The 55,918-nt window shown below is 69.6% G+C and carries 55 protein-coding genes and 1 pseudogene (2 of these 56 running past the window's edge); 13 read left to right on the forward strand and 43 right to left on the reverse strand.

Going from position 1 to position 55,918, the window contains the following annotated elements; all coding sequences use genetic code 11:
• The 23 genes from rplO to ACIQZN_RS08005 form a co-directional block, all read right to left on the reverse strand.
• Positions 1–409 carry the 5' portion of a 50S ribosomal protein L15 gene (gene rplO, locus ACIQZN_RS07895; RefSeq protein WP_018519290.1) on the reverse strand. It extends 47 nt beyond the left edge of the window, so 409 of the gene's 456 nt are visible here — the first part of the coding sequence; the start codon lies at positions 407–409; its stop codon lies beyond the left edge, outside the window.
• A 1-nt stretch (position 410) separates the two neighbouring features.
• A complete protein-coding gene (rpmD, locus tag ACIQZN_RS07900) occupies positions 411–593 on the reverse strand; it encodes a 50S ribosomal protein L30 (RefSeq protein ID WP_003966943.1) in 183 nt (60 codons plus the stop codon).
• Positions 593–1,198, reverse strand: a complete 606-nt coding sequence (rpsE, locus tag ACIQZN_RS07905; protein ID WP_018101216.1) for a 30S ribosomal protein S5 — start codon at positions 1,196–1,198, stop codon at positions 593–595. Before rpsE ends, rpmD begins: the two co-directional genes overlap by 1 nt.
• Positions 1,199–1,244: 46 nt before the next feature.
• On the reverse strand, positions 1,245–1,628 hold the full coding sequence (rplR, locus tag ACIQZN_RS07910; protein ID WP_018101217.1) for a 50S ribosomal protein L18: 384 nt from the start codon (positions 1,626–1,628) through the stop codon (positions 1,245–1,247).
• Positions 1,629–1,630: 2 nt separating this feature from the next.
• Complete coding sequence (gene rplF / locus ACIQZN_RS07915; protein ID WP_164626016.1) at positions 1,631–2,170, reverse strand: 50S ribosomal protein L6; 540 nt, start codon at positions 2,168–2,170, stop codon at positions 1,631–1,633.
• 21 nt (positions 2,171–2,191) lie between these two features.
• Positions 2,192–2,590, reverse strand: a complete 399-nt coding sequence (gene rpsH, locus ACIQZN_RS07920) for a 30S ribosomal protein S8 (protein ID WP_030977958.1) — start codon at positions 2,588–2,590, stop codon at positions 2,192–2,194.
• A gap of 224 nt (positions 2,591–2,814) precedes the next feature.
• Positions 2,815–3,000, reverse strand: a complete 186-nt coding sequence (locus ACIQZN_RS07925) for a type Z 30S ribosomal protein S14 (RefSeq protein ID WP_003948630.1) — start codon at positions 2,998–3,000, stop codon at positions 2,815–2,817.
• 2 nt (positions 3,001–3,002) lie between these two features.
• Positions 3,003–3,560: a 50S ribosomal protein L5 gene (gene rplE / locus ACIQZN_RS07930; RefSeq protein ID WP_018101220.1), complete on the reverse strand. Its 558-nt coding sequence runs from the start codon at positions 3,558–3,560 to the stop codon at positions 3,003–3,005.
• Positions 3,560–3,883 carry a 50S ribosomal protein L24 gene (gene rplX / locus ACIQZN_RS07935; RefSeq protein WP_003966949.1) on the reverse strand — a complete coding sequence of 108 codons (324 nt, stop codon included), beginning with the start codon at positions 3,881–3,883 and terminating at the stop codon, positions 3,560–3,562. Before rplX ends, rplE begins: the two co-directional genes overlap by 1 nt.
• 2 nt (positions 3,884–3,885) lie before the next feature.
• Positions 3,886–4,254, reverse strand: a complete 369-nt coding sequence (rplN, locus tag ACIQZN_RS07940; protein WP_003966950.1) for a 50S ribosomal protein L14 — start codon at positions 4,252–4,254, stop codon at positions 3,886–3,888.
• A 101-nt stretch (positions 4,255–4,355) separates the two neighbouring features.
• Positions 4,356–4,643 (reverse strand): 30S ribosomal protein S17, encoded by a 288-nt coding sequence (rpsQ, locus tag ACIQZN_RS07945; RefSeq protein ID WP_403989429.1) that lies wholly within the window; start codon positions 4,641–4,643, stop codon positions 4,356–4,358.
• Entirely contained in the window at positions 4,643–4,867 is a 225-nt protein-coding gene (gene rpmC, locus ACIQZN_RS07950) for a 50S ribosomal protein L29 (RefSeq protein ID WP_014047786.1), read from the reverse strand. The genes rpsQ and rpmC overlap by 1 nt, the downstream gene beginning before the upstream one ends.
• Positions 4,867–5,286 carry a 50S ribosomal protein L16 gene (rplP, locus tag ACIQZN_RS07955; RefSeq protein ID WP_018101222.1) on the reverse strand — a complete coding sequence of 140 codons (420 nt, stop codon included), beginning with the start codon at positions 5,284–5,286 and terminating at the stop codon, positions 4,867–4,869. The genes rpmC and rplP overlap by 1 nt, the downstream gene beginning before the upstream one ends.
• 5 nt (positions 5,287–5,291) lie before the next feature.
• Positions 5,292–6,128: a 30S ribosomal protein S3 gene (rpsC, locus tag ACIQZN_RS07960; RefSeq protein ID WP_018519293.1), complete on the reverse strand. Its 837-nt coding sequence runs from the start codon at positions 6,126–6,128 to the stop codon at positions 5,292–5,294.
• Positions 6,128–6,475 (reverse strand): 50S ribosomal protein L22, encoded by a 348-nt coding sequence (gene rplV / locus ACIQZN_RS07965; RefSeq protein ID WP_004571827.1) that lies wholly within the window; start codon positions 6,473–6,475, stop codon positions 6,128–6,130. Before rplV ends, rpsC begins: the two co-directional genes overlap by 1 nt.
• Before the next feature lie 40 nt (positions 6,476–6,515).
• Positions 6,516–6,797 carry a 30S ribosomal protein S19 gene (gene rpsS / locus ACIQZN_RS07970; RefSeq protein ID WP_018101224.1) on the reverse strand — a complete coding sequence of 94 codons (282 nt, stop codon included), beginning with the start codon at positions 6,795–6,797 and terminating at the stop codon, positions 6,516–6,518.
• 12 nt (positions 6,798–6,809) lie between these two features.
• On the reverse strand, positions 6,810–7,646 hold the full coding sequence (gene rplB / locus ACIQZN_RS07975) for a 50S ribosomal protein L2 (protein WP_073964434.1): 837 nt from the start codon (positions 7,644–7,646) through the stop codon (positions 6,810–6,812).
• Between the two features lie 38 nt (positions 7,647–7,684).
• Positions 7,685–8,008: a 50S ribosomal protein L23 gene (rplW, locus tag ACIQZN_RS07980; RefSeq protein WP_111337412.1), complete on the reverse strand. Its 324-nt coding sequence runs from the start codon at positions 8,006–8,008 to the stop codon at positions 7,685–7,687.
• Complete coding sequence (gene rplD, locus ACIQZN_RS07985; RefSeq protein ID WP_403989433.1) at positions 8,008–8,658, reverse strand: 50S ribosomal protein L4; 651 nt, start codon at positions 8,656–8,658, stop codon at positions 8,008–8,010. Before rplD ends, rplW begins: the two co-directional genes overlap by 1 nt.
• 4 nt (positions 8,659–8,662) lie before the next feature.
• Positions 8,663–9,307 carry a 50S ribosomal protein L3 gene (gene rplC / locus ACIQZN_RS07990; RefSeq protein ID WP_018101228.1) on the reverse strand — a complete coding sequence of 215 codons (645 nt, stop codon included), beginning with the start codon at positions 9,305–9,307 and terminating at the stop codon, positions 8,663–8,665.
• 14 nt (positions 9,308–9,321) lie between these two features.
• Positions 9,322–9,630: a 30S ribosomal protein S10 gene (gene rpsJ, locus ACIQZN_RS07995; RefSeq protein WP_003948644.1), complete on the reverse strand. Its 309-nt coding sequence runs from the start codon at positions 9,628–9,630 to the stop codon at positions 9,322–9,324.
• A gap of 513 nt (positions 9,631–10,143) precedes the next feature.
• Positions 10,144–10,680: an SMI1/KNR4 family protein gene (locus ACIQZN_RS08000; RefSeq protein WP_403989435.1), complete on the reverse strand. Its 537-nt coding sequence runs from the start codon at positions 10,678–10,680 to the stop codon at positions 10,144–10,146.
• Complete coding sequence (locus ACIQZN_RS08005; protein WP_403989437.1) at positions 10,674–19,808, reverse strand: DNRLRE domain-containing protein; 9,135 nt, start codon at positions 19,806–19,808, stop codon at positions 10,674–10,676. The genes ACIQZN_RS08000 and ACIQZN_RS08005 overlap by 7 nt, the downstream gene beginning before the upstream one ends.
• A gap of 443 nt (positions 19,809–20,251) precedes the next feature.
• On the opposite strand from ACIQZN_RS08005, the gene ACIQZN_RS08010 reads away from it, so the two are divergent.
• From ACIQZN_RS08010 to ACIQZN_RS08020, 3 genes are all read left to right on the forward strand, one after another.
• Positions 20,252–21,811, forward strand: coding sequence for an FG-GAP and VCBS repeat-containing protein (locus ACIQZN_RS08010; protein WP_403989439.1), 1,560 nt, complete (start codon positions 20,252–20,254; stop codon positions 21,809–21,811).
• A 109-nt stretch (positions 21,812–21,920) separates the two neighbouring features.
• A complete protein-coding gene (locus ACIQZN_RS08015; protein WP_403989441.1) occupies positions 21,921–23,630 on the forward strand; it encodes an RNA ligase family protein in 1,710 nt (569 codons plus the stop codon).
• Positions 23,630–25,768, forward strand: coding sequence for an RNA repair domain-containing protein (locus ACIQZN_RS08020; protein WP_403989443.1), 2,139 nt, complete (start codon positions 23,630–23,632; stop codon positions 25,766–25,768). Before ACIQZN_RS08015 ends, ACIQZN_RS08020 begins: the two co-directional genes overlap by 1 nt.
• A 9-nt stretch (positions 25,769–25,777) precedes the next feature.
• Here ACIQZN_RS08020 and ACIQZN_RS08025 read toward each other — a convergent pair whose 3' ends face one another.
• On the reverse strand, positions 25,778–27,058 hold the full coding sequence (locus ACIQZN_RS08025; protein ID WP_403989445.1) for an alpha/beta hydrolase family protein: 1,281 nt from the start codon (positions 27,056–27,058) through the stop codon (positions 25,778–25,780).
• A 36-nt stretch (positions 27,059–27,094) separates the two neighbouring features.
• Between ACIQZN_RS08025 and ACIQZN_RS08030 the strand changes: the two genes are divergently transcribed.
• From ACIQZN_RS08030 to ACIQZN_RS08040, 3 genes are all read left to right on the forward strand, one after another.
• On the forward strand, positions 27,095–27,643 hold the full coding sequence (locus ACIQZN_RS08030; protein WP_403989447.1) for a helix-turn-helix domain-containing protein: 549 nt from the start codon (positions 27,095–27,097) through the stop codon (positions 27,641–27,643).
• Between the two features lie 91 nt (positions 27,644–27,734).
• Positions 27,735–28,355, forward strand: a complete 621-nt coding sequence (locus tag ACIQZN_RS08035; RefSeq protein WP_403989449.1) for an RNA polymerase sigma factor — start codon at positions 27,735–27,737, stop codon at positions 28,353–28,355.
• Positions 28,352–28,981: a hypothetical protein gene (locus ACIQZN_RS08040; protein ID WP_403989451.1), complete on the forward strand. Its 630-nt coding sequence runs from the start codon at positions 28,352–28,354 to the stop codon at positions 28,979–28,981. The genes ACIQZN_RS08035 and ACIQZN_RS08040 overlap by 4 nt, the downstream gene beginning before the upstream one ends.
• 135 nt (positions 28,982–29,116) lie before the next feature.
• Here the strand turns inward: ACIQZN_RS08040 and ACIQZN_RS08045 are convergent, their stop codons facing one another.
• A complete protein-coding gene (locus tag ACIQZN_RS08045) occupies positions 29,117–29,386 on the reverse strand; it encodes a GlsB/YeaQ/YmgE family stress response membrane protein (protein WP_018519299.1) in 270 nt (89 codons plus the stop codon).
• Positions 29,387–29,537: 151 nt separating this feature from the next.
• Here ACIQZN_RS08045 and ACIQZN_RS08050 point away from each other — a divergent pair, with 151 nt between their 5' ends.
• Positions 29,538–30,188, forward strand: a complete 651-nt coding sequence (locus ACIQZN_RS08050) for a hypothetical protein (RefSeq protein WP_403989453.1) — start codon at positions 29,538–29,540, stop codon at positions 30,186–30,188.
• Between the two features lie 9 nt (positions 30,189–30,197).
• Here ACIQZN_RS08050 and ACIQZN_RS08055 read toward each other — a convergent pair whose 3' ends face one another.
• From ACIQZN_RS08055 to ACIQZN_RS08065, 3 genes are read right to left on the reverse strand one after another with little or no spacing between them, the layout of a single operon-like run.
• On the reverse strand, positions 30,198–30,380 hold the full coding sequence (locus tag ACIQZN_RS08055; RefSeq protein WP_403989455.1) for a DUF397 domain-containing protein: 183 nt from the start codon (positions 30,378–30,380) through the stop codon (positions 30,198–30,200).
• 15 nt (positions 30,381–30,395) lie between these two features.
• The gene (locus ACIQZN_RS08060; protein ID WP_403989457.1) at positions 30,396–30,605 is read right to left on the reverse strand and encodes a DUF397 domain-containing protein; all 210 of its coding nucleotides are present in this window, start codon (positions 30,603–30,605) and stop codon (positions 30,396–30,398) included.
• Positions 30,602–31,483: a helix-turn-helix domain-containing protein gene (locus tag ACIQZN_RS08065; RefSeq protein ID WP_403989459.1), complete on the reverse strand. Its 882-nt coding sequence runs from the start codon at positions 31,481–31,483 to the stop codon at positions 30,602–30,604. The genes ACIQZN_RS08060 and ACIQZN_RS08065 overlap by 4 nt, the downstream gene beginning before the upstream one ends.
• A 160-nt stretch (positions 31,484–31,643) precedes the next feature.
• On the opposite strand from ACIQZN_RS08065, the gene ACIQZN_RS08070 reads away from it, so the two are divergent.
• From ACIQZN_RS08070 to ACIQZN_RS08080, 3 genes and pseudogenes are all read left to right on the forward strand, one after another.
• Positions 31,644–32,069: an ATP-binding protein gene (locus ACIQZN_RS08070; protein ID WP_403989461.1), complete on the forward strand. Its 426-nt coding sequence runs from the start codon at positions 31,644–31,646 to the stop codon at positions 32,067–32,069.
• Between the two features lie 278 nt (positions 32,070–32,347).
• Positions 32,348–33,031: pseudogene (locus ACIQZN_RS08075) on the forward strand (helix-turn-helix domain-containing protein); the annotation flags it as partial.
• 124 nt (positions 33,032–33,155) lie between these two features.
• On the forward strand, positions 33,156–33,503 hold the full coding sequence (locus ACIQZN_RS08080; RefSeq protein WP_403989463.1) for a hypothetical protein: 348 nt from the start codon (positions 33,156–33,158) through the stop codon (positions 33,501–33,503).
• A gap of 10 nt (positions 33,504–33,513) precedes the next feature.
• Here ACIQZN_RS08080 and ACIQZN_RS08085 read toward each other — a convergent pair whose 3' ends face one another.
• From ACIQZN_RS08085 to ACIQZN_RS08100, 4 genes are read right to left on the reverse strand one after another with little or no spacing between them, the layout of a single operon-like run.
• Complete coding sequence (locus ACIQZN_RS08085; protein ID WP_403989465.1) at positions 33,514–33,966, reverse strand: hemerythrin domain-containing protein; 453 nt, start codon at positions 33,964–33,966, stop codon at positions 33,514–33,516.
• A gap of 29 nt (positions 33,967–33,995) precedes the next feature.
• Positions 33,996–34,769, reverse strand: coding sequence for an ABC transporter permease (locus tag ACIQZN_RS08090; RefSeq protein WP_403989467.1), 774 nt, complete (start codon positions 34,767–34,769; stop codon positions 33,996–33,998).
• Entirely contained in the window at positions 34,766–36,250 is a 1,485-nt protein-coding gene (locus tag ACIQZN_RS08095) for an ABC transporter permease subunit (RefSeq protein ID WP_403989469.1), read from the reverse strand. Before ACIQZN_RS08095 ends, ACIQZN_RS08090 begins: the two co-directional genes overlap by 4 nt.
• A complete protein-coding gene (locus tag ACIQZN_RS08100; protein WP_403989470.1) occupies positions 36,247–37,194 on the reverse strand; it encodes an ABC transporter ATP-binding protein in 948 nt (315 codons plus the stop codon). Before ACIQZN_RS08100 ends, ACIQZN_RS08095 begins: the two co-directional genes overlap by 4 nt.
• 115 nt (positions 37,195–37,309) lie before the next feature.
• Here ACIQZN_RS08100 and ACIQZN_RS08105 point away from each other — a divergent pair, with 115 nt between their 5' ends.
• From ACIQZN_RS08105 to ACIQZN_RS08115, 3 genes are read left to right on the forward strand one after another with little or no spacing between them, the layout of a single operon-like run.
• Entirely contained in the window at positions 37,310–38,506 is a 1,197-nt protein-coding gene (locus tag ACIQZN_RS08105; RefSeq protein WP_403989472.1) for a sensor histidine kinase, read from the forward strand.
• Positions 38,503–39,174, forward strand: a complete 672-nt coding sequence (locus ACIQZN_RS08110) for a response regulator transcription factor (RefSeq protein ID WP_403989473.1) — start codon at positions 38,503–38,505, stop codon at positions 39,172–39,174. The genes ACIQZN_RS08105 and ACIQZN_RS08110 overlap by 4 nt, the downstream gene beginning before the upstream one ends.
• A 12-nt stretch (positions 39,175–39,186) precedes the next feature.
• Complete coding sequence (locus ACIQZN_RS08115; RefSeq protein WP_403989475.1) at positions 39,187–39,651, forward strand: GNAT family N-acetyltransferase; 465 nt, start codon at positions 39,187–39,189, stop codon at positions 39,649–39,651.
• A gap of 101 nt (positions 39,652–39,752) precedes the next feature.
• Here the strand turns inward: ACIQZN_RS08115 and tuf are convergent, their stop codons facing one another.
• The 11 genes from tuf to rplK form a co-directional block, all read right to left on the reverse strand.
• Positions 39,753–40,946: an elongation factor Tu gene (gene tuf / locus ACIQZN_RS08120; RefSeq protein ID WP_329028348.1), complete on the reverse strand. Its 1,194-nt coding sequence runs from the start codon at positions 40,944–40,946 to the stop codon at positions 39,753–39,755.
• Between the two features lie 158 nt (positions 40,947–41,104).
• Complete coding sequence (gene fusA, locus ACIQZN_RS08125) at positions 41,105–43,234, reverse strand: elongation factor G (RefSeq protein WP_403989477.1); 2,130 nt, start codon at positions 43,232–43,234, stop codon at positions 41,105–41,107.
• A 38-nt stretch (positions 43,235–43,272) separates the two neighbouring features.
• Entirely contained in the window at positions 43,273–43,743 is a 471-nt protein-coding gene (gene rpsG, locus ACIQZN_RS08130; RefSeq protein WP_018101248.1) for a 30S ribosomal protein S7, read from the reverse strand.
• 2 nt (positions 43,744–43,745) lie between these two features.
• Positions 43,746–44,117 (reverse strand): 30S ribosomal protein S12, encoded by a 372-nt coding sequence (rpsL, locus tag ACIQZN_RS08135; RefSeq protein WP_003948652.1) that lies wholly within the window; start codon positions 44,115–44,117, stop codon positions 43,746–43,748.
• A 445-nt stretch (positions 44,118–44,562) separates the two neighbouring features.
• Complete coding sequence (locus ACIQZN_RS08140; RefSeq protein ID WP_403989479.1) at positions 44,563–48,462, reverse strand: DNA-directed RNA polymerase subunit beta'; 3,900 nt, start codon at positions 48,460–48,462, stop codon at positions 44,563–44,565.
• Positions 48,463–48,591: 129 nt separating this feature from the next.
• Positions 48,592–52,077: a DNA-directed RNA polymerase subunit beta gene (gene rpoB, locus ACIQZN_RS08145; RefSeq protein WP_403989481.1), complete on the reverse strand. Its 3,486-nt coding sequence runs from the start codon at positions 52,075–52,077 to the stop codon at positions 48,592–48,594.
• A 562-nt stretch (positions 52,078–52,639) separates the two neighbouring features.
• Positions 52,640–53,023 carry a 50S ribosomal protein L7/L12 gene (gene rplL, locus ACIQZN_RS08150; RefSeq protein ID WP_403989483.1) on the reverse strand — a complete coding sequence of 128 codons (384 nt, stop codon included), beginning with the start codon at positions 53,021–53,023 and terminating at the stop codon, positions 52,640–52,642.
• Between the two features lie 84 nt (positions 53,024–53,107).
• Positions 53,108–53,665: a 50S ribosomal protein L10 gene (gene rplJ, locus ACIQZN_RS08155; RefSeq protein WP_018101258.1), complete on the reverse strand. Its 558-nt coding sequence runs from the start codon at positions 53,663–53,665 to the stop codon at positions 53,108–53,110.
• Positions 53,666–53,957: 292 nt separating this feature from the next.
• Positions 53,958–54,872, reverse strand: coding sequence for a hypothetical protein (locus ACIQZN_RS08160; RefSeq protein WP_403989485.1), 915 nt, complete (start codon positions 54,870–54,872; stop codon positions 53,958–53,960).
• Between the two features lie 159 nt (positions 54,873–55,031).
• Positions 55,032–55,754, reverse strand: coding sequence for a 50S ribosomal protein L1 (gene rplA, locus ACIQZN_RS08165; RefSeq protein WP_361023510.1), 723 nt, complete (start codon positions 55,752–55,754; stop codon positions 55,032–55,034).
• 80 nt (positions 55,755–55,834) lie between these two features.
• A protein-coding gene (gene rplK, locus ACIQZN_RS08170; protein WP_018101261.1) for a 50S ribosomal protein L11 crosses the window boundary here: on the reverse strand, positions 55,835–55,918 show its final stretch. It continues 351 nt past the right edge of the window; only the last 84 of its 435 coding nucleotides appear in the window; the start codon falls outside the window, past its right edge; the stop codon is at positions 55,835–55,837.

Here is a 55,918-nt window from a genome sequence, read left to right on the forward strand (position 1 = left end):
TGGCGGAGCCGGAGACGGCGTCAACCGAAACCTGCAGCGCCACGGAGATCTCGCCCTGTCCGAGGACCTTGACGAGGTGGTTGTTGCGCACGGCACCCTTGGCGACCAGGTCGGCCACCGTGACCTCTCCACCCTCGGGGTAGAGCGTCGCGAGCTTGTCCAGGTTCACGACCTGGTACTCCGTGCGGAACGGGTTCTTGAAGCCCTTGAGCTTCGGGAGACGCATGTGGAGGGGCATCTGCCCACCCTCGAAGCGCTCCGGAACCTGGTAACGGGCCTTGGTGCCCTTGGTACCACGACCAGCGGTCTTACCCTTGGACGCCTCACCACGACCCACACGGGTCTTGGCGGTCTTGGCGCCCGGGGCAGGCCGGAGGTCATGCGCCTTCAGCGGCTTGTTCTCCGCCATGTCAGTCGACCTCCTCAACCGTCACGAGGTGGCGGACGGTGTGCACCATGCCGCGGAACTCGGGGCGGTCCTCCTTGACAACCGAGTCGTTCAGGCGCTTGAGCCCGAGCGAACGCAGGGTGTCGCGGTGGTTCTGCTTGCTGCCGATGTACGACTTCGTCTGCGTGATCTTGAGACGGGCCATTACGCACCCGCTCCCGCACGCGCACGAAGCAGGGCCGCGGGGGCGACGTCCTCGAGGGGCAGACCGCGGCGGGCCGCGATCTCCTCGGGACGCTGCAGGCCCTGGAGGGCCGCCACGGTCGCGTGCACGATGTTGATCGGGTTCGAGGACCCGAGCGACTTCGACAGGATGTCGTGGACGCCGGCGCACTCGAGAACGGCGCGCACCGGGCCACCGGCGATCACACCGGTACCGGGGGAAGCCGGCTTGAGCAGGACGACGCCCGCAGCCTTCTCACCCTGGATCGGGTGAGGGATGGTGCCCTGGATACGCGGGACCTTGAAGAAGTTCTTCTTGGCCTCTTCCACGCCCTTGGCGATGGCCGCGGGAACTTCCTTGGCCTTGCCGTAACCGACACCGACGGTGCCGTCACCATCGCCCACCACGACCAGCGCGGTGAAGCTGAAGCGACGACCACCCTTCACAACCTTGGCGACTCGGTTGATCGCGACGACGCGCTCGACGTACGCGGTCTTCTCGGCGGCGGCAGCGCCGCCGTCACGGCCCTTCCGGTCCCGCCGCTCGCCGCCACCGGCACCGCTTCCGCGGCGCTGGGGTCCAGCCATTGGATTTACCTCTCTCTGTTACGTCCGCTGTGCGTAGGAACCGGGGCTAGAACTTCAGCCCGGCTTCACGGGCGGCGTCAGCCAGAGCGGCAATCCGCCCGGCGTACTGGTTACCACCGCGGTCAAACACGACGGCCTCGACGCCTGCGGCCTTGGCACGCTCGGCGACCAGGGCGCCGACCTGCTTGGCCTGGCTGCTCTTGTCGCCCTCGCCACCACGGATGGAGACGTCCAGGGTCGACGCCGACGCGAGCGTGTGGCCCGCGATGTCGTCGATGATCTGGGCGACCATGTGGCGGTTGGAGCGGGTCACGACCAGGCGCGGACGCTCCGGCGAACCGGAGATGTGCTTGCGGACGCGGATGTGGCGCCGCTTGCGAGCCGCGCGCTTGTACGCGTCGCCCTTGGCGATCTTCACGCCGTATGCCATGGCTACTTACCAGCCTTTCCGACCTTGCGGCGGATGACCTCGCCGGCGTACTTGACGCCCTTGGCCTTGTACGGGTCAGGCTTCCGCAGCTTGCGGATCTTGGCCGCGGTCTCGCCGACCTTCTGCTTGTCGATGCCCTCGACGGTGAACTTCGTGGGGGTCTCCACCTTGAAGGTGATGCCCTCCGGGGCCTCGATCAGGATCGGGTGGCTGTAGCCCAGGGCGAACTCCAGGTTGGAGCCCTTCGCCTGGACGCGGTAACCGACACCACTGATCTCGAGCGCCTTGATGTATCCCTGGGTCACACCGGTGATCATGTTCGCCACCAGCGTGCGGGACAGGCCGTGAAGGGCCTTGTTCTGACGCTCGTCGTTCGGGCGGACGACGTTCAGGACGCCGTCCTCACCCTTGGTGACCTCGATCGGCGACGCGACGGTGTGCGTGAGGGTGCCCTTGGGGCCCTTCACTGCGACCGTGCGGCCATCGATGGTGACGTCCACACCGGCGGGAACCTGGATGGGGAGCTTGCCGATTCGCGACATGAGCTATTCCTCCGTTCCCGACTACCAGACGTAGGCGAGGACTTCCCCACCTACGCCCTTCTTCTGAGCCTGCTGGCCGGTCAGGAGACCGTGGGACGTGGAGATGATCGCCACGCCCAGGCCGCCGAGGACCTTCGGCAGGTTGGTGGACTTTGCGTAGACACGCAGACCCGGCTTCGAAATCCGCTTGATGCCGGCGATCGAGCGCTCGCGGTTCGGGCCGAACTTCAGCTCGAGGACGAGGTTCTTGCCGACCTCGGCGTCCTCGACCTTCCAGCCGGTGATGAAGCCCTCCTGCTGGAGGATCTCCGCGATGTGCGACTTGATCTTGCTGTGCGGCATCACGACGTCGTCGTGGTACGCCGAGTTCGCGTTGCGCAGACGCGTGAGCATGTCTGCGATGGGATCAGTCATGGTCATGAGTTGGCCTTCGGCCTCTCTCGCCGGGGTTTCCTGTATGCGCCATCCCTCTCCCCGCTCAGAGGCGGGACGGGTGCGGTGCGGGGACCTACGGCGTAGTAAGTCGGTCATGGGCGGCAGGCGCCCAACCCTGCAAGCCTACGGCATGCGGGGCCGGGCTCCTGCCGACCAGATGCTTACCGAGAGTCTCCGGTGATTCCCAACGCCCAAAGGGCGAAGGAGAATTACCAGGAGCTCTTGGTCACGCCCGGCAGCTCGCCACGGTGAGCCATCTCACGAAGGCACACGCGGCACAGGCCGAACTTGCGGTAGACGGAGTGGGGCCGGCCGCAGCGCTGGCACCGGGTGTAACCCCGGACGCCGAACTTCGGCTTACGGGCGGCCTTAGCGATCAGAGCCTTCTTCGCCACGGTCAGTTCTCCTTGAACGGGAAGCCGAGGTGACGAAGGAGGGCACGACCCTCGTCGTCATTGGTCGCCGTGGTAACCACGGTGATGTCCATGCCCCGGACCCGGTCGATCTTGTCCTGGTCGATCTCGTGGAACATGACCTGCTCCGTGAGACCGAAGGTGTAGTTGCCACGGCCGTCGAACTGCTTGGGCGACAGGCCGCGGAAGTCACGGATACGCGGCAGCGCGAGCGACAGCGTACGGTCCAGGAACTCCCACATGCGGTCACCGCGGAGGGTGACGTGGCAGCCGATCGGCTGCCCCTCGCGCAGCTTGAACTGCGCGATCGACTTGCGGGCCTTGGTGACGGCCGGCTTCTGACCGGTGATCGTGGTGAGGTCCTTGACGGCACCGTCGATCAGCTTGGAGTCGCGGGCGGCGTCGCCCACACCCATGTTGACCACGATCTTGACCAGACCGGGAATCTGCATGACGTTCTCGTAGGAGAACTCCTCACGCAGCTTGCCGGCGATTTCCTCGCGGTAGCGCGTCTTGAGACGCGGCGCGGTGGTGGTAGTCATCAGATGTCCTCACCGGTGCGCTTGGCAACACGGATCTTGTTGCCCTCGTCGTCAAAGCGGTAGCCGACGCGAGTAACGACCTTGTTGCCGTCCTTCTCAACAACCAGCTGCACGTTGCTGACGTGGATCGGGGCCTCGGTCGTCACAATGCCACCGGTCTGCGAACCGCGAGCGGTCTGGCCGGCCTTGGTGTGCTTCTTGACCCGGTTGACACCCTCGACGAGGACGCGGTCCTGAGCGGGGTAGGCCACGATGACCTTGCCCTGCTTGCCCTTGTCCTTACCGGTGATGACCTGAACCAGGTCGCCCTTCTTGATCTTCATGCTTACAGCACCTCCGGCGCGAGCGAGATGATCTTCATGAACTTCTTCTCGCGCAGCTCACGGCCCACCGGGCCGAAGATACGGGTGCCGCGGGGGTCGCCGTCGTTCTTCAGAATGACGGCGGCGTTCTCGTCGAAGCGGATGTACGAGCCATCCTGGCGACGACGCTCCTTGACGGTGCGAACGATGACCGCCTTGACGACGTCACCCTTCTTCACGTTGCCACCGGGGATCGCGTCCTTGACGGTGGCGACGATGACGTCACCGATGCCCGCGTAGCGGCGACCCGAGCCACCGAGAACACGGATGGTGAGAATTTCCTTCGCACCCGTGTTGTCGGCGACGCGCAGTCGCGACTCCTGCTGGATCACGTCTATCTCCTGATCGTCTGCCGGTTCCCGGCAGGGGCCCCGCTAACGGGAGCCCCTGCCGAGCCTGGCGGAACTGACCTGAGGGGAAGTCCCCTCAGGAATTACTTGGCCTTCTCGAGGATCTCGACGATGCGCCACCGCTTCGTGGCGGACAGCGGCCGGGTCTCCATCAGGAGGACGCGGTCGCCGACGCCGGCGGCGTTCTGCTCGTCGTGGGCCTTGAGCTTGTTCGTACGGCGGATGACCTTGCCGTACAGCGCGTGCTTCACGCGGTCCTCGACGGCGACGACGACGGTCTTGTCCATCTTGTCGCTGACGACGAGGCCCTCGCGGGTCTTGCGGAAGCCGCGGTCGGCGGTCTTGCTCTCAGTCACAGTCTTCTCGCTCATCAGACGCTCTCCACCGTCTCGATACCGAGCTCGCGCTCGCGCATCAGGGTGTAGATCCGGGCGATGTCCTTACGGACGGACTTGAGCCGACCGTGGTTCTCGAGCTGCCCGGTCGCCGCCTGGAAGCGGAGGTTGAACAGCTCTTCCTTGGCCTCGCGGAGCTTGTTGAGGAGCTCCTCGTTGCCCAGCTCGCGCAGCTCGGACGCCTTGGTACCGGCCGACATCACGCTTCACCTGCCTCGCGCTTGACGATCCGGCACTTCATCGGCAGCTTGTGGGCTGCGCGAGTAAGCGCCTCACGGGCGATCTTCTCGTTGGGGTACGACAGCTCGAACATGACGCGTCCGGGCTTGACGTTGGCGATCCACCACTCCGGCGAACCCTTACCGGAACCCATGCGGGTCTCGGCAGGCTTCTTGGTGAGGGGACGGTCCGGGTAGATGTTGATCCAGACCTTGCCGCCACGCTTGATGTGACGCGTCATGGCGATACGAGCGGACTCGATCTGACGGTTCGTCACGTACGCCGGGGTCAGCGCCTGGATGCCGTACTCGCCGAACGCAACCTGCGTGCCACCCTTGGACATGCCGCTGCGCTTCGGGTGGTGCTGCTTGCGGTGCTTGACCCTACGGGGGATCAGCATTTCGGTCAGGCCTCCGTTCCGGTGCTCTCAGCAGCCGGAGCAGCGGCGGGCGCCTCGGCCTTGGGGGCCTCGGCGGCCGGAGCCGACTGCTGCGGCTTGCGGCCGCGGCCGCCACGCTCGCCACCACGGCCACCGCGGCCGGCCGGGCGGTCAGCGCCGCCACGGGCCGGGCGGTTGCCCGCACGGGCAGCAGCGTTCTCGGCGCGGACCTCGGCGATGTTCTTGACGTCGCCCTTGTAGATCCAGACCTTCACGCCGATGCGGCCGAAGGTCGTCTTGGCCTCGAAGAAGCCGTAGTCGACGTTCGCGCGGAGCGTGTGCAGGGGCACACGGCCCTCGCGGTAGAACTCCGAGCGGGACATCTCGGCGCCGCCGAGGCGACCGCCGCACTGGACCTTGATGCCCTTGGCGCCGGCCTTCATCGTGCTCTGCATGCTCTTGCGCATGGCACGACGGAAGGAGACGCGGGAGGAGAGCTGCTCGGCGACGGCCTGGGCCACCAGCTGAGCGTCCACCTCGGGGTTCTTGACCTCGAGGATGTTCAGCTGGACCTGCTTGCCGGTCAGCTTCTCCAGCTCGCCGCGGATGCGGTCGGCCTCGGCGCCGCGGCGGCCGATGACGATGCCCGGGCGAGCGGTGTGGATGTCGACGCGGACGCGGTCGCGGGTGCGCTCGATCTCAACCTTCGAGATACCGGCGCGCTCCATGCCCTTCGTCATCATGCGACGAATGGCGACGTCTTCCTTGACGTAGTCCTTGTACAGCTTGTCGGCGTACCAGCGGGACTTGAAGTCCGTGGTGATGCCGAGCCGGAACCCGTGCGGGTTTACCTTCTGGCCCATTACCGGGTTCCTTCCTTGCTGCTGACGACCACGGTGATGTGGCTGGTCCGCTTACGGATCCGGTAGGCACGGCCCTGGGCACGCGGACGGAACCGCTTCAGGGTCGGGCCCTCATCCACGTACGCCTCGCTGATGACCAGCGAAGAGGCGTCGGTGTGGTCGTAGTTGTGTGCGGCGTTGGCAATGGCGCTGTCCAGCACCTTGCCGACCGGCACGCTCGCGGCCTGCGGGGCGAAACGCAGGACCGCCTGAGCCTCCGTGGCATCCATGCCACGGATGAGGTCCACCACGCGGCGGGCCTTCATGGGCGTGACGCGGATGTACCGCGCCTGGGCCCTGGCTTCCATGGTTGTCCCTTCGGTGTAAGTCATAGTCAGTCACCCCGCGTTAGCGGCGCTTCGACTTCCGGTCGTCCTTGACGTGGCCGCGGAAGGTGCGAGTCGGCGAGAACTCGCCGAGCTTGTGGCCGACCATCGACTCGGTGACGAACACCGGGACGTGGATCTTGCCGTTGTGCACCGCGATGGTGTGACCCAGCATGGCCGGGACGATCATCGAGCGACGGGACCAGGTCTTGATGACGTTCTTGGTGCCGGCCTCGTTCTGTACGTCCACCTTCTTGGCGAGGTGGCCGTCGACGAAGGGCCCCTTCTTGAGACTGCGCGGCATCTAAACCCGCTCCTAGCGCTTCTTGTTCGTCTTGCGGCGGCGGACGATGTACTTGTTCGACGCCTTCTTGGGCGAACGAGTACGACCTTCCTTCTTACCCCACGGCGAAACCGGGTGACGGCCACCGGAGGTCTTACCCTCACCACCACCGTGCGGGTGGTCGACCGGGTTCATCACGACACCACGGACGGTCGGGCGGACGCCCTTCCACCGCATACGGCCGGCCTTGCCCCAGTTGATGTTCGACTGCTCGGCGTTGCCGACCTCGCCGATGGTGGCGCGGCAGCGGGCGTCGACCAGGCGGATCTCACCCGACGGCATACGAAGGTGGGCCATGGTGCCCTCCTTCGCCAGCAGCTGCACGGAGGCACCCGCGGAGCGGGCGAACTTCGCGCCGCCGCCGGGCCGCAGCTCGATGGCGTGGATGGTCGTACCGACCGGGATGTTGCGCAGCGCCAGGTTGTTGCCGGGCTTGATGTCGGCGGCCGGGCCGTTCTCGACACGGTCGCCCTGCGTCAGGCCACGCGGCGCGATGATGTAGCGCTTCTCGCCGTCCGCGTAGTGCAGGAGCGCGATGCGCGCGGTGCGGTTGGGGTCGTACTCGATGTGCGCGACCTTGGCCGGCACGCCGTCCTTGTCGTGACGACGGAAGTCGATCACGCGGTAGGCGCGCTTGTGGCCACCACCCTGGTGGCGAACGGTCACACGACCGGTGTTGTTACGGCCGCCCTTGTTGTGCAGGGGGCGGACCAGCGACTTCTCCGGCGTGGACCGCGTGATCTCGACAAAGTCGGCGACGCTGGAGCCACGACGGCCCGGGGTCGTCGGCTTGTACTTGCGGATACCCATTTCTCAGTCCTCGTCCGATTCCGGACGACTCGGCCTCACTAGGAGGTCGGGCCGCCGAAGATGTCGATACGGTCGCCCTCAGCGAGGGTCACGATGGCGCGCTTCGTGTCGGCGCGCTTGCCGAAACCGGTGCGGGTGCGCTTGCGCTTGCCCTGGCGGTTGATCGTGTTGACCCCGGTGACCTTGACCGAGAAGACCGCCTCGACGGCCTGCTTGATCTGGGTCTTGTTGGAGCCCGGCGCGACGATGAACGTGTACTTGTTCTCGTCGAGCAGCGCGTAGCTCTTCTCCGAGACAACCGGCTTGACGAGAACGTCGCGCGGGTCGTCGTAGGTCTTGCTGGTAACGGTCGCCTCGCTCATCAGGCGTCGCTCCCTTCGGTCTCAGCGGTCTGGGGGCCAGACACGAAGGACTCGAAGGCGGCCTGGGTGAAGACCACGTCGTCAGAGACGATCACGTCGTACGTGTTCAGCTGGCCCGGCTCCAGGATGTGCACCTGGGGCAGGTTGCGTGCGGAGAGCCACGCGGCCTCGTCGGCGCGGTCGACGACCAGGAGCACGTTCTTGCGCTCCGAGATCTTGCCGAACAGCGTCTTGGCGGCCTTCGTGGAGACTCCACCCTCGACCACGCCGGTGACGACGTGGATACGGGAGTGACGCGCCCGGTCGGAGAGGGCACCGCGGAGGGCGGCGGCCTTCATCTTCTTCGGGGTGCGCTGCGAGTAGTCACGCGGCTGCGGGCCGTGGACGACGCCACCGCCGACGAACTGCGGCGCACGGGTCGAACCCTGGCGCGCGCGGCCGGTGCCCTTCTGGCGGTAAGGCTTGCGCCCACCACCGCGGACCTCGCCGCGACGCTTGGTCTTGTGCGTGCCCTGACGGGCAGCTGCCAGCTGCGCGACAACGACCTGGTGGATCAGCGGAACGCTGGTCTTCGCGTCGAAGATCTCCGCGGGGAGCTCGACGGTACCGGCCTTGTCGCCTGCCGGCGAAAGGATGTCAATGGTGCTCATTACCTCAAGCCCCCTTGGCCGCGGTACGGACCAGGACGAGGCCGCCGTTCGGACCGGGGACCGCGCCCTTGATGAGGAGCAGACCCTTCTCCGCGTCAACCGCGTGGATGGTCAGGTTCTGGGTGGTGACGCGCTCGTTACCCATGCGACCGGCCATGCGCATGCCCTTGAAGACACGCCCAGGGGTGGCGCAGCCACCGATCGAACCGGGGGAACGGTGCTTGCGCTGCACGCCGTGACCGGCGCCGAGGCCCCGGAAGTTGTGACGCTTCATGACACCGGCGAAGCCCTTGCCCTTGCTCTTGCCCGTGACGTCAACCTTGACGCCGGACTCGAACACCTCGGCATTGATCTCCTGGCCGAGCGTGTACTCGCTCGCGTCAGGGGTACGGATCTCCACCAGGTGGCGGCGCGGGGTGACGTCGGCCTTGGCGAAGTGACCCTTGAGGGGCTTGTTCACCTTGCGCGGGTCGATCTCGCCGAAGGCGATCTGCACCGACTCGTAGCCGTCGCTGTCGTTCGTACGGACCTGCGTCACGACGCACGGACCGGCCTTGACGACGGTCACCGGGACAACCCGGTTGTTCTCGTCCCAGACCTGGGTCATACCGAGCTTCTCGCCCAGGACGCCCTTGATGTTCTTGCTCATCTCGGCCCGTCCCCTCAGAGCTTGATCTCGATGTCGACGCCGGCCGGCAGGTCGAGACGCATCAGCGAGTCAACCGTCTTCGGCGTGGGGTCGAGGATGTCGATGAGGCGCTTGTGCGTGCGCATCTCGAAGTGCTCGCGAGAGTCCTTGTACTTGTGCGGCGACTTGATGACGCAGTACACGTTCTTCTCAGTGGGCAGCGGCACCGGGCCCGCGACCGACGCACCAGTGCGGGTCACCGTCTCGACGATCTTCTTCGCCGAGGAGTCGATGACCTCGTGGTCGTAGGCCTTGAGCCGGATGCGGATCTTCTGTCCCGCCATGGCTACTAGTAGTCCTGTCTCTCGTTTAACGCTCTGGAACCCGGGGTTCTGGTATCCCCCACCTCCGACCCACGCGGTCGGGCGTGTCGCATCCCCTCTACGCAGAAGTCCCGAAGGATTTCCCAACCAAGGGGGTGCGGGCCGAAGACCACGCTGCCGGGGGTGAAACCCCACCGGGCGCCTGGCCGGTGCCCCACTTACGCTTCCCGGAAGATTCCCGTACGTCCGGCCCGCATGGGGCCGACGAGTACTGTGGGACTCGCTTCCGGTCCTCCCGGCGGGAGGCGCGCAGCATTGACACTCAACCGAGCAACCTGGCTAGTGTGCCATACGGGCTGCGAGCCTGGCCAATCGGGCCGGGGATCTTACCCCGGCCGAGTGGCTGGTCAAACGCAGGCGCGCATCGGGGGGTCTGCGGAGCCGTACGGGTCGACGCGGATCACCAGGTCCGGCGGGTCGTGCTTCTCGACCAGGTCACGCCGCCCGCCCGCCGGTCGAGCCGGCGTCCGAGTGTCACCCCGGATAGACGCGTACCGAGGGACAGCTGCTCGGAACGTCCCCGGGCAGGCCCCGCCGCTCGACCGATCCGTCGATCAGTCCGACCAGAAAGGCGACGGCTCCGCCGGGGAACTCCCACCAGTCGTCGTTCCTGCTGTTCACGACGACCGGCCAGGAATCGGGGTCGGAACCCGCGACCCTCCAATAGAACACGTCGCCGGAGAGGGACTCACTCCAGGGAAGCAGCCCGTTGGGCGCCGGATAGGCCGTATACCCTTCCGCCATGTCGTCGTCCTCCAGATCCCGCAGGATTTCAAGTTCCTGACGGATTCCGTCGACAAAGGCAGACTCGGCACCGGGTCGAGGCAACGGCACACGCAGGAACCCGTCGAACTCCAGTGTCGGGTAGCGACGGGCCAGCTCCTTGAAGTCCGTCGGCAGGTCGGAGCCCAGCGCGGAGGTGACGGCGGCGAAATCGATGCGGCGTGACGCCTCGGAGCGGAACGGCACCATGGCGGGAGCAACGTCTTCCAGAGCTGTCACGTTCAACATGTCGTCTGCCAATCAGAGCTGTTCTGGACCGTCACATCGAAGAGACGCCCGTTCTTCGTGTATGCCGTCATCCGGATACTTTCCGGTATCGCACTGTTTCCAGCACCATAGTTGAGCTGACCGGAATAGAAGACGGGATTGTTCGCCCTCAGCTGCTTCGCCATCTTGTTCTCGCAGCGCTTCATTCCGCTCTTGTTCATCCGGTCGTACCCGGTGAACAGATTCTCGGTCCGCCATTCACCGTGGAACATGTCTCCGATGATGTGCGTGCGATTGTAGATCGGCTTACCCGCGGCATCCACGTTGTTGCCCTCCGGGAACCCGGAGACGGAGACGGCGGCGCCGTCGTCACGCTTGCTCCCCTTGGGCTTGAGGTCGGCCGGGCAGATGAGGCCGGTCGCTCCGTCCGGGCGGCCGTTCCGCAGGGGCTGGTAGTTGTACCGCTCCGCGCGTGAGGTGTCGCAAGGATCGTCGCGGGTGTCCGTGCCACTGCCGCCACCGGGGGCCCCGGCCGGATCAGGGGCCAGCAGTCCATCGGCGAACTCCTGGCCGCCCGCGCGCGGGAAGGACTTGAAGTATCCGCGCAGCTCCTCCTGGGTCACTTCCAGTTCGGCCTGGGACCGGGTCATCGAGTTGTCGACGAACGCCTGGTGCTCGGCGTCCGTGTCCTTGCTGCTCGTCGGCCTGGCCTGGACCACGCGCAGGACGGCCTTGATCATCTGGGCCCACGGCGGCGGCGGGGGCGGCGGGGGCGGGCCCGGGGGACGGGGTGCCTGCGGCCGTCCGGGCGAACGGTACGGGGTGTAGGAGGGGTAGTAGGAGGGATGGCCGCCCACGTGTGACCGGGACCCGGCGTGGCTCCGGGCGGCCGCCGCCTGTGCCGCCGCCTGGGCGGCGATGGCGTTCGCGGTGGACGACATCGAGTTGCCGAAGATGTTGGTGTACGAGGTCGCCGCCGAGCTGCTGCTGGAGTGCGACCACGGCCACGAGAAGGACGGCCACGAGATGTGCACCGGGTGCTGCCGGTAGTACTCGGAGATGGACGATCCCAGGTACCCGGCCAGCAGGGTGCCCAAGGCCGCCTCGCCGATGCACAGGTCCTCGAGGCAGTGCCCGCTCGGGTCCGTGTTCAGCAGCGGGCTGCCGGCCCCGTACGCGTAACGGTTGGCCTGCCCGGACGGCGCCGGGTTCAGGGTCCAGGAGTCGCGGGAGGAGAAGCCGCCGGTGGACGGGTCGTACCAGCGGGCGTGCATGTCCACCTGCCCGGAATCCGGGTCGGTGTATTCGCCCTGGTAGCCCAGGGAGCCCGTCCCGCCCGCCGTCCGGGCGGTGACCTGGCCGAACGGCGAGTAAGCGGAGGAGCCCGCGAGCTCACCGGTGGCCGGTGCGAAGCGGCCGGTCACATCGCCGTGCTGGTCGGACAGGACGGCCGAGGCGTTGCTGCCGTCCGGGTCCGCGGTGGCCAGCGCGTCCCCTTCGGGATCCCGGAAGACCAGCGAGCCGCCACCGCTGACCAGGTTGTTCGACTGGTCGGCGTAGCTGAAGGCGTCGTCCCCACGGCCCACCACGCGGCCGAGGCCGTCGTAGGTGTAGGCGGTGTCGTCGCTGGTGATCATGCGCCCCAGCGCGTCGAACGCCGCCGTGTGCGTGACGCCGCCCTCGGTGCTGCCGGTGCGGGTGCCGCGCGGTGAGTAGCTGTACGAGGTGTCCCCCGCGGTCAGCAGCCGGTTCCTGGCGTCGTACGTGGCCGTGACCGTACCGGCCTCGGTGCGGTTGCCGGCGGCGTCCCAGCCGTACGACGTCTTCGCGCCGTCGGCCGCGGTCCACGCGGTGAGCCGGCCCGCCCAGTCGTAGGCGTAGTCCTGCTCGCCGTCGCCCGCCGTACCGCTGGTCGTCTCCGACACCAGGCGGGACGCCTCGTCGTAGCCGTATCCGGTGGACGCGGTAGTCGCGCCGCCCGGGGCCTTGAGCGTGTCGGAGGTCAGCCGGTCCAGGGCGTCGTAGGAGAAGGACCGCTTGGCGCCCGACGCGCCGTAGCCGACCGAAGTCAGCCTGGAGGCGTTGTCGTACCCGTAGGTCAGGGGCGTCGCGGTCAGCGGATCGGCCGCCGAGGCGAGGCGCCCCGCCGTGTCGTAGCCGAAGACCGCGTGGCCCGCGGCGTCCGTGCGCCCGGTGAGGTGTCCCTCCTCGTCGTAGGCCAGGGTGGCCGTGCCCGAGGGGCCGGACGTGGTGAGCAGGTTGCCCCGGTCGTCGTAGGTGTAGCGGTCGGTCCCGCCCGGGGCGCTCACGGAGGTGAGGTTCCCGGCCGCGTCGTAGCCGTAGTGGTCGGCGGTGGTCGCCGCCTCGGCTCCGGACCCCGTGACCTCGGTGACGCGGCCCAGCGCGTCGAAGGTGCGCTTCTGCGTCACCCCGCCCGGCTGGCGCTCCTCGGCGGGCCGGCCCGCCGCGTCGTACACCGTGGTCCAGGTGCGGTCGGCCTCGGCCGGGTCGGCCGTGGTGGACGGCTCGACGATCGACTCCGGCTGACCGTGGCTGGTGAAGGTGGTCCAGGTGGTGTTTCCGCGTCCGTCGGTCAGCCGGGTCTGCTGACCGGCCGCGTCGTAGCCGAACGTGGTGGTGATGGACGTGTCGGCGTCGACGGGCTCGACCAGCTCGGTGAGCCGCCCCAGCGCGTCGTAGCTCTGCCGGACGGTGTGGTGCAGGGCGTCCGTGACGGCGACGGGGTTGCCGTCGGCGTCGTACGTCGAGCTGCGGGTGCTCAGCACCTTGCCCGTGGCGTCCTCGTCGGAGGCGGAGACGGCGCGCCCGGCCAGGTCGAATCCGGCGCGGGTGGTCCGGCCCTGCGGGGTCGTGGCCGACGTGGTGAGCCCGGTCGGCCCGTAGGTGTAGAGCGTCTTCTTCCCGGCGGCGTCCGTCTGCGAGACCGGCTCGCCGGCCGCGTTGTACTCGCTGCCTTCGGTGATCCCGGTGGGGCTCTTCGTGGCGACCAGGTTGCCGGCGTCGTCGTACGTCAGCGTGGTGGTGAAGGCGCCCGGAGCGGGTGTGCGCTCCAGCCGGGTCGAGGTGATCTGCCGCCCGAGGTCGTCGTAGGTGGCCTCGGAACGGGCGCCGGTGGGCCCGGTGACCGACAGCTGCTCGCCCAGGAGGTCGTTCGTCATGGTGGTGACGGGCAGGTCGGCGCCCTCGGCGGGGGCCGGCCGGGACACTCCGGCGAGGTGGCCGAGCTGGTCGTAGGTGTAGGTGGTGACCCCGCCCAGCTCGTCCGTCTCGGTGACCGGCCGCCCCGCGGAGTCGTAGGTGCGGGAGGTGCGGGTGACGAGCGGGGAGCCACCCGGCGGGGTGTAGCCGGGCAGGGTGGTGGCGGTCTCCCGGCCGAGTCCGTCGTACGTGGTGTGCGTGACGTTCCCGTCGGGGTCCTGCTGGTCCGCCGCGTCGCCGAAGGCGTTGTAGCCGGTGCGGGTGACCGGGCGGACGGTGCTCGCGCCGCCGTCGCGGGTCTCCGCGGTGACCGGGGGTGCCTTCGCCTCGATCTGGCGGCCGAGCGCGTCGTAGCCGTAGTCGGTGGTGTACGCGGCGGCGTCCGCGCCGGGTGCGTTGCCCCGCGCCGAGGTCTCGGACAGCACCAGGCCGCGGTCGTCCACGGTCCGGGTGGTGACCAGGTCGTCGTCGCCGTTCTCCACCGTCAGGCGGGTGGCCTCGCCGGTGATGTCCCGCTCGTAGGTGACCTTCTCGGCGCGGCTGCCGCCCGCTCCGGTGTGCGTCTCGGTGAGGACGGCGCCGGACGCGTCGAAGGTGTAGGCGGTGCGCCGCGCCAGGCCGGCCGGGTCGAGGACCTCGGCGGTGGTGCGGCCGGCCGCGTCCACCTCGTAGGCGGTGGTGACGGTGCCGTTGCCGGTGGTCTCGGAGGTGAGGTTGCCCGCGGCGTCGTACTTCTTCTCGCTCAGGACGAGGTCCCGGGTGGTACCGGCCGGGTCGTGGAACCCGGTCAGGATCTGCCGGGCCTCCAGCCCGTCGTCGTAGTAGGTGGTGCGGGTGGTGCGACCCATGGCGTCCGTGTGCTCGGCGAGCCGGCCCGCCGGGTCGTACGCGTAGGAGTCGATGACCTTGTCGACGGGGTCGGACGGGTTGTTCGGGTCGCCCTTCCAGTCCTTCAGGGTCACCTCGGCCACCGCGCCGAGCGCGGTGTAGGCGTACTCGTAGTTCTGGCCGTCGGCCGTGGTGCCGGCGACGCGGTGGCCGAACACGTCGTAGGTGCTGGTCTCGGTCGCCCCGGACGGGTCGGTCTCCGACTTCTGCCGCCCGTGCGTGTCGTAGCCGTGCTCGGTGGTGCGGGCCGGATCGCCGCCCACGGTGTCGGAGACCGACTCCGTGAGCACGTTGCCGTCGGCGTCGTAGGCGTACGTGGTCCTCGCCTGGTGCTGCTTGCCGGTGACCGCGTTGGTGACGGCGGGGTCGGTCACCGTGACCGGCCGGGATTCGCCGTCGTAGACGGTCGTCGTGGTGACGCCGTCGGGCTGGGCGTCGGACGTCTCCGTCTGGGCGGTCTCGCGGCCGAGCGCGTCGTAGGCGTACGCGGTGGCCGCGCCCGCCGGGTCGGTCACCTCGGCCAGGTCACCCGCCGCGGTATACGCCCGGCCGGTCACCCCGCCCCGGGGGTCCGTCGTGTCGGCGAGCAGGCCCGCCGGGACCTTGCCGCCGCCGACCGCGCTCTCGGTGCCGTCGGTGAAGGTGGAGGACTCGGTGCGGCCGGAGGGGAAGTCCGGGGTGGCCGGGGTGGTGGTGGAGACGCGGTCGCCGTGGGCGTCGTAGCCGTACGTCGTCTTGTACGTGTCGTCGGTCGCGCTCGCCGAGCGGGCGTCGCGGACGGCGGTGAGCTGGTCGTTGCGGGGGTCGAGCGGGTCGGAGGCGTTCAGGTAGTAGGCGTAGTACGCGGTGTGGCAGGTGGCCTCGGCGGCGGCATCGCGGCAGGTGGTCTGGGAGACCTTGTTGCCGCGGTCGTCGTTGCCGAAGCGGGTGACGGTGCCGTCGGGGCCGGTGGTGGCGGCCAGGAAGCCGCCGGTGTCGTAGGCGAAGGTGCCGGTGTGGCCCGCCGTGTCCTTCCGGCTGATGAGCCGGTTGCCCTGGAGCGGGTCGTACGTGTACGCGGACGTGCGCTTCCCGGGGTCGGTGACCGTGACGGTGAGGGTGGTGGTGCCGTCGACGGCGTCCTGGTCGTCGGTGGCGGGCTTGGCGTCGGTCCCGGTCGCCGCGAGGTCGGAGAGCGTGTAGTCGCCGCCGTTCGCGTCGGTGTAGGAGGACACCCGGTCGTGCACGGTGTCGTACGTGACCGCGGAGTGCACGCGTCCGCTGGGCAGGGTCACCCCGGTGAGCTGCTGGGCGACCTGGGCGGCGGCGTGGTGCTGGGCGATGGTGCTCGCGCCGAGGGGGCGGCTGTAGACGGCGGCCTCGTCGATGTCACCGGTGAGGTGTCCGATGGTGCCGGTGGTGGCGGCCCAGCCGTTCCAGTAGCCGGCGCCGAGGTAGACGAAGCGCTGGTCGTACTGGGTGATGTCGCCGCTGAGGCTCCCGGCCTTCTTGCCGTCGAGGTACAGCGTCTGGGTGTTGCCGGCGGCGGTGAGGGCCGCGTGGTGCCAGGTGCCGTCGTTGACGGTGGTGGCCGAGGTGATGGGCGCGGCCGTGCCGTTCCAGAACTCGCCGCGCAGCTTTCCGTCGGTGCCGACGTAGAGGGCGGGGGTGTTCTTGCCGGTGGTGGCCTCTTCGAGGGTGTGGTCCTGGTAGCTGAGCAGGACACCGCTGCCGGTGGTGCGGAACCACAGTTCGGCGGTGAGGTACGGGGTGTCGGAGATCAGCTGGTCCGGCAGCTGTACATAGGACGTGGTGCCGTTGAAGGTGGCGGCGGTGTCGGCGCTGCCCTTGAGCGCGCCGGCGGTGCCGAGCTGGACGTCCTGGTAGGTCGCGGCGTGCTCGTCGCGGTCGAGCGGGAGGTCGCTCGCGGCGTCGGTGGCGCCGTCCTTCTCGTCCAGGCGCCAGTAGGAGAACGGTCCGGCGTCGTGGACGACGGTGCGGTGGTGCGAGCCGTCGCCGTAGCTGTAGGCGGTGCAGTGCCCGGTGGTGTCCTCGGGGCCGCAGACCTGGGTCAGCCGGTCGCCGTCGTAGGTGTACGTCCAGGTCAGCGGGTCCGCGCCGGTCGCCGGGGCGTCGGTGGTGACCGTCTTGACGTGGCCGCCGGACCAGGTGAGGTGCAGGGCGCGTCCACCGGTCGCGGTGACGGTGGTCAGCTCGCCGGAGGTGTTGTACGTGAGGGTCTGGGCGCGGTCGCGGTAGTCGGTGACCCGGGTGAGGCGCCCGTCGCCGTCGAAGACGTACGAGGTCTGGTCCTTGTCGGTCAGCGTCCAGCCGCCTCCGGTGACCGAGGTGAGGGTGGAGAAGCTGCCGTACGGGGGTGCGTAGCTGCCGTCGGGGTTCTTGCCGAAGCGGACCTGGCGGCCCGTGGGCAGGGTGGCGACGACGTTGCCGGTGCCGTCCCCGTCGGGTGCGATCCGCATGTCGTAGCGGGTGGTCCAGCCGGCCCCGAAGGCGTTGTCGGAGCGCGGGTCGCGGCTGTTGTAGGTGCGGGCCACGGTCAGGCCGGGGCCGGTCGTAGCGACGGTGGCGTCGGTGTCGGTGGTCGTGTAGTTGCCGATGCCGGGGTCGACCTCGCGGCCGTCGCCGCCCGGTCCCTGGTCGCCGAGGTGCGAGGTGATCGCGGGCTGCTCGACGGCGGTGGTGAAGGTGTAGAAGGGGCTGAGCGCGGTCGCGAGGCCGTTCTCGCGGGCCTTGACGCGCCAGATGTACTGCTTGCCCCAGGTCAGCTTGGACGCGGGGACGTTCCAGGTCCGCTTGGTCTGCCAGCCGGAGTTGACGCAGCCGGTGGGCTTGTCCGCCGTGCCCGAGCAGACCTCGAAGTAGTGGTCGATCGCGGCGCCGGCCGGGTAGTGGTCGACGGTCTCGGTGTCCATGAACAGGGTCGGGGTGAGGCTGCCGACCTGTCCGCCGGGGTGCGGGTAGACGTCGGTGACCCGGGGGCCGATGTCCTGGGAGGTGACGGTGACGGTGGCGACGGGGACGCTCTCGCTGGAGAACCACTTCTGGTCGCGCAGCCGCTGTACGTCGAAGTTGACCTTGTACTTCCCCGGGGGAAGCGGGGGTATGCGGGCGCTCAGGGCCGCGTCGTCGCCCGGGGTCAGCCGCTCGTTGAGGCGGGTGAACGCCTCCTGGCCCATGAGGGCGCCGGTGCTGTAGTTGCGGACGCGGGTGCCGAGGCGGACCTCGTTCCAGCCCTGCGGCTCCCAGGTGAAGTCGCCGAGGTTCTTGACGGTGACGTCCACTTCACCGCTCTGGCCGCCGGTCAGCGGGGCGGTCTGCGACCCGACGGTGTACTGCGCGCCGTACGCGCTGTGGGTGACGCTGAGGTACGGCTTGTTGGCGGAGTTGGCGCTGCCGAAGCGCTTCCAGGGGCCGGAGCTGTCGAAGTCGGCCCAGATCGCCAGCCCGTTGTTGGTGATGGAGCCGTCCACCCAGCCCTGGACGAGGTCGACGCCCTTGTTACCGAGGTCGATGGTCCGCCACTTGGAGCCGCCGCAGTTCTCGCCGTACGCGAACGAGTCGGAGGCGACCAGGTGGTCCTGGCTCGGCGGGCGGTTGTTCCAGGTGACCGTGGTGGAACTCCACGAGCCGGTGACCTGGTTGACCGTCATCTTCTGGGCGCTGCAGCTGGAGGACCAGACGTTGAACAGGCCCAGGTCCGCGTTGAGGATGTACCGGTTCTTGAGCTTGCTGGTGACGTTGTTGAACCGCATGTAGCTGATGGCGCGGTTGGTGCCTCCGTCGTAGCTGCCGATCTTCAGCTCGTCGTCCCCGGCGAAGTTGCTGTCCGGCCAGGAGTCCTGGACGAAGGCGTCGCCGTTGCTGTCGATATCGTCCACGCTCGGGTCGACCTTGACCGGGTAGACGCGCTGCGGCGCGTCGAGCCACGCGTCGTCCAGCTCGACCTTCAGCGACCAGCGGCCGTCCTTCTCGGTGAGGGCGTAGTCGACGTCGCCGGAGAGGGCGGGGCCGCCGGTCTCCGCGTCGTGCGACGAGTCCTCCATCCAGCCCTTGGGGATGACGGCCTGGGCGGCGCCGTCGGCGTCCTTCAGGAGGACCGCGCCGTGCTCGTCCAGGGAGGGGGTGAGCCCGTCGAGGTCGAGCGGGAACGTCCAGACGTGCGGGGCGTCGGACGAGTCGAGGACGATGGTCTCCTTGACCGCGCCGTGCGTCGCCTGAAGGGTCACGTCCGCGCCCGGCCGGATTCCGGCGTAGTGCGCGGTGTCGCCGTGAACCTGCGCGGTGGTGTCCGACGCGCCGTCGAGCCCGAAGCCGACCGCGTGCTGCCCCTCGTCCAGCGTCAGCCGGGCCAGGGCCGGGTCGTCGCCCTGCGGGGCGAGGGTGAGTCCGGTGTCGTCGGAGGCGGCGGCGAGCCGGTCGCCGTCCGTCTTGGCGGCCTCGGGGGCGCCCTTGGCCTCGTCGGCCGGGACGAGCGAGGTGTCGATGTCCTGCCAGGTGCCGGAGGCGTCCTCGTAGTGCACGGGCTCGGTGTAGACGCGGGTGGTGCGGGTGCCGTCGGGGTTGCCGAACTCCTTGGAGTTGGAGGTCCGTTCGGCGGGTATCTCGACGCTCTCGTCCGGGTCGTAGCCGGTCGTGCCGTCCTCTTCGGTGGTCTCGGTGCCCGGTTCGAGGGCGGTCTGCGCCGCCTCCGGCTCGACCGGTGCGAACCCGTTGCCGCCGTCGTGCAGCGGCAGGGCGCCGTCGCCCGTCTCCAGGTCCGCCGGGTCGAGGTCGTTGCGGCCGGTGGCGTCGGTGCGGTCGGCGCCGACCTCGTGGTCGCGGCCCGCCGCGGTCCCGGTGCGCTGGGTGGGCGCCTCGGTGTCGGACCAGGGCGCCGCGGCGTCGGCGGCGCGCGCGAACGGCGTCAGGGCCGGGGGCGGCAGCAGGGTCGCGCCCAGTGCCAGGAGCACGCTGCCCGCCGTCAGGGCGGCGGCGCGCGAGGAGCGCCCCGCGAAGGCGTGCCGGAAGACCGCGTGCGGACGGGGGCGGGGGCGGCTGGGCACGGAACTCCTTCAAACCGAAGACCGACCGCCCACCCGTGGGGAGCGATCGGCCGGAAGCAGGGAGCCGGGCCCGAAGAAGATCACGAGACCTCGGCGGCGTACACGTTAAGTGATCAACGGACGCCCGAACCATGGCCATGACAACGGATTCATAACGACATGTCACCCCGAGTCCGTGTCACACGGAGTCTCCACGCCTCCTCCACAGGCTCAACTACCCATCCCTGCCTGCGACAAACGGTTTCAGCCAGCCCTGATGCACCGCCTCGCGCGGCCGTCCGACCGTGATCAAGTCGAGATGATCAACGGGATAGCCTGCGACGTCGATCGCGCGGACCGCGCCGCGGGCCACTCCGTTCCCGCCTTCCGCGTGAGGCACTCATGGTGCGGAAACCGGCCATGGAGCGAACTCGGCATGCCCCGGAGACGAGTGAAGGACAGTCATGGCCGAAGAGAAGGCAACGAAGCGTCGGCCCAAGGCGTGGCATGCGGCCGTCGCCCTGCTCGCCTCCGTGGGCGTGGTGGCGACGGTCGCCCTCACGGCCGGCTCCGGCCACGCGGCCAAGCCCTATGACTTCAACGGCGACGGCAAGCCGGACCTCGTCGTCGGCCTGCCCGGAAACACCGTGTCGGGCCACGCGGGCGCCGGTTCGGTCATCATCGCCAACGGCACCGCCTCCGGGCCCTCCCACAGCTCGGTCCGCATCGACCAGGCGTCTCCGGGCGTGGGGGGCGACCCGGAGAACGACGACGCCTTCGGCCAAGCGGTGGCCAGTTGCGACTTCGACAACAACGGGTACGCCGACCTCGCGGTGGCCTCGCCGATGGAGGCGATCGGGGACGTCGAGGGCGCCGGGATGCTGAGCGTCCACTACGGCGGCTCCGGCGGGATCTACAACGCCACGACCGAGACCTTCAGCGAGGACACGGCGTCGTACCCGGGTGACGTGGCCAAGGACGAGATCTTCACGTACACACTGGCCACCGGCGACGTCAACGGCGACGGCTACTGCGACCTCGCCATCGGCCAGCCCCTCGACAGCGCCGGTGGCGCGTCGAACGCCGGGACCATCAAGATCATGTTCGGTACGTCCACCGGCCTGAACGCCAAGGACACCATCCAGATCGACCAGAACACGGCGAACGTGCCCGGCGGCCCCGAGAAGGAGGACCGCTTCGGCGAGCAGCTCGCCGTGGCCGACGTCAACGGCGACGGCGTCGGCGACCTGATCTCCGCCACCATCGGCGAGCAGATAACCGGCAGCTCCGACCGGGGCTCGCTGCACATCCTGTACGGCCCCATCAAGAACGGGGCCCCGGCCGCCGGCGGCTACATCGACTCCGGCAGCGTCGACGGCATCGGCGAGTTCGCGGGCAGTGCGCTGGCGGTGGGCCACTTCAACGACGACGCCTACGCGGACGTCGCCGTCGGCGTGTCCGACGAGGAGGTCGGCACCAAGGGCGCGGCCGGCCGGCTCGCGGTCTTCTACGGGAGCTCCCAGGGCCTGTCCGCCACCAGCCGCGTGAAGCTCTTCGACCAGGACTCCCCCGGCATCTCCGGCGCCCCCGAGACCGAGGACTACTTCGCCTCCAGCCTCGCCTCGGGCGACTTCGACGGGGACGGAACCGACGACCTGGTCGTCGGTATGCGCAGCGAGGCGATCGGCTCCGCGACCGGCGCCGGCGCCTCCATGATCCTCTTCGGCAACGCGACCGGCGGCGTCACCACCAAGGGCGCTCTCTGGATCGACCAGGACACCGACAAGGTGCCCGGCGACCCGGCCGTCGGCGACCACTTCGGCTGGACGGTCGGGGCCCTGGACACCGATGGCAACGGCCGCGTCGAACCGCTGGTCGGCGCTCCCGGCAACGCGGCCGGAACCGTCACCGTGCTCAAGGTCAAGCCCGGCACCCTGGAGTCGGCCGTCGCCCTCGCCGAGGCGGACCTCGGCTTCTCGGCGGGCAGCGACGGCGACGCGTTCGGGGCCGCGCTGCCGCACTGACCCGCCCGCGCTGCCGCACCGACCCGCCCGCGTAATTCGTTCGTACGCGCAAGCCCCCCGCCCCTACAGTTTCGGGCCGGGAGCGGCGACGGTACGGGGGCGGAAGAGCATGCGGACGCACTATCCACGGACCCCTCATCTGCCGTGGTCGCCCGGGGCCACGTCCGACGACGTGCGGATGACGGACCTGGCGGCGCTGGCCGGGACCGAGGTCGTCGTCACCGAGAAGCTGGACGGCGAGAACACCACGCTGTACGCGGACGGGCTGCACGCCCGTTCGCTGGACTCGGCGCACCATCCGTCGCGGACCTGGGTGAAGGCCCTCCAGGCCCGCGTCGGCCCCCGTGTCCCGCGGGGGTGGCGGATCTGCGGGGAGAACATGTTCGCGCGGCACTCCCTGGCGTACGACGCGCTGGAGAGCCACTTCTACGGGTTCTCCGTGTGGGACGGCGACCGCTGCCTGGGCTGGGACCGGACCGTGGAGTTCCTGCGCTCCCTGGGCATCCCCGCGCCGCCGGTGCTGTGGCGCGGGGTGTTCGACGCGAAGGCGCTGCGCGCGCTGAAGCCGGATACGGGGCGGCAGGAGGGGTACGTCGTCAGGCCGGCGGCCTCCTTCCCGGCCGCGTTGTTCGGGCGCGTCGTCGGGAAGTGGGTGCGGCCGGGGCACGTGGTGACCGATACGCACTGGATGCACGCGGAGGTCGTGGAGAACGGGCTCGGTGCGACGGCGGCGCTGTGGGCGGTACGGAGCGGAGCACCGGTGGACGCGGGGGCGCTGCGCGCGGCGGTGGGCGGGGACCCGGAAGACGGCCCGGGCGCCCCGGAGAACGCGGGCCCGGCCGTGAGCACGGGCGCGGCGGACGCCGCCCTCGCCGCCGCCGACGCCCTGGACGCCCTCGGCCGCACCGGCGACGACCGCCTCGCCGGTGTCCTCGCCGCCCTGCTGCACGGCACCCGCCGCACCGCCCTCGCCCCGCTCGTCGCGGGCCGCGTCGGCATGCCGCTCGCCCGTCGCGTCGCGGATCTCGTCGGCCTGGCCCCCGGGCTGCACCGGCCCTACCCCGACGAGGAGCGGCGCGCCGGGCTGGCCCGGATGGCGCTCGCCGTGGACCTGTCCGTGCTGCACGCGGTGTCCGGAGTGCTGGCGGACAGCGCCGAGGCGCGGGAGCAGGTCGAGTGGTCGGCCCTGCACGCGGAGGAGGTGCGGGAGCCGGTCGGGCTGGCCGAGGCGTTCGCCGGCCTCGGGCCGGAGGCCGCCGCGCGGTGTCTGGCGCAGGCCCGCGAGGCGTACGCGGCCGGGCGTATCGCCACCGCCGACGAGGCGGTCGCCGCGACCTGGCGGTGGCGGTCCGGGGACTTCCCGCGCCTGGTCCAGCTCGCCGGCCCCTCGGGCAGCGGCAAGAGCACCTTCGGCCGGGGTCTGCCGGGGGTCGCCACGTACATCTCGCTGGACGATCTCCGCCTGGCCCGGGGCTCGCGCGCCGACCAGAGCGGCAACGGGGACGTGCTGCGCGAGGGCCTGGACCGCCTCGACGCGGCCCTCGCCCCCGGCGCGACGGTGGTCTGGGACGCCACCTCGCTCAACCCGCACCAGCGCTCCCTGGTCCACGCGGTCGCCCGCCGCCGCGACGCCCTGGTCACGCACGCCGTGGCCTGGATCGGTGAGGCGGAACTGGCCGCGCGCAACGGGCGCCGGGAGCACCCCGTACCGCCGCAGGTACTGGCGTCGCAGCTGCACCGGTTCGTGCCCCCGTACCCCGGCCAGGCGCACCGCACCTGGTACATCGGCACCAGCGGAACCGTGGAGGACCGGGCCTGATGCGTACGAGCGAGGAGATCTACCACCGGGTCCGCTGGGACGCCCGCTTCGATCCGGCGCGCTTCGTGCTGGGCGTGGCGCAGCGCGGCCGGGAGCCGAAGCGGGTGCCGCTGGACCGGTTCACGCCGGGCGGGGACATCCCCTGGCACCGGGTCCTCTTCTTCGAGGCGGACGGCGAGGTCGTCTGGGACCGGGCGACGGGCACGGACCGCATCGACGCGACGGACGCCGGACGGATACGGGAGGAGCGCCGCCTGCCTTCCCCGTACTTCACGGCCCGAACCCCGCACGCGTACTCACCGGCGACGGGCACCTGGGAACCGGCACCGACTGGTGCGAAGGGCCCGGCGGGTCCGCTGACGGTCCTCACCTGGAACACCCTCTGGGACCGCTACGACAGCGACCGCATCGACACCGCGCGCCGCCGCCCGCTGCTGGCCGAGGCGCTGCGGGCGGCGGACGCGGACGTCATCGCGCTCCAGGAGGTGGAGCCCGCGCTGCTCACGCTGCTGCTGGGGTGCGAGTGGGTGAGTGCTCACTACACCCTTGCGACCGACCCGGCCGGTCACGACGTCCCGGACCACGGTCTGCTGCTGCTCAGCCGCCTGCCGGTGAGCGAGGCGGCGGTGCATGTGCTGGGCCCGCACAAGGCGGTCGCGGCGGCGGTGGTGGAGACGGCGGACGGCCCGGTCACGGTGGCCGTCACGCATCTCAGCAGCGACCACTCCCCCGAGGGCGCGACTCGCCGAGAGGCGGAACTCACGGACCTCGCGACGGGGTTGGCGAACGTGGCGGGGGAACTGCTGCTCGTCGGCGACTTCAACGACGGCGGCGACCACCCGCAGACCCGCCTGGCGATGACGGACGCGTGGACGGAGGTGCACGGCCCCGCCGACGACACCCCGACCTTCGACCCGTCGGCCAATCCGCTGGCCGCGATCTCGTCCCTCTCGGGCCGGGTGTCGCGTCTGGACCGGGTGCTGCTGCGTACGGACCGGCTGCGGGCGCGCGCGGCGACCCTGACCGGGGACACCCCGGGCCCCGGGCGGCTGTACGTCTCCGACCACTACGGGGTACGGGTGGAACTGGCCGCGCCCTCCGCGCGGGCCGAGGAGGTCGCGAACCGGGTCGCGGCGGCACTCCCCGGGGCACGCGTGCACGTCGTGGGCTCCCGGCGCATGGGCTGCGCACGCCCCGGCGCGGACCTGGACCTGGTGGCGGCGCTGCCCGACACCACGGGGGTACGGGACCGGCTCGCCGCCGCGTTTCCGGAGGCGCGGGACCTGCGCGAGGTGAGCGGCGCCCGCGTCCCCGGACTTCGCTGGTACGTGGACGGCCTGCGGGTGGACCTGGTCATCGTGGCGACGGGACCGGTGCCGCCCGCCGAAGCGGTGGGCCGCCGGGCGGAGTTGGGCGAGGCGGCGGCGGTAGCGCTCAGCGCGGTGAGCGACGCGGAAGCGGTGCTCGCGGCGGCCTCATCGCACCGGGAGGCGTTCGCCGCGCTGGCCCGGGACGTCAAGGAGTGGGCGGCGGCCAGGGGCCTGGACTCCGCCCCGTGCGGCGGACTCCCGGGCATCGCCTGGACGGCCCTCGCGGCCCGTACGGCACACGAGGGCGGCGGCCTGCGGGACTTATTCGCGACCTGGGCGGCATGGGACTGGCGAGACCCGGTGGGCGAGGGCCCGGTGACGGGCGACCCGGTGACGGTGTACACCCCGACGGCCCCGGTCCGTTCCTGCACGACCCAAGTGAGCTCCGCAGGCCGCGACTTGCTGACGGCGGAGCTGTTCCGGGCGTGGGAGCTCCTGGACACGGAACCGGACGCGCTCTGCGCCCCGCCCGCGCTCACGGAACACACCACGTGGGCCCTGGCCTCCGCGCACCCCACCGAGGAGGGCCGCCTGAGGGGCCGCCTCCTCGCCCTCACCACCGCCCTCGCGGAGGCCGGCGCCCCCGACACCCGCATCTGGCCCCGCCCGATCACGACCCCCGACCACACGGGCTACGCGATCGGCCTGGGCACGACACCCCCGAAGACGCACCGCCTGGCGGAGATCGGGGCGGAAGTCTTGCGCGGACTCAAGGGGGCATCGCTGCGCCCGGGCCCGAACCCGGTGGCGCGTCCACGCGACACCTGAGGACAGGCGCTACGGGGTCTCGTGGCGCGTCAGCCAGCTCGCGACCTCGTCCACCACGGCGGGGTCCACATGGCCGGGCCGCGCGTAGTCGGCCGGGGTGGACGGGCCGCTTCCGGCGAAGAAGAGGTGGTCGACGCGCTCGTGGACGCGGATGGACACCTCCGGGCGGCCCGCGAGGGCGCGCCGCCAGCCCGCGAGGTCGTCGGCGACGGTCACCTGGTAGTCCCGGCCACCCTGGAGGATCAGCATCGGGCGGTCCAGCCGGGCGGCCGTGGCCGACGGGTCGTAGGCGCGCAGGTCGAGCCAGTAGGAGGCGGAGAACCCCAGCGGCAGCGACTCCGGGGGCGTGTCGGGCGTGAGCGCCGGGTCCGCCACCGCGGCGGCCTGGCGGACCAGGGCCGACACCATCGCGTCGGCGGCCGGTCCGGGTGCCGACGCCTCCAGATGGCGCGCCACCCGGACCGCCGCCTCGTGCATCGGCTGGGTGTCCGCGGCGAGCAGCACCAGGCCCGCGATCGAGGGGTCGGCCGCGGCGATCCGGGGCGCCGCCTTGCCGCCCATGCTGTGCCCCAGCAGGTGAATCCGGTCCGGGGCCACCTCGGGCCGCTCCCGCAGCAACCGGACGGCGGCGAGCGCGTGGGGTACGTACTCGTCGGCCATCGTGAAGTCCGGCCGCAGGCGGCCCGGGTGGGCGAAGGTCACCTTGTCGAAGCGCAGCACGGCCACCCGCCGGAAGGCGAGGCCCCACGCGAGGTCCTTCAGCGGCTTGTTCGCCCCGATGGTCTCGTCCCGGTCGAACGCGCCGCCGCCGCTGAGCAGCACCACGGCGGGCCACGGCCCCTCGCCCACGGGCAGGGTGAGCGTTCCGGGAACCGCGAGCGGCCCGGTGCCCACGACGACGTCGCACTCGGTGAACCGGTCCTCATCCACGTAACCCGGCGGCTCCCACGCGGCGTCGCCCTGCGTGTCGAAGCGCAGCCCCTGCAACAGGCCGTCGTCACCGACCGACGTGACCACGGTGAACCCGCCTTCGGCGCAGAGCACCGGTATACGCACGCGCGCCGAGCCGGCCTCGGCCACCGGCTCCTCCACGTTCACGCGGCCGCCGCGTCCCGCGACCTCGGCGGCCCAGGCGAGCCGTAGCTGCTCGGCGGGGAGCGCCGCCCGCAGCGCGGGCGCGAACAGCTCCACCGACTCCTCGAACCGCTCCGTCCGCAACAGCGCGGCAAACCGCCGCGCCGCCTCCGGTACCCCACCCGTCCCCGGCGCCCCACCCTCAACCGTTCTCATAGTTGAGAAAGGTATCAGTCATGAGAAGGTGAGCGGGTGGACTCCCTGGACCTGCTCGCCCATCCCATCCGGCTGCGGATCGTGCTCGCGATGGGCGGTGCGCGGACGCTGACCACCTCGCAGCTCTGCGCCCGCATTCCGGAGGCGTCCAAAGCCACGGTCTACCGGCACATCGACCGGCTGGCGTCCGGGGGCATCCTTGAGGTGGCCGAGGAGCGCAGGGTGCGCGGCGCGGTGGAGCGCCACTACCGGCTCCGCCAGGACCGGGCCACGATCAGCCCGGAGACGGTGTCCACGCTCACCCCGGACGACCACCGGCGCGCCTTCACCACCGCGATGACGGCGCTGCTGGCCGAGTTCACCGCCTACCTGGACCGCGAGGGGGCCGATCCCGTGGCGGACCGGGTGGGCTACCGCCAGCACTCGGTCTGGCTGAGCCCGGCGGAGCTGGAGGAGCTGATCGGCGGCCTGCGCGCGGCCATCGCCCCGAAGCTCGCCAACGGGCCGAGCCCTGAGCGGACGCAGTATCTGCTCAGCCCGATCCACTTCCCGATGGAAGCGCCTTCCTCGGAAGCCGGGGCATAGCGAACCTCAAGAGGCGCGCGCCCGTGTAACGCCCGTCCCGTCCGCTGCCAAGTAGAGGTGACAGGCAGGCCGGAAGAGGGGAGGCACCACCTTGACGAGCGACACCCGCGGCAAGGAAGGACCAGCGGCGGCAGCGCGCGATCCGGACCTCTTCGAGGAGTTCTACCGGCGCCACTTCGACGCGATCACCCGCTTCGTCGCGCGGCGCGTCACCGACCCCCACACGGTCGCGGACGTGACGGCGGAGGTCTTCCTCGCCGCGATCGACTCCGCGGACTCCTACCGTCCGGGCCGGGGCAGCGAGACGGCCTGGCTGTACGGCATAGCCCGCAACCTGGTCGGCGCCGAGGCCCGCCGCACCGCCCGCCAAGCGGCCCTGGGCGCCCGGATCGCGGGTCGCAGGCTGCTGGAGGCGGACGACATCGCGCGCCTGGAGGAGCAGTTGGACGCCGAGGCGGCCGGCCGCCGGGCGCTCGCCGCGCTCGCCGTCCTCCCGCAGGGCGAGCGCGCGCTGCTGGAGCTCATCACCGTCGACCAGCTCACGCTCCCGGAGGCCGCTTCGGCACTCGGTATCCGCCAAGTGACCGCCCGGGTGCGGCTGCACCGGGCGCGCAAGGCACTGCGCGGGGCGGTGGCCCACAGCGCCACGGATCGACCGGCGACGGCACTCGCCGGGGACACACTCATCGCGGGAACAGGGGAGAGAGCATGAAGACGACATTCGAGGACCGGCTACTCGAAGAGCTGAAGCAGGAGATCACGGCGCGCGGACCACAGCCCGCCCCGGCGCGCCCGCGCCGCGTGGTCACAGCGCCCCGCTTCGCGCTCGTCGCCGGACTGGCCACCGCGGCGACGGTGGCGGCGGTGCTGCTGCCCGGATCGCCGGGCGCTCCGAAGGCGTACGCCGTGGACCGGAACGGAGACGGCACCGTCACCGTCACCCTCTACGACCTCACACCGGACCCCGAAGAACAGGACGCACTCGTGGCGCGGGTGCGCGAACTGGGAGTGCTGGTGAGCATCGACAGCCCGCCTGCCGGCACCGCCTGTGCCTGGCCCAGGGGGAAGGTCATCCAGCCCCCGGCGGGCGTCATGGACCGTAAGGCGGTCGAAGAGCTCCTGCGCGAGTCGGCAGCGGGGGGCGGGCGGGGAGCCGCGTTCCCGATGCCGCCGGGCACCACGGGGAAGGGCGCTGACACCGACTGGCGGGCCACGCTCCACCCCGGCGACACCCTGGTGATCGAGCGCAACCAGGTCGGCGCGTGGTACTCGGCGGTCGAGGGGGCTGCCGCCCCGTGCGATCCCCGGCCCATCCCGCCCCACGGCGCCGACGACTGAGTTCGCGGCTCCCCTGCCGGTAACCCTCTGTCCACCTGTCGGCGGGTGGCGTTCCCGGCTTTCGTCCGGGACGCGCGAAACGGCTTCCCCGGGGTCGGGGAAGCCGTTTCGCGACCGTGCGGAGCGGTGGTGGGGTCAGGCGTGGCGGCGGTTGCCGGTGATGACCCGGTAGAGCACGAGCAGGATGATCGAGCCGACGATGGCCGCGATCCAGGTGGAGATTTCGAAGAAGCCGTCGATGGAGTCGACGCCGAAGATGACCTTGCCGAGCCAGCCGCCGAGAAGGCCGCCCGCAATGCCGATGAGCATCGTGATGATGATGCCGCCCGGGTCCTTCCCCGGCACGAGCGCCTTGGCGATGAGACCCGCAAGAAGCCCGATGATGATCCACGCGATGATGCCCATGATGTCCCACCTGCCTGGTCGTATAAAGATTTTGTCAACCACCGTCTGTACCGGAACGGCGCGTTCAAACATCGGCCGTGCGAGCAGCCCTTGCCGGGTGCCCGCGCGATGCGCGAAGGGTGGTGAACCGAGACGCACTACGGTGGGCTTCGTGGCGAGTGAGACCGACCGTGCGGCCCTGGCCGATGAGGTGTGCCTCGCGCTGAAGGGGTGTTGCCCCGGATCACGCGCGGAGCTGACCGGCTCGCTGGGGTCGGGCACGGCGGACGCCTTCAGCGACATCGACATCGCGTGGGTGCTGCCGGACGCGCGGTTCCCGGACTGCCTGGATCGCGTGGTGGCGGTTCTGGGCGGGGTCCGACCGGTCGACAGCGTCCGTCTCGACCCGGACTTCTATCGCTCCGACCGCCGACGCCTCCTGTTCGTCCGCTTCGCGGGGGTGCCGCTGTTCTGGCGGCTCGACCTGGACGTCCGCGCCGCGTCGGTCGCGGACGACCCGCACTACGACGCGGAGAACCCGGCGGCACGCGCCCATGACGACGAGTGGTCGCGCCCGGCCAGTGCCCTGGCCAACGCCATCGGCGCGGTCAAGGCGGTGGCCCGAAAGCGGGACGACGAGGCCCGTGGCCTGCTGGACCGGGGGTTCGCCCGGATCGGCGAGGACGCCCGGGCCAGCGGCGCGTGGGGCCACGATGTGGCCCGGCTCGCACACGCCGCCGCCCTACGCGAGCCGTCCTTGTCGGACCTGGCCGCCCAGGTCACCGCGCTCGCGGCGCAGCACGTGGGCGGCTCCGCCGCCTGACGCGCGTCCTCAGTGAGCGGCGTACGAAACGAACTCCGCCCACGCGGTCTCACCGAAGGCGAGCTGCGGCACGGACAGGTCCTTGGAGTCGCGGACACGCACGACGCCAGTCGCGGCCGCGACCTCAACGCAGTCGTTCGGGTTGCTGCTGTCGCTGTAGCTGCTCTTGAACCACTCGTTCTCGCGGGTCATGACCTGCTCCCAGCGTCAGCAGTCGGAGGCGTACGAGACGAACCCCGCCCACGCGTCTGTGCCGAAGGCAAGCTCCGGCACGGACAAGTCCTTGGAATCACGGACGTGCACCGAACCGGACGCCGCCGCGACCTCGACGCACGAGTCCCCCTCGCTGCTGCTGCTGTAGCTGCTCTTGAACCACTCCAGCCCGACAGCACCCCGGGCAGAGGTCTCGCGAATCATGTCTCTCCCAACACTCTTTCGATGAAGGCCCGCGACTCGCGCGGCGGCAGTGCCTGGGCCCGGATCATTCCACAGCGCAGGTCAAGAATCCTGATCTGCTTCTGGTCAGACACCGGCCGACCCGCGAAGGCGCCGTCTGCCCGCCCTACCGCTGAGCCGTCCTCGAACTTCAGCACCTCAACGCCGCCCTCCATGCTCGCGTGGTCCTCACGATGGGTCGGCATCACCTGGATCTCGACGCTCCGCAACTCACTGAGCGCCAAAAGCCGTTCGAGCTGGCCTCGCAACACCATTGTGCCCCCGATGGGACGTCGCAGGGTCACCTCTTCCTGCACGAAGCTGAGTGCAGGGGCCGGTGACCTCTCGAAGATCGCCTGCCTCGCGATGCGTGCGGCAAGCACCCGCTCCACTTCGTCCTGCGAGTAAGCGGGACGCCGCATCTCGAACAGGGCTCGCGCGTACTCGGGCGTCTGCAACAGGCCGTGGATGTTGTGGTTGCTGTACAGCGACATCTCAACGGCCCGCGCCTCCAGCTTCGCCAGATCCCGGACCTTCTTCGGGTATCTCACCGCCGCGAGGTCCTTCTTCATCGCGGCGATCTTCCCGCCCGCCCCGCACACCTCATCCGCCATGTCCAGCAGCTCAGGCCGGGGGATCCGGCGACCCCCCTCCACCTTGTAGATCAGGTTCTCCCCGTACCCCAACCGCGTACCGAACTCCGCCGCCGTCAGGCCCGCCGCCTCGCGCCAGGCCCTGATCTGGCGGCCCACGGCCGCGACCACCGCGACGCCCGACTCGTCGTCGGGGTCGACGTCCCAGCCGGGTTCGTCCGCCCCGGCGTCGGGCTGCCAGTCCGTGCCGATCTCGTCCACACTCATCCGTGCCCCGCTTTCACGCGTGCCGTCGTTCCTCAACCGTGTACGTCCCCCGGGCGTCACCCCGTACAGCGGGGACAACGCTGGACAAGCGCGGGACAATGACCGTACGTAAGCACCGAGTCACTGTTCACGGTAGGGGCGCGCGGCCACCCTGAGTGACGTGAATCGAGAAATCACCCGAACCGAAACTTCCGCTCCCGCCCGGCAGTTCGCCGTTCTGCTCTCCCCCACGCGCCGGGGCGCACGGCTCGCCCGGCTGCTCACAACGGCGCATTTGGGCGACTGGGGGCTCCCCACCGAGGCGGCCGCGCACATCGTGGCCGAGCTGGCCGCGAACGCGGCCACGCACGGGCGGGTGCAGGGCCGGGACTTCCGACTGAGCCTCACCGTGAGTGACACGGCCCGGCTGCGGATCGAGCTGACGGACACCCGGAGTGACCGTCTGCCCGTGCCCGACACCCCCAACCCGTACGCCGAAGGCGGGCGCGGCCTGCTCATCGTCGCGGCGCTGGCGGACCGCTGGGGCGTCGAGGAGGGACCGGTGCCGCGCAAGACGGTGTGGGCGGAACTCGACCTCGTACCGTGACTGCCGTGACGCCCCCGACCGCGTCCCGGGCCACCGGGTCGCGGTCCTTCGCGACGTAAAAAGGCTTCTAAAGAACCTGGGAAAGAACCAGACCAAAACCCACCCCACCCCGTCTTGACCTGCATCACTCGCGCGAGTGAACTCGGGCAACTGGGCTGGATTCGGGCCGGGTTCGCTGGCATATGCTCGCCGCGACAACACCACAGAACGTGACGGCCCCCGGCGAGACGGGAATCTCCACCGAGGGCCTGACCAACACGGAAGAAGCAACCTTCCTGATGGCTACCCCGCAGGTTATCGCGCCCCCTCGCGCCCCTTCCGGCTCCCCCACCGCCGGTGTTCACCACATCAACGTCCGCCACACCACCGGCTTTACGGTGATCGGCAACCACCTCGCCCAGCACGCGCAGCTCTCGCTGACCGCGATCGGGCTCGCCGCGCACATCCAGTCGCTGCCCACGGGCGCCAGGGTCGGCATCAAGCTCCTCGCGGCCCGCTTCCCGGAGAGCGAGGCCCGAATCGCGTCCGCGCTAAGGGAGTTGGAGACAGCGGGGTATCTCCACCGGGACCGCGTACGCCTGCCGGACGGCCGGGTGGTCACCCGTACGACGTCGTACAACCAGCCGCACGCGACCCCGGAGCAGCAGGAACCCGCCCCGAACGCGCCCCCTGAGCAGCAGGAGCCCGCCGCTCCGGCGACGCCCCCGGCCCCCACCGAAGCGCACCCCACGGCGACCACGCTCCTCACCGGCCTCCGCCGCCACGCACCCCAACTCACCCTGTCCGCGCAGGCGATCAGCGAACTGGCCCCCACAGTCGCGACCTGGCTCGCCCGCGACGTACACCCCGCAACGGTCCTGCACGCCCTCACGAGCGACCTCCCACCGATCGTCAGGCACCCGGCAGGCTTCGTACGCAACCGCGGGTGCGCTTCCGGCGCAAACTCGATGCCGTCGGCCGCACCAGGGTGTCGGAATACCACTTCCTCGACATGGCCGCAGAGGAACTCACCCTCGACACCACCAACGACCCGCCATCCGCCTGACCGGCGAAACCGCCGGCGCCCGGCCGGGCGTCTCTCCGTACATGGAAACCGAACAGACGTCCCGCCGCGAAGCCCTCACCAGCACCGCAGGGCTCCTCACCGCGCTGCTCGGCGCCCTCGCGGGCCTCGCCGTCTGGCTGCCGTACGGCCGCAGGGGCCTCTTCGGCGCCTTCGAGGGCGAGCGGAACACCGACGTGCTCCTGCTGGGCCTGCCGGTGCTGCTGCTCGGCGGCACGCTGGCGGCCCTGGCCGCCTTCGCCGGCGTACGGGGCCGCCGGCGCACCGCACTCGGCCTGGCGGCGGCCGTCGCGGGACTCGCCGCGCTCGGCTACGGCCTCGACGTCCTGGCGGAGCCGCAGGCGGCGAGCGACTGCGGGTCGCCCTGCTGAGGCTGCGGCACTACGCCGGATGCGCCTCCCGCCAAGCCCGCATCGACCGGTCCCACTCCTCCCCCGTCAACGCCGTGAGCGACGCCGGGAACAGGCCGTCCTCCTCCTTGGCGATGTGGTGGTGCAGCTCGGCCACCGCCTCGCGCAGCCGGGCGATGTCCTCGGCGCGGGTGAGGTCGACCTCCCGGAGGAACGCGCCGAGTTCGCGGTGTTCGCGTACGAGCGCGGCGATGTAGTCCGCGTACTCCGGGTCCGCGCTCATCACCGCGAAGAGGCCCCGCTCCTCGCCCTGCCAGTGCGCCACGAGCTCCCGCTCCATGCGGGCGACCAGGTCCGGGACGACGGCCGGGTCCCCGTCGTCCAGCGCGCGCAGGGCCGCGCCCGCCGTGTCCGTGACGGACTCGTGCTCCGCGATGAACTCCTTGATCAACGGGATCTCACGGCAGCCGCAGTAATGGCACATATGCGGCACCTTGCCATATATGTGAGTGGCTACGCGTCGCGCCCGCGCAGCAGCAGCCCGCCCGCCAGCAGCGCGGCCGCCGCCCACGCCCCGAGCACGCCCAGACCGGCCCATGGGCCGATGGGCAGCTCGTCCAGATGGACCGTGGCCTGCACCGCGAGGCCCGCGGGCATGGGCGAGAGCTGCTGGAGGTGGCCCTGCCACGCCGGGTCCTGGACGACCCCGATCACGACCGGGAACACGTAGAGCAGCCCGAGCACGATCCCGATGGCGGTCGCCGCGTCCCGTACCGCGGTCGCCACGCCGAGCCCGAGCAGGGCGATGAGGACGAGATAGAGCACCGAGCCCACGGCCGCGCGCAGGGTCGGGCCGTCGGCCAGGGACAACGGGGCGTAGCCGTGCGCCTCGGTGAACCCGCTGCCGGGCAGGACGAGGCGGCCGCCGAGGAGCGAGGCCGCGACGGCAGCCGTCCCGGCGGCCAGGACGACCGTCGCGAGGACCGTCGCTTTCGCGGCGAACACGGTCGTCCGGTCGGGCATCGCCGTGAGCGTCGTACGGATCATCCCGGTCCCGTACTCCCCGCTCACGGCCAGCACCGCGAGGACGGCGACGACGGCCTGGCCGACGGTGACGCCGGTCAGCGCGAGCCGCACGGCGTCCTGGCCGCATCCCGTATCCGGGCACTTCACGGCCTTCGCGGTGCCGCAGCCGACCGCCACGGTCAGCGCGACGGCGAGCAGGAGCAGCCTGCCCAGGTCCCCGGCCGTGCGCAGCTTCGTCCACTCCGCGCGCAGGGCGCTCATACGTCCCTCCCCCACAGCCGCACCACGGCCAGGCCGTGAGCCAGCGCCGCGTACCCGCACAGCACGGCGAGCCCCGCCCACGGCGCGAGCGGGAAGTACCCGGTCGACGGCTCGTACACGCTGAGCACCTGCGCGTACCGCGGCAGCGTCTGCTGTACGGCGAAGCCCGCGGCCGGGGTCACCCGCAGCAGCCACTCCGAGACGCCCGGGGGCAGCACGCCGGAGGCGGCGAGCAGGAACGGCAGCACGAGCGACGCGACGACCAGAGCGACCGCCGTGCCGCTGCGCCGCAGCAGCGCGCCGACGCCGAGAGCGAGTACGGCGGCGGCCGCGCAGAGCAGGCCGGTCCCGACCACGACCCGCATGTCGGTCGCCGTCGTGACGGGGAGGACGAGGAAGCCCCTACCGCGCGCGCCGCGTGCTCCGAGGGGAAGCACGATCGCGGCGGCCACCAGGCCGACGACGGACGCGACACCCCCGACCACCAGCGCCTTGGCACCAAGTACGCGGCTCCGCAACGGCGTTGCCGTCATGGTCGTACGCAGCAGACCCCGCCGGTACTCGCCGGTGATGAAGACCGTGGCCACGGCGATCACCGCGATCAACCCGGCGAACGTGCCGACGAGAAAGTCCTCGACGGCGAAGCCGACGCCCATCGCGGGGCCGCCGACGACCGGTGCGATGTCCCCGGCCCCGGTCACGGCGAACCCGCCGGCGGTCCGGGTGAACCCGCCCTTGAGGGTGTTCGTGTAGCTGCCCGAGGTGCCCGCGTCGCCACCCACCTGGGTGCCGCTCCACGGGCTCCGGGACCAGCCGCCCGTGAGCCCGGGGCGGCCGAAGGTGCCGGTGGCCACGGCGGGGCCGAAGCCCGCACCCGCTCCGGTGTCCTGACTCGCCAGGGGCGATGTGGCGAAGAGCCCGGCCCGCACGGTGCGCGGGAGCCCGGGCAGCCTCGCGCGGCCGACCTCGGTCCAGTGGGAGCCGTCGGTGGAGGCGTATCCGGTGAGGCGGTCGCCGGAGCGGACCAGGCGCAGCCACCCCTGGCGGACCTCGGGGCCCGCCATGTCGTGCGTGTAGTCGTACTGCATGCGGACGCCGTGGGCGCCGGTGGCCATGAGCGCCGCGTACGGGGACCCCTGAGCGAGGCTCTCCTTGACGATGATCCCGGCCTTCGCCCAGGGCTGGGCGCCGCGAGCCGTCTTCCCGGCCCCGGTGTCCGCCACACCGGTCAGCGACCGCAGGGGGACGGTGAGGGTGCCGTCGCCGGTGAGCGTCCGGTGGACGAAGTAGAAGCTGTCGTTGACGGCCTCGCCGCCGGGGCCCTTCGGGTACGAGGCTTCGCCGCCGGGACCGGGGGCGGCCGTGCTGAGCAGACCGACCACGATCGTCGCCAGCAGCGCACCGGCCATGGTGAGGACCCAGCCCCGCACCGTACGGAACTTCGTCCACTCGGCGTGCAGCGTCACGAGGAAGCCGGTCATCGCGCGCCCTCCCCCGCCGCAACGCCCTGGTACTCCACCGCGTCCCGGGTGAGCCCCATGTACGCCTCTTCGAGCGTCGCCCGGTGCGCGGACACCTGCGAGAACGGCACCCCGGTCCGGGCGAGCAGCGCCACGACCGCCTCGTCGGTCAGACCGGTGACGCCGAGGGTGTCGGGGCCGGTGACGAGGACGGTGGCGCCCGCGCCGCGCAGGACCTCGGCGGCGCGCTCCGGCACGGTGGTACGCAGGACGACCCGGCCGCCGGACGCCTCGGCGAGCAGCCCGGAGACGCTGGTGTCCGCGAGGACCCGGCCGCGCCCGATCACCACCAGGTGGTCCGCCGTGTCCTCCAGTTCGCCCATCAGGTGGCTGGAGACCAGGACGGCGCGGCCGTCCCGGGCCAGCGTCGACAGGAAGCCGCGCATCCACACGATGCCGTCGGGATCGAGGCCGTTGAACGGCTCGTCCAGCATGATCACCGGCGGATCGCCGAGCAGCGCCGCCGCGATCCCCAGCCGCTGGCGCATCCCCAGCGAGAAGCCGCCCGCCTTGCGCCGGGCCGCCGGGCCCAGCCCGGCCTGGTCGATGACCTCGTCCACGCGCCGGGCGGGCACACCCTGCGAGTGGGCCAGCCACAGCAGGTGGTTGCGGGCGGTGCGGCTCGGCTGCACCGCGGAGGCGTCGAGCAGGGCCCCCAGATGCCGGAGCGGCCGGCGCAGGGTGCGGTACGGCACCCCGCCGACCAGGGCCTCCCCCTCCTCGGCCGCGTCGAGTCCCAGGATGACGCGCATGGTGGTGGACTTGCCCGCGCCGTTCGGACCGACGAAGCCGGTCACCCGCCCGGGCCGCACGGTGAACGTCATCCCGTCCAGGGCCACTTGGGGCCCGAAGCGTTTACGCAGACCGATGACCTCGATCGTCGCACTCGTACTCTCATCACTCATGGCCCCACCCTGGGCGGGGCCGCTTCACAGGGACCGAACGGCCGCTGTCATCCCGCTGTTAGGCGCCTCGGCCTAGCCTGACCGGTACCGGCCGTGGCGAGAGGGGAGCACGCGGATGACATGGGGTCCACCCCGACGGCTCACGGGCCTGCGCCGCACCACCGCGCGCACCCGTTTCACGGCCCTGTACGTGACGCTGTTCCTGCTGTCCGGAACGGCACTGCTCACCATCGCGGCCGTGGTGGCCTCCGGCGGTTCGCGGGACAGCCGAACCGCCCCCGGTGGCGGCACACCCGCGACGGCGGCACAGGCCCAGGGCCGCATCGCCGAGTTGGAGCGGCAACTGGCCCAGGCCCACGACACCCGGACCCAGCAGATCCTGATCGGCTGCGCCATCGCCCTCGGCGTCATGGTGATCGCCTCGGCCGGGCTCGGCTGGTTCGTCGCCGGCCGGGTGCTGCGTCCGCTGCGCGTGATGACGGCGGCCACCCGCCGGATCACCGCCGACGGCCTGCACGAACGCCTGGCCATGGACGGGCCCGGCGACGAGGTGAAGGAGCTCGCCGACACGATCGACGATCTCCTCGGCCGGCTGGAGAGCTCCTTCGAGGGCCAGCGCCTCTTCGTCGCGAACGCCTCCCACGAACTGCGCACCCCGCTCACCACGATGCGGGCCTCCCTGGACGTGGCCCTCGCCAAGCCGGGCCCGGTCCCCGAAACCACCGCCACCCTGGCCACCCGGATGCGCGCCCAACTCGACCAGGTGGACCGGCTGCTGGAGAACTTCCTCGTCCTGGCCCGCAGTCGGCAGGGCGGGTTCACCGACACGACGCGGCTCGCCCTCGCGCCGCTCGCGCTGGCCGCCCTGGCGGACCGCGCCGACGACATCGCGGCCGGGGACCTGACCGTGCGCGAGGACCGGGCCGACGGGACCGCGTGGGTGTCCGGCAGCCCGACGCTCCTGCGCCGCGCCGTCGACAACGTGGTCGACAACGCCATCGTGCACAACGGACCCGGCGGCTGGATCGGTGTCGCGGTACGGGCCGAGGGGGGCGCGGCGGTGGCCCTCGTGGTGGAGTCGGGCGGGCCGGTGCTCGACCAGGAGCGGGTGGCGGACCTCGTCCGGCCCTTCCGCCGGCTGGACGGCGACCGCACCGGCACCGGCCGGGGCAGCGGGCTCGGCCTGTCCATCGTCGCGGCCATCGCCCGGGCCCACGGCGGCACCCTGGACCTGCGCGCCCGCCCGGAGGGCGGCCTGCGCGTCACGCTCACCCTGCCCCGTACGGGCACGGGCGCGGGCGCGGCGCCATGAGGGTCCTGGTGGTCGAGGACGCCCGTGCCCTCGCCGAGGTCGTCGCCGAGGGGCTGCGCGACCAGGGCATGGCCGTGGACGTGGCCCATGACGGGCTCGACGCGGCGGCGAAGCTCGACGTCCACGCGTACGACGTCGTCGTGCTCGACCGGGACCTGCCGGGCATCCACGGCGACACGCTCTGCCGGATGATCACCGAGCGCGACGGCCGGGCGATGGTCCTGATGCTGACCGCCGCCGGCTCCCCCGGCGACCGGGTCAGCGGTCTGACCCTGGGCGCCGACGACTACCTGGGCAAGCCGTTCCACTTCCCCGAGCTCGTCCTGCGCATCCGCGCCCTGGCCCGCCGCCGCCCGGCCGCCCGATCCCGCACCCTGAGCGCGGCGGGCATCGAGCTCGACCCGACGCACCGGACCGCCGTCCGCGACGGCCGCCGCCTCGACCTCTCCGTCAAGGAGTTCGCGGTCCTCGAAGCCCTGCTGGCCGCGAGCCCCGCCTTCCTGAGCGCGGAGGACCTGCTCGAACAGGTCTGGGACGAGCACGCCGACCCCTTCACCAACACGGTCGCCGTGACCATCAGCCGTCTGCGCCGCAAGCTCGGTGACCCCGGGGTCATCACCACCACCCCCGGCGTGGGATACCGGATCGCAGGGCCGCCCGCCCTCTGACAGACTCCCGCCATGCATGTACGTACCACCCAAGCCTGGGACCTGCGCCCCGCCACCCCCGCCGACCTGGACGACATCGTCGAGCTACGGGCCGTCGTGATGCGCCCCGACCTGGTCCGCCTCGGCCGATACGACGAGCACCGGGTGCGGCAGCGGATGCGTGACTCGTACGTCCCCGAGCACACCTCGGTCGTCGTGGTCGACGGCCGCTTCGCGGGCTGCGTGACGCTGAAGCCGTACGAGGACGGCTGGTGCCTGGAGAGCTTCTTCCTGGACGCGGAGCTCCAGGGGCGGGGCATCGGCTCCGGCGTACTGCGGCGCCTGCTGGAGCGTACGGACGCCGAAGGGGTGCCGGTGCGGCTGAACGTGCTCCAGGGCAGCGCCGCGCGGCGGCTGTACGAGCGGTACGGCTTCGTGACCGAGGGGGAGGACCCGGTGGACGTGTTCATGATCCGACGGCCCGAGCCTGCCGCGTAAGCCCGTAAAAACCCGAAGGGCCCCGTCCCACCGCGTGAACGGTGGGACGGGGCCCTTCTTGGTGCTCTGTGCGGAGCTACCAGGTCAGACGCAACAAGTGATTACTTGTTGATCTTGGTGACCTGGCCGGCGCCCACGGTCCGGCCACCCTCACGGATGGCGAACTTCAGGCCCTCCTCCATGGCGACCGGCTGGATCAGCGCGACCGACATGACGGTGTTGTCGCCCGGCATGACCATCTCGGTGCCCTCGGGGAGGGTCACGACGCCGGTCACGTCCGTGGTACGGAAGTAGAACTGCGGGCGGTAGTTGTTGAAGAAGGGGGTGTGACGGCCACCCTCGTCCTTCGACAGGATGTAGGCCTGGGCCTCGAACTCGGTGTGCGGCGTGACCGAACCGGGCTTGATGATGACCTGGCCGCGCTCGACGTCCTCGCGCTTGATGCCACGGAGGAGCAGACCGACGTTCTCACCGGCCTGGCCCTCGTCGAGCAGCTTGCGGAACATCTCGATGCCGGTGACCGTGGTGGTGGTCTTCTCGGTCTTGATACCGACGATGTCGACGGTCTCGTTGACCTTGAGGACACCACGCTCGATACGACCGGTGACGACGGTGCCACGACCGGTGATCGTGAAGACGTCCTCGATCGGCATCAGGAACGGCTTGTCGACGTCGCGCTCGGGCTGCGGGATGTTCTCGTCCACGGCCTTCATGAGCTCGAGGACGGTGTTGCCCCACTCCTTGTCGCCCTCAAGGGCCTTGAGCGCCGAGACCTTGACGACCGGAAGGTCGTCGCCCGGGAACTCGTACTCGGAGAGCAGCTCGCGGACCTCGAGCTCGACGAGCTCCAGGATCTCCTCGTCGTCCACCATGTCGGCCTTGTTCAGGGCGACGACGATGTACGGAACGCCGACCTGGCGGGCCAGGAGCACGTGCTCCTTGGTCTGCGGCATCGGGCCGTCGGTGGCGGCGACCACGAGGATGGCGCCGTCCATCTGCGCGGCACCGGTGATCATGTTCTTGATGTAGTCCGCGTGACCCGGGCAGTCGACGTGCGCGTAGTGACGCGACTCCGTCTGGTACTCGACGTGCGCGATCGAGATCGTGATACCGCGCTGGCGCTCCTCGGGAGCCTTGTCGATCTGGTCGAAGGCCGAGGCCTCGTTCAGGTCCGGGTACGCGTCGTGCAGCACCTTGGTAATGGCGGCCGTGAGGGTCGTCTTACCGTGGTCGATGTGACCGATGGTGCCGATGTTGACGTGCGGCTTAGTCCGCTCGAACTTTGCCTTCGCCACTGGGGTCCTCCTGAGTGGTTCTGTACGCCTTGCTTCATCGGCGCCAGGTGATCTTTGCTGGAATGCCGGTGCCGGGGGCATCCGCCACGCTGCTTACGCGGTGCGACGAATGCCCGACCGGGCTCCGGTGACAAGCCTAAAGCGTGAGCTCGGAAGAGTTACTCGCCCTTGGCCTTCGCGATGATCTCCTCGGCGACGTTCCGCGGAACCTCGGCGTAGGAGTCGAACTGCATCGAGTAGCTTGCGCGACCCGAGGTCTTGCTGCGGAGGTCTCCGACGTAGCCGAACATCTCCGAGAGGGGCACGAGGCCCTTCACGACGCGAGCGCCGCTGCGCTCCTCCATGGCCTGGATCTGGCCACGGCGGGAGTTGAGGTCGCCGATGACATCGCCCATGTAGTCCTCGGGCGTGGTGACCTCGACGGCCATCATCGGCTCAAGGAGCACGGGGGACGCCTTGCGGGCACCCTCCTTGAACGCCTGCGAACCGGCGATCTTGAAGGCGAGCTCCGAGGAGTCGACCTCGTGGTAACCACCGTCGAGAAGGATGACGCGGACGCCGACCATCTCGTAACCGGCCAGGATGCCGAACTGCATGGCTTCCTGGGCACCCGCGTCCACCGAGGGGATGTACTCACGGGGGATGCGGCCACCGGTGACCTTGTTGACGAACTCGTACGACGCGTCGCCGCCCTCAAGGGGCTCGATGGCGATCTGCACCTTCGCGAACTGGCCGGTACCACCAGTCTGCTTCTTGTGCGTGTAGTCGATGCGCTCGACGGCCTTGCGGATCGTCTCGCGGTACGCGACCTGGGGCTTGCCGACGTTCGCCTCGACGCGGAACTCGCGCTTCATGCGGTCGACGAGCACCTCGAGGTGCAGCTCGCCCATACCACCGATGATGGTCTGGCCGGTCTCCTCGTCGGAGTGCACCTGGAAGGACGGGTCCTCCTCGGAGAGGCGCTGGATGGCGACACCCAGCTTCTCCTGGTCACCCTTGGACTTGGGCTCGATGGCGACCTGAATGACCGGCGCCGGGAAGTCCATGGACTCCAGGATGACCGGGTTCTTGTCGTCGCACAGCGTCTCACCGGTGGTGGTCTGCTTCAGGCCCATGACGGCGATGATGTCGCCGGCGCCCACCGAGTCGATCTCCTCACGCTTGTTCGCGTGCATACGGTAGATCTTGCCGATGCGCTCCTTCTTGCCCTTGACGGAGTTCAGCACCGCGGTGCCGGCGTCCAGGCGACCGGAGTAGATCCGGACGAAGGTGAGCTTGCCGAGGTGCGGGTCGCTCGCGATCTTGAACGCCAGAGCCGACAGCGGCTCCTCGTCCGAGGGCTTGCGCTTGATGACCGTCTCGGGGTCCTTGGGGTCGTGGCCCTCGATGGCCTCGACGTCCAGGGGGGAAGGCAGGTAGCGGACGACCGCGTCGAGCAGGGGCTGGACGCCCTTGTTCTTGAACGCGGTGCCACAGAACACCGGGGTGACGGTGACGGAGTCGGCGCTGCCCTTGGAGGCCAGGGTGATGCGACGGATCGCCTCGTGCAGCTGGTCCTGGGTGGGCTCGGTGCCCTCCAGGTACAGCTCCATCATGGCGTCGTCGTTCTCCGCGACGGCCTCAAGGAGCTTGCCGCGCCACTCGTCCGCCTGCTCCTGGAGCTCGGCCGGGATGTCAACGACGTTGTACATCTCGCCCTTGGCGGCCTCTTCGGGGTACACGAAGGCCTTCATCGACACGAGGTCGACGACGCCCGTGAAGTCCGCCTCGGCACCGATCGGCAGCTGCATGACGATCGGGGTCGCGCCGAGGCGGTCCACGATCATGTTGACGCAGCGCAGGAAGTCGGCACCGGTGCGGTCGAGCTTGTTGACGAAGCAGATACGCGGCACGCCGTAGCGGTCCGCCTGACGCCAGACGGTCTCGGACTGCGGCTCGACGCCGGCCACACCGTCGAACACGGTGACGGCGCCGTCGAGGACGCGGAGCGAACGCTCCACCTCGACGGTGAAGTCGACGTGACCCGGGGTGTCGATGATGTTGATGGTGTGGTCAACATCGTTGAGCGGCCAGTGACAGGTCGTCGCGGCGGACGTGATGGTGATGCCGCGCTCCTGCTCCTGCTCCATCCAGTCCATCGTGGCAGCGCCGTCGTGGACCTCACCGATCTTGTACGAAACGCCGGTGTAGAACAGGATCCGCTCAGTGGTGGTCGTCTTGCCCGCGTCGATGTGGGCCATGATCCCAATGTTGCGGACCTTGGCCAGGTCAAGCGAAGTGGTGGCCATAAGGCTCAGTCTTCTCTCGGTCTCGATGGGGGTAGCGACTACCAGCGGTAGTGCGCGAAGGCCTTGTTGGACTCGGCCATCTTGTGGGTGTCCTCACGCTTCTTGACGGCAGCGCCAAGACCGTTCGAGGCGTCGAGCAGCTCGTTCATGAGCCGCTCGGTCATCGTCTTCTCGCGGCGGGCGCGGGAGTAACCCACGACCCAGCGGAGGGCCAGAGTGGCGGCACGACCGGGCTTGACCTCGATCGGCACCTGGTAGGTGGCGCCACCGACACGGCGGGACTTGACCTCGAGCGAGGGCTTGACGTTCTCCAGCGCGCGCTTCAGCGTGATGACCGGGTCGGCGCCGGTCTTCTCGCGAAGACCCTCCATGGCGCCGTACACGATCCGCTCGGCGGTGGAACGCTTGCCGTCGAGCAGGATCTTGTTGATCAGCGACGTGACAAGAGGAGAGCTGTAGACCGGGTCGATGATGACCGGGCGCTTCGGGGCGGGGCCCTTACGAGGCATTCTTACTTCTCCTTCTTGGCGCCGTAGCGGCTGCGGGCCTGCTTGCGGTTCTTGACACCCTGGGTGTCGAGCGAGCCGCGGATGATCTTGTAACGAACACCCGGCAGGTCCTTCACACGGCCACCACGCACGAGCACGATGGAGTGCTCCTGCAGGTTGTGTCCCTCACCCGGGATGTAGGCCGTGACCTCGATGCCCGAGGTCAGGCGCACACGTGCGACCTTCCGGAGCGCGGAGTTCGGCTTCTTCGGGGTGGTCGTGAACACACGCGTGCAGACGCCGCGGCGCTGGGGCGAACCCTCGAGTGCGGGCGTCTTGTTCTTCTCGACCTTGTCCTGCCGGCCCTTCCGGACCAGCTGCTGGATCGTAGGCACTACTTCTCCGGTTTCTGTGTGCCGTCGGTGAAACTAACCTGGAACGTCGCCGACCCACGCGGTCGGGTGTGTCGGATCCTGCGAGCCCGTACCGAAACGGCATGAGGAGCACGGATCACGGTGGCCGAAGACAGGCTCGCCATGCGGTTGAGGACACGCACGCGAACCCAGGCACACCCCAGGCACAAGGTCTGAGCGTACCTACCTCACGGACCTGGGTCAAAACAAATGGCGTCCAGCCCGGGCGGCCGGCCCGCGCGCCCGGCTTGTCCCGACCCGTACGGATGCCCCACAAGCCCCTGAGAGCGCCTCTGAGGCCATACGAGCCCCGCGTGGGCCCCCGGGAGCCCCGCCCCTCCGGCGCGCCACTGTGACGTATCACACGCCGGAGGGCGGCCACCCCGCAACCGGGATGACCGCCCTCCGGGCGTATCAAGCGACTCGCTTACTGGTTGTACGGACCGTAGTCGTAGTCCTCCAGCGGAACGGCCTGGCCGGAGCCCGTGCCGAACGGCGAGTAGTCGATGTCGTCGTAGCCGACGGCCGAGTACATCGCGGCCTTGGCCTCCTCGGTCGGCTCGACCCGGATGTTGCGGTAGCGGGACAGGCCCGTACCGGCCGGGATGAGCTTACCGATGATGACGTTCTCCTTGAGGCCGATCAGGGAGTCGGACTTGGCGTTGATCGCCGCGTCCGTCAGGACCCTGGTCGTCTCCTGGAAGGAGGCCGCGGACAGCCACGACTCCGTCGCCAGCGACGCCTTGGTGATACCCATCAGCTGCGGACGGCCGGAGGCGGGGTGACCGCCCTCGGTGACCACGCGACGGTTCTCGGTCTCGAACTTCGAGCGCTCCACGAGCTCGCCCGGCAGCAGCTCCGCGTCGCCGGACTCGATGATCGTCACGCGGCGGAGCATCTGCCGGATGATGATCTCGATGTGCTTGTCGTGGATCGACACGCCCTGCGAGTTGTAGACCTTCTGGACCTCGCCGACCAGGTGGACCTGGACCGCGCGCTGGCCGAGGATGCGCAGCACGTCGTGCGGGTTGGTGGCACCCACGGTGAGCTTCTGGCCCACCTCGACGTGGTCGCCCTCGCCCACCAGGAGACGGGCGCGCTTCGAGATCGGGAAGGGGATCTCGTCGCTGCCGTCGTCCGGGGTGACGACGAGCTTCTTGGTCTTCTCGGTCTCCTCGATGCGGACACGGCCCGCGGACTCGGAGATCGGGGCGACACCCTTGGGCGTACGCGCCTCGAAGAGCTCGACGACACGCGGCAGACCCTGGGTGATGTCGTCACCGGCCACACCACCGGTGTGGAAGGTACGCATCGTCAGCTGGGTACCGGGCTCACCGATGGACTGGGCGGCGATGATGCCGACCGCCTCACCGATGTCGACCAGCTTGCCGGTGGCGAGCGAGCGCCCGTAGCAGAAGGCACAGGTGCCGACCGCGGACTCACAGGTCAGGACCGAGCGGGTCTTGACCTCCTCGACGCCGGCGCCCACCAGGGCGTCGATCAGGACGTCACCGAGGTCGACGTTGGCAGGCGCGATGACCTTGCCGTCCACCACGACGTCCTCGGCGAGCATGCGGGCGTAGACCGAGGTCTCGACGTCGTCCGTCTTGCGGAGGACACCGTCGGCACCCTTGACGGCGATCTTCAGCTTGAGGCCGCGGTCGGTGCCGCAGTCCTCCTCGCGAATGATCACGTCCTGCGAGACGTCCACCAGACGACGGGTCAGGTAACCCGAGTCGGCGGTACGCAGAGCGGTGTCCGCCAGACCCTTACGGGCACCGTGCGTGGAGATGAAGTACTCCAGAACGGTGAGGCCCTCACGGAAGGACGCCTTGATGGGACGCGGGATCGTCTCGTTCTTGGCGTTGGACACCAGACCACGCATACCGGCGATCTGACGCATCTGCATCATGTTTCCTCGGGCACCCGAGTCAACCATCATGAAGATGGGGTTCGTCTTGGGGAAGTTCTCGTTCATGGCCTCGGCAACCTCGTTGGTCGCCTTGGTCCAGATCGCGATGAGCTCCTGCGTGCGCTCGTCCTTGGTGATCAGACCGCGCTCGTACTGCTTCTGGACCTTCTCGTCCTGCTCCTCGTAGCCCTTGACGATGGCCTTCTTGGCCTCGGGCACGACGACGTCGGAGATGGCCACGGTGACGCCCGAACGGGTCGCCCAGTGGAAGCCGGCCGCCTTCAGGTTGTCGAGCGTCGCCGCCACGATGACCTTGGGGTAGCGCTCGGCGAGGTCGTTGACGATCTCGGAGAGCTGCTTCTTGCCGACCGAGTAGTCGACGAACGGGTAGTCCTCGGGCAGCAGCTCGTTGAAGAGCGCGCGGCCCAGGCTCGTCCGCAGCCGGAAGGTGTCACCCGGCTGGTACTCGGGCTCGCCCTCCTCGGCGACCGGCGGCACCCAGCCACGCGGCGGGATGGTGCCCACCGGGAAGCGGATGTCGACGGACGACTGGAGCGCCAGCTCGCCGGCGTCGAACGCCATGATCGCCTCGGCCGTGGAGCCGAACGCGCGGCCCTCGCCCTTGGTGTCGCGGAGCTCGCCGTCGGTGGTCAGGAAGAACAGGCCCAGCACCATGTCCTGGGTCGGCATGGTGACGGGACGACCGTCGGCCGGCTTCAGGATGTTGTTCGAGGACAGCATCAGGATGCGGGCCTCGGCCTGCGCCTCCGCGGAGAGCGGCAGGTGCACGGCCATCTGGTCACCGTCGAAGTCCGCGTTGAACGCGGTGCAGACGAGCGGGTGGATCTGGATGGCCTTGCCCTCGACCAGCTGCGGCTCGAAGGCCTGGATGCCGAGGCGGTGCAGCGTGGGCGCACGGTTCAGCAGCACCGGGTGCTCGGCGATGACCTCTTCGAGGACGTCGTACACGACGGTGCGGCCGCGCTCGACCATGCGCTTGGCCGACTTGATGTTCTGCGCGTGGTTCAGGTCGACCAGGCGCTTCATCACGAACGGCTTGAAGAGCTCCAGCGCCATCGCCTTCGGCAGACCGCACTGGTGCAGCTTGAGCTGCGGACCGACGACGATCACGGAACGCGCGGAGTAGTCCACGCGCTTGCCGAGCAGGTTCTGACGGAAACGACCCTGCTTGCCCTTCAGCATGTCGCTGAGGGATTTCAGGGGACGGTTACCGGGACCGGTGACCGGGCGACCGCGACGACCGTTGTCGAAGAGGGCGTCCACGGCCTCCTGGAGCATGCGCTTCTCGTTGTTCACGATGATCTCGGGCGCGCCGAGGTCGAGAAGCCGCTTCAGGCGGTTGTTGCGGTTGATCACGCGGCGGTACAGGTCGTTCAGGTCGGAGGTCGCGAAGCGGCCACCGTCCAGCTGCACCATCGGACGCAGGTCCGGCGGGATGACCGGCACGCAGTCGAGCACCATGCCCTTGGGCTTGTTGCTGGTCTGCAGGAACGCGGAGACGACCTTGAGGCGCTTGAGCGCACGGGTCTTCTTCTGGCCCTTGCCGGTACGGATGATCTCGCGGAGGCGCTCGGCCTCCTCGTCGAGGTCGAAGGACTCCAGGCGCTTCTGCAGCGCGGCGGCGCCCATGCAGCCGTCGAAGTACGTGCCGAAGCGGTCACGCAGCTCGCGGTAGAGCAGCTCGTCGCCCTCCAGGTCCTGGACCTTGAGGTTCTTGAAGCGGCTCCACACCTCGTCGAGGCGGTCGATCTCGCGCTGCGCACGGTCGCGCAGCTGCTTCATCTCGCGCTCGGCACCTTCGCGCACCTTGCGGCGTACGTCGGCCTTGGCGCCCTCGGCCTCCAGCTCGGCCAGGTCGGACTCAAGCTTCTTGGCGCGGTTCTCCAGGTCGGAGTCGCGGCGGTTCTCGACCTGCTGGCGCTCGACGGAGACGTGGGCCTCCAGGGAGGGGAGGTCGCGGGTGCGGCGCTCCTCGTCCACGAACGTGATCATGTACGCGGCGAAGTAGATGACCTTCTCAAGGTCCTTCGGCGCGAGGTCCAGCAGGTAGCCCAGACGCGACGGGACGCCCTTGAAGTACCAGATGTGGGTGACGGGAGCGGCGAGCTCGATGTGGCCCATGCGCTCGCGGCGCACCTTGGCGCGGGTGACCTCGACGCCGCAGCGCTCACAGATGATGCCCTTGAAGCGGACACGCTTGTACTTGCCGCAGTAGCACTCCCAGTCCCGGGTCGGACCGAAGATCTTCTCGCAGAAGAGTCCGTCCTTTTCGGGCTTGAGGGTGCGGTAGTTGATGGTCTCCGGCTTCTTCACTTCGCCGTGGGACCAGGTCCGGATGTCGTCCGCGGTGGCAAGGCCGATCCGCAGCTCGTCGAAGAAGTTGACGTCGAGCACTTGTCGTCAATCCCTCTTTCGGGGGTTCGAGCCCCCTCGCGTCACGCGAGAAATCGGGGCACTTCAGCAATGGTCTGAACGGGTCCGGGGAGAGCCGGCCGGATCACGGGGATCCGGCCGGCCAACCCGTCAGACCTCTTCGACGCTGCTCGGCTCGCGCCGGGACAGGTCGATACCGAGCTCCTCCGCCGCGCGGAAGACGTCCTCGTCCGTGTCGCGCATCTCGATGGACATGCCGTCCGAGGACAGCACCTCCACGTTGAGGCAGAGCGACTGCATTTCCTTGATGAGCACCTTGAAGGACTCGGGAATGCCCGGTTCGGGGATGTTCTCGCCCTTGACGATCGCCTCGTAGACCTTCACGCGGCCGGTGACGTCGTCGGACTTGATCGTCAGCAGTTCCTGGAGGGCGTAAGCGGCGCCGTAAGCCTCAAGGGCCCACACCTCCATCTCACCGAATCGCTGCCCACCGAACTGCGCCTTACCACCCAGCGGCTGCTGCGTGATCATGGAGTACGGGCCGGTCGAACGGGCGTGGAGCTTGTCGTCGACCAGGTGGTGCAGCTTCAGGATGTACATGTAGCCGACCGAGACCGGGTCCGGGAACGGCTCGCCGGAGCGGCCGTCGAACAGGTTGGCCTTGCCGGAGGGCTGCACCAGACGCATGCCGTCGCGGTTCGGGATCGTGGCCTCGAAGAGACCGGAGATCTCGTCCTCGCGCGCACCGTCGAAGACGGGCGTGGCGACGTTGGTGCCGGGGGCGACCTGGTCGGCGCCGATGGCCTGCAGGCGCTTGGCCCACTCGTCACCGAGGCCGGAGACGTCCCAGCCGCGGCTGGCGAGCCAGCCGAGGTGGATCTCCAGGACCTGTCCCGGGTTCATTCGGGACGGGACACCCAGCGGGTTGAGGATGATGTCGACCGGGGTGCCGTCCTCCAGGAACGGCATGTCCTCGATCGGCAGGATCTTCGAGATGACGCCCTTGTTGCCGTGACGGCCGGCGAGCTTGTCACCGTCGGTGATCTTGCGCTTCTGCGCGACGTAGACGCGGACCAGCTGGTTCACGCCCGGCGGCAGCTCGTCGCCCTCTTCGCGGTCGAAGACGCGGACGCCGATGACCTTGCCGATCTCACCGTGCGGCACCTTCAGCGAGGTGTCGCGGACCTCGCGCGCCTTCTCACCGAAGATCGCGCGGAGCAGGCGCTCCTCGGGGGTCAGCTCGGTCTCACCCTTGGGCGTGACCTTGCCGACGAGGATGTCGCCGGCGACGACCTCGGCACCGATACGGATGATGCCGCGCTCGTCGAGGTCGGCGAGGACCTCCTCGGAGACGTTCGGGATGTCCCGGGTGATCTCCTCGGGGCCGAGCTTGGTGTCACGGGCGTCGACCTCGTGCTCCTCGATGTGGATCGAGGAGAGGACGTCGTCCTGCACGAGGCGCTGCGACAGGATGATCGCGTCCTCGTAGTTGTGACCCTCCCAGGGCATGAACGCCACGAGCAGGTTCTTGCCGAGCGCCATCTCACCGAACTCGGTGGCCGGGCCGTCGGCGAGGACCTGGCCCTCGATGACGCGGTCGCCCTCGGAGACGACGACCTTCTGATTGACCGAGGTGCCCTGGTTGGAGCGCATGAACTTGGCGATGCGGTACGTGGTGTACGTACCGTCGTCGTTCGTGACGGTGATGTAGTCCGCGGAGACCTCCTGGACCACACCGTCCTTCTCGGCCTTCAGCACGTCGCCGGCGTCGGTGGCGCAGCGGTACTCCATGCCGGTGCCGACGAGCGGCGCCTCGCTCTTGATGAGCGGGACGGCCTGGCGCATCATGTTCGCGCCCATGAGGGCACGGTTGGCGTCGTCGTGCTCCAGGAAGGGGATCATCGCGGTCGCGACGGACACCATCTGGCGCGGCGAGACGTCCATGTAGTCGACTTCGGTGCCGGGCACGTAGTCGACCTCTCCGCCACGACGGCGGACCAGGACGCGGGGCTCGGTGAAGCGCAGCTCGTCGGAGAGCGTCGCGTTCGCCTGGGCGATGACGAAACGGTCTTCCTCGTCGGCGGTGACGTAGTCGACCTCGTCGGTGACCTGGCCGTCGACGACCTTGCGGTACGGCGTCTCGATGAAGCCGAACGCGTTGACGCGGCCGTACGAGGCGAGCGAACCGATCAGACCGATGTTCGGGCCTTCGGGGGTCTCGATCGGGCACATGCGTCCGTAGTGGGACGGGTGCACGTCTCGGACCTCGAAGCCGGCCCGCTCACGGGAGAGACCACCCGGGCCGAGCGCCGACAGACGGCGCTTGTGGGTGAGACCCGACAGCGGGTTGTTCTGGTCCATGAACTGCGACAGCTGGCTGGTGCCGAAGAACTCCTTGATGGAGGCGACGACCGGCCGGATGTTGATCAGGGTCTGCGGCGTGATCGCCTCGACGTCCTGGGTCGTCATGCGCTCACGCACGACGCGCTCCATACGGGCGAGACCCGTACGGACCTGGTTCTGGATGAGCTCGCCGACGTTGCGCAGGCGGCGGTTGCCGAAGTGGTCGATGTCGTCGGTCTCGACGACGATCGTCCGGCCGGACTCGCCGACCGTCTCGGTCTCACCGGCGTGCAGCTTGACCAGGTACTTGATGGTCGCGATGACGTCGTCGGTGGTGAGCACGCCGGCGTCCAGCGGCTCGTCCGCGCCGAGCTTCTTGTTCACCTTGTAGCGGCCGACCTTCGCGAGGTCGTAGCGCTTCGGGTTGAAGTAGAGGTTCTCGAGCAGCGTCTGAGCGGCCTCGCGGGTGGGCGGCTCGCCCGGGCGGAGCTTGCGGTAGATGTCGAGCAGCGCGTCGTCCTGGCCCTGGGTGTGGTCCTTCTCCAGGGTGGCACGCATGGACTCGTACTCGCCGAACTCCTCAAGGATCTGCTCGGTGCTCCAGCCGAGCGCCTTCAGGAGGACGGTGACCGACTGCTTGCGCTTGCGGTCGATGCGGACACCGACCATGTCGCGCTTGTCGATCTCCATCTCCAGCCAGGCACCCCGGGAGGGGATGATCTTGGCGGAGAAGATGTCCTTGTCGGACGTCTTGTCGATCGAGGAGTCGAAGTAGACACCCGGCGAGCGGACCAGCTGCGACACCACGACACGCTCGGTGCCGTTGATGACGAAGGTGCCCTTGTTGGTCATGAGCGGGAAGTCGCCCATGAAGACCGTCTGGGACTTGATCTCGCCGGTCTCGTTGTTGGTGAACTCGGCCGTGACGAAGAGCGGGGCGGCGAACGTGAAGTCGCGCTCCTTGCACTCGTCGATCGAGTTCTTCGGGGGCTCGAAACGGTGGTCGCGGAACGTGAGCGACATCGACCCGGAGAAGTCCTCGATCGGAGAGATCTCCTCGAAGATCTCCTCCAGGCCGGACTTGGTGGGGACGTCTTGTCCACTGTCCAGAGCAGCCTCGACGCGAGCCTTCCAGGCGGCGTTGCCGAGGAGCCAGTCAAAGCTCTCGGTCTGCAGCGCGAGGAGGTTCGGAACCTCGAGGGGCTCCTTGATCTTTGCAAAAGAGATGCGCAGCGGGGCGGTGCTGGCGCCGTTGTTCGTATTCGCGGTCGAGGCGTTGCGCGAGGCGGCCAAGAGGGGGTCCTTCCGAGGGCTCGGACTCACTACGCGCGTACCGGTCCCAAATTGGACATGAGGGCAGAAAATCCCAGATCAGGGATGATCGGTCCACGATGCTCAAGATGGGTATGCCCCTGGTGACGGGCAGGAGGCAGCTAACAGGCAGCGCAAAGGGTCAGTGTAGCCAAGTGCCACACTGATGTCCAGTCGGGGTTTTCAGAGACCCACGTTGCTCTCAACAGCTCTTCTCAACACCCTTGTTCAGCCCTGCGCGAGGTGCGCCCTTCTTTACTGCCCGCTTCACCGTCGATCCATGCCTCGGATTCGGATCGATTCGGCGACGCGCCTTGAGAATTGCGCGCCGCGTGCGGTTCGTCAAGGGCCCCCTCGGCCCCGGCCGCCCTCGGGCCCCGCGAGAGGCGCACGGCGAAGATCACCATACTCGTCAACGCGCGAAGGGCAAGGCACCCGCCTCCGGTACGCCGAAAGGCGATCACCCGTACGGGTGATCGCCTTTCGCGATGTGACTCCGCGCCTCGCGGCACGGGGGTCCTGAGGAGTCAGAGGACTCCTCGGGTCACTTGACCTCGACGGAGGCGCCGGCGCCCTTGAGGGACTCGGCAGCCTTCTCCGCGGCGTCCTTCGCGACCTTCTCGAGGACGGGCTTCGGGGCGCCGTCGACGAGGTCCTTGGCCTCCTTCAGGCCGAGGGAGGTCAGCTCGCGCACGACCTTGATGACCTGGATCTTCTTGTCACCGGCGGCGGTGAGGATGACGTCGAACTCGTCCTTCTCCTCCTCGACCGGGGCGGCCGGGCCGGCCTGGCCCGGGCCCGCGACGGCGACGGCCGCGGCGGCGGTGACGTCGAACTTCTCCTCGAAGGCCTTCACGAACTCGGCGAGCTCGATGAGGGTGAGCTCCTCGAACTGAGCGAGCAGGTCTTCCTGGGACAGCTTCGCCATGACAGGCGTCCTTCCACTATTCGGCAGGTGCCGGATGTATGTGTCGGCGGGCGTACACGGTGCCCGCTGGACCGCTGAGCGTGATTACTCGGCGGCCTCGGCGGGAGCCGGCGTACCGGCACCGCCCTGCTCCTCCAGCTTGACGCGAAGCGCTTCCGCGGTGCGGACGAACTTCGACGGCAGCGCCTGGAAGAGCTGCGCAGCCTGAGTCTGCTTGCCCTTCATGGCACCGGCCAGCTTGGCGAGCAGAACCTCGCGGGACTCGAGGTCCGCGAGCTGCTTGATGTCATCGGCGGACAGCGCCTTGCCGTCAAGGACACCGCCCTTGATGATCAGGTTCGGGTTGTCCTTGGCGAAGTCACGAAGACCCTTCGCCGACTCCACCGGGTCACCGGTGACGAAGGCAACCGCCGTCGGACCTGCGAACAGGTCGTCCAGCGTGTCGATCCCGGCCTCGTTGGCCGCAATCTTGGTCAGCGTGTTCTTCACCACGGCGTACTGGGCGTTCTCACCGAGCGAACGGCGCAGCTGCTTGAGCTGTGCCACGGTGAGACCCCGGTACTCGGTCAGCACGGCGGCATTCGAGCTGCGGAACTGGTCCGCGAGCTCGGCTACCGCAGCAGCCTTGTCGGGCCTAGCCATAGCGTCGGCCTCCTTCCGGGTGATGAGGACCGCTCGAAAGGGACCGGAAAGACGAAACGCCCCGGCGCAGGCGCCAGGGCGAAGCTCGACCGAACGAAGTCCGGGAGCTCTCCACAGTCACCTGCGCAGGTCGTCCGCATCAACGGAGCCTTCGGTTGCCCGAACCCTGATGGATTCAGAACAACGACCAGCGGTCTTTGGCTTCTGCAGAAGAGTACGCGACTCGGGTCGCGCCGGGCAAATCCGTCCCGTTTCGATCGGTGCCGGGAGGTTTGAACTCCCCGGAACCGGGTTACGAAGCGGCTCCCTGCTGCTGCTTCATCAGCTCGGTGAAGTCGACGGTCTGGGCGGCCGGCGGGGCCTCGACGGACACCTTCACGCCGTAGTCGCTGTAGAACACCGTGGAGTTGAGCTCGCCGGTGTTCATCTGGCCGCGCTCGGTCTTCTTCACCAGGAGGTCGTTGTCGTCCACCCAGATGTCGATGGTCTCGGTGGTGATCCCGGAGGTGGCCAGCTGCTCCTTGAGCTGGGCGACCTCGTCGGCGTCCAGATTGCCGTTCTTGGCGGTCAGCTCGGCGACGTCGACCGTACCCGAGTAGTGCGTGGCGCGGACGCCGCGCACGTCCTCCTGGCCGACCTTCTTCACGTCACCGGAGGCCAGCAGCGACTTCACCCCCTGCTCGGGGGTGCTGTTCTGCATCTGGTCCTCCATCGCGGCGCCCGCGGCGCCGGAGAGCTTGGCCATGTCGTCGTAGCTGTAGCTGATCCAGCGCTTGCCGCCGGTCTGCTGGGCCATGGCCTCGCCCATGTCCACCATGTACCCGTCCTTGAGGTACCGGGCTTCCATCGTGCCGTTGCTGCCGAGCTGCTTCATGCTGTCGGCCATGGCGCCACCGGTGGAGGTGATCTTCAGCGTGCCGGTGATGCCGTCGGACCAGTCGATGGCGCCCTGCTGCTTGGCGGACATCGCGCTGCCCATGGTCGTCGTGCCGTCGATCCGCGCCGAGTGCGCCTGGCCGGTCTTCTTCTGCACGGCGACCAGCGCGGCGATCGGGTCGACCTTCACCACGGAGCCGCCGCGGCTCTCGGTCTTGCCGGAGCCCTTGCCCGTACCCCCGTCGTCCGATCCGCCACAGGCCGCGACCGAGGTCAGCGCCGCCGCCACAGCGACGCACAGACCCACGCGCCGTACGGTATTCGTCACCATCTGAGATTCCCACCCCTCGTTCGACTCTCGGTCACCCACGCTAACGCAGGGGTCCGACAGTCATGTCCACGTACGAATGAGGACGAGCCCCGCACCTCGAAAGGTTGCGGGGCCCGTCCCATGTCACACGTGACGCGGCGGTCGTACGAGCGCGGGGGCTCAGACGGCGGCCGGGTCCTCCTCGACGAGGAGGTTGCGGGTGCGGTTGGAGTCCAGCGGGATGCCGGGGCCCATCGTGGTCGCCAGGGCGGCCTTCTTGATGTAGCGGCCCTTCGCCGCGGACGGCTTGAGGCGGAGGACCTCGTCCAGCGCCGCTGCGTAGTTCTCCACCAGCTTGGTCTCGTCGAAGGAGACCTTGCCGATGATGAAGTGCAGGTTCGAGTGCTTGTCGACGCGGAACTCGATCTTGCCGCCCTTGATGTCGTTGACAGCCTTCACGACATCGGGGGTGACCGTACCGGTCTTCGGGTTCGGCATCAGACCACGCGGACCGAGCACGCGGCCGAGGCGGCCGACCTTGCCCATGAGGTCCGGGGTCGCGACGACGGCGTCGAAGTCCAGACGGCCCTTCGCCACCTCGTCGATGAGCTCGTCGGAGCCGACGATGTCGGCGCCGGCGGCTTCCGCGGCCGCAGCACGGTCACCGGTCGCGAAGACCAGGACCCGGGCGGTCTTGCCGGTGCCGTGCGGGAGGTTCACGGTGCCGCGGACCATCTGGTCGGCCTTGCGCGGGTCGACACCCAGGCGGAAGGCGACCTCGACGGTGCCGTCGAACTTCGTGGTGGCGGTCTCCTTGGCGAGACGGACGGCCTCGAGCGGGGCGTACAGGCGCTCCCGGTCGATCTTGGCGTCCGCAGCGCGGAGGTTCTTGCTGCGCTTCACTTCTACTCCTGATGGTTTTCAGAGTGTGGAGTCGTGGTGCGGACCAGCGCCGGTCCTACCACTGAGGGCGTGGGGCTGAATCAGCCTTCGACCGTGATGCCCATGGAGCGGGCGGTGCCAGCGATGATCTTCGACGCGGCGTCGAGGTCGTTGGCGTTCAGGTC

Source organism: Streptomyces sp. NPDC097595 (assembly GCF_044761525.1).
GTDB lineage: Bacteria > Actinomycetota > Actinomycetes > Streptomycetales > Streptomycetaceae > Streptomyces > Streptomyces drozdowiczii_A.

What these genes read in the sequence shown, in the direction of transcription:
- rpmD (WP_003966943.1), bottom strand. Translation starts at nt 593, where the DNA reads ATGGCCCGTCTCAAGATCACGCAGACGAAGTCGTACATCGGCAGCAAG.
- rpsE (WP_018101216.1), bottom strand. Translation starts at nt 1,198, where the DNA reads ATGGCTGGACCCCAGCGCCGCGGAAGCGGTGCCGGTGGCGGCGAGCGG.
- rplR (WP_018101217.1), bottom strand. Translation starts at nt 1,628, where the DNA reads ATGGCATACGGCGTGAAGATCGCCAAGGGCGACGCGTACAAGCGCGCG.
- rplF (WP_164626016.1), bottom strand. Translation starts at nt 2,170, where the DNA reads ATGTCGCGAATCGGCAAGCTCCCCATCCAGGTTCCCGCCGGTGTGGAC.
- rpsH (WP_030977958.1), bottom strand. Translation starts at nt 2,590, where the DNA reads ATGACCATGACTGATCCCATCGCAGACATGCTCACGCGTCTGCGCAAC.
- rplE (WP_018101220.1), bottom strand. Translation starts at nt 3,560, where the DNA reads ATGACTACCACCACCGCGCCGCGTCTCAAGACGCGCTACCGCGAGGAA.
- rplX (WP_003966949.1), bottom strand. Translation starts at nt 3,883, where the DNA reads ATGAAGATCAAGAAGGGCGACCTGGTTCAGGTCATCACCGGTAAGGAC.
- rpsQ (WP_403989429.1), bottom strand. Translation starts at nt 4,643, where the DNA reads ATGAGCGAGAAGACTGTGACTGAGAGCAAGACCGCCGACCGCGGCTTC.
- rpmC (WP_014047786.1), bottom strand. Translation starts at nt 4,867, where the DNA reads ATGTCGGCCGGTACCAAGGCGTCCGAGCTGCGCGAGCTGGGCAACGAG.
- rplP (WP_018101222.1), bottom strand. Translation starts at nt 5,286, where the DNA reads ATGCTGATCCCCCGTAGGGTCAAGCACCGCAAGCAGCACCACCCGAAG.
- rpsC (WP_018519293.1), bottom strand. Translation starts at nt 6,128, where the DNA reads ATGGGCCAGAAGGTAAACCCGCACGGGTTCCGGCTCGGCATCACCACG.
- rplV (WP_004571827.1), bottom strand. Translation starts at nt 6,475, where the DNA reads ATGGAAGCCAGGGCCCAGGCGCGGTACATCCGCGTCACGCCCATGAAG.
- rpsS (WP_018101224.1), bottom strand. Translation starts at nt 6,797, where the DNA reads ATGCCGCGCAGTCTCAAGAAGGGGCCCTTCGTCGACGGCCACCTCGCC.
- rplB (WP_073964434.1), bottom strand. Translation starts at nt 7,646, where the DNA reads ATGGGTATCCGCAAGTACAAGCCGACGACCCCGGGCCGTCGTGGCTCC.
- rplW (WP_111337412.1), bottom strand. Translation starts at nt 8,008, where the DNA reads ATGAGCGAGGCGACCGTTACCAGCAAGACCTACGACGACCCGCGCGAC.
- rplD (WP_403989433.1), bottom strand. Translation starts at nt 8,658, where the DNA reads ATGAGCACCATTGACATCCTTTCGCCGGCAGGCGACAAGGCCGGTACC.
- rplC (WP_018101228.1), bottom strand. Translation starts at nt 9,307, where the DNA reads ATGAGCAAGAACATCAAGGGCGTCCTGGGCGAGAAGCTCGGTATGACC.
- rpsJ (WP_003948644.1), bottom strand. Translation starts at nt 9,630, where the DNA reads ATGGCGGGACAGAAGATCCGCATCCGGCTCAAGGCCTACGACCACGAG.
- ACIQZN_RS08000 (WP_403989435.1), bottom strand. Translation starts at nt 10,680, where the DNA reads ATGTTGAACGTGACAGCTCTGGAAGACGTTGCTCCCGCCATGGTGCCG.
- ACIQZN_RS08010 (WP_403989439.1), top strand. Translation starts at nt 20,252, where the DNA reads ATGGCCGAAGAGAAGGCAACGAAGCGTCGGCCCAAGGCGTGGCATGCG.
- ACIQZN_RS08015 (WP_403989441.1), top strand. Translation starts at nt 21,921, where the DNA reads ATGCGGACGCACTATCCACGGACCCCTCATCTGCCGTGGTCGCCCGGG.
- ACIQZN_RS08020 (WP_403989443.1), top strand. Translation starts at nt 23,630, where the DNA reads ATGCGTACGAGCGAGGAGATCTACCACCGGGTCCGCTGGGACGCCCGC.
- ACIQZN_RS08025 (WP_403989445.1), bottom strand. Translation starts at nt 27,058, where the DNA reads ATGAGAACGGTTGAGGGTGGGGCGCCGGGGACGGGTGGGGTACCGGAG.
- ACIQZN_RS08040 (WP_403989451.1), top strand. Translation starts at nt 28,352, where the DNA reads ATGAAGACGACATTCGAGGACCGGCTACTCGAAGAGCTGAAGCAGGAG.
- ACIQZN_RS08045 (WP_018519299.1), bottom strand. Translation starts at nt 29,386, where the DNA reads ATGGGCATCATCGCGTGGATCATCATCGGGCTTCTTGCGGGTCTCATC.
- ACIQZN_RS08055 (WP_403989455.1), bottom strand. Translation starts at nt 30,380, where the DNA reads ATGACCCGCGAGAACGAGTGGTTCAAGAGCAGCTACAGCGACAGCAGC.
- ACIQZN_RS08060 (WP_403989457.1), bottom strand. Translation starts at nt 30,605, where the DNA reads ATGATTCGCGAGACCTCTGCCCGGGGTGCTGTCGGGCTGGAGTGGTTC.
- ACIQZN_RS08065 (WP_403989459.1), bottom strand. Translation starts at nt 31,483, where the DNA reads ATGAGTGTGGACGAGATCGGCACGGACTGGCAGCCCGACGCCGGGGCG.
- ACIQZN_RS08080 (WP_403989463.1), top strand. Translation starts at nt 33,156, where the DNA reads ATGGAAACCGAACAGACGTCCCGCCGCGAAGCCCTCACCAGCACCGCA.
- ACIQZN_RS08085 (WP_403989465.1), bottom strand. Translation starts at nt 33,966, where the DNA reads ATGTGCCATTACTGCGGCTGCCGTGAGATCCCGTTGATCAAGGAGTTC.
- ACIQZN_RS08090 (WP_403989467.1), bottom strand. Translation starts at nt 34,769, where the DNA reads ATGAGCGCCCTGCGCGCGGAGTGGACGAAGCTGCGCACGGCCGGGGAC.
- ACIQZN_RS08095 (WP_403989469.1), bottom strand. Translation starts at nt 36,250, where the DNA reads ATGACCGGCTTCCTCGTGACGCTGCACGCCGAGTGGACGAAGTTCCGT.
- ACIQZN_RS08100 (WP_403989470.1), bottom strand. Translation starts at nt 37,194, where the DNA reads ATGAGTGATGAGAGTACGAGTGCGACGATCGAGGTCATCGGTCTGCGT.
- ACIQZN_RS08105 (WP_403989472.1), top strand. Translation starts at nt 37,310, where the DNA reads ATGACATGGGGTCCACCCCGACGGCTCACGGGCCTGCGCCGCACCACC.
- ACIQZN_RS08110 (WP_403989473.1), top strand. Translation starts at nt 38,503, where the DNA reads ATGAGGGTCCTGGTGGTCGAGGACGCCCGTGCCCTCGCCGAGGTCGTC.
- ACIQZN_RS08115 (WP_403989475.1), top strand. Translation starts at nt 39,187, where the DNA reads ATGCATGTACGTACCACCCAAGCCTGGGACCTGCGCCCCGCCACCCCC.
- fusA (WP_403989477.1), bottom strand. Translation starts at nt 43,234, where the DNA reads ATGGCCACCACTTCGCTTGACCTGGCCAAGGTCCGCAACATTGGGATC.
- rpsG (WP_018101248.1), bottom strand. Translation starts at nt 43,743, where the DNA reads ATGCCTCGTAAGGGCCCCGCCCCGAAGCGCCCGGTCATCATCGACCCG.
- rplL (WP_403989483.1), bottom strand. Translation starts at nt 53,023, where the DNA reads ATGGCGAAGCTGTCCCAGGAAGACCTGCTCGCTCAGTTCGAGGAGCTC.
- rplJ (WP_018101258.1), bottom strand. Translation starts at nt 53,665, where the DNA reads ATGGCTAGGCCCGACAAGGCTGCTGCGGTAGCCGAGCTCGCGGACCAG.
- ACIQZN_RS08160 (WP_403989485.1), bottom strand. Translation starts at nt 54,872, where the DNA reads ATGGTGACGAATACCGTACGGCGCGTGGGTCTGTGCGTCGCTGTGGCG.